55 protein-coding genes and 1 pseudogene are annotated in these 57,671 nt (G+C 50.2%); 13 read left to right on the top strand and 43 right to left on the bottom strand.

The window, feature by feature from the left end:
• Positions 1-88: 88 nt before the first annotated feature.
• Positions 89-2,488 (bottom strand): tetratricopeptide repeat protein, encoded by a 2,400-nt coding sequence (locus KEF85_RS03250; RefSeq protein ID WP_215583294.1) that lies wholly within the window; start codon positions 2,486-2,488, stop codon positions 89-91.
• Positions 2,489-2,769: 281 nt separating this feature from the next.
• Here KEF85_RS03250 and msrP point away from each other — a divergent pair, with 281 nt between their 5' ends.
• Together msrP and KEF85_RS03240 are read left to right on the top strand one after the other, a co-directional pair.
• A complete protein-coding gene (gene msrP, locus KEF85_RS03245) occupies positions 2,770-3,702 on the top strand; it encodes a protein-methionine-sulfoxide reductase catalytic subunit MsrP (protein WP_215583293.1) in 933 nt (310 codons plus the stop codon).
• The gene (locus KEF85_RS03240) at positions 3,702-4,316 is read left to right on the top strand and encodes a protein-methionine-sulfoxide reductase heme-binding subunit MsrQ (protein WP_215583292.1); all 615 of its coding nucleotides are present in this window, start codon (positions 3,702-3,704) and stop codon (positions 4,314-4,316) included. Before msrP ends, KEF85_RS03240 begins: the two co-directional genes overlap by 1 nt.
• A gap of 292 nt (positions 4,317-4,608) precedes the next feature.
• Here the strand turns inward: KEF85_RS03240 and KEF85_RS03235 are convergent, their stop codons facing one another.
• Complete coding sequence (locus KEF85_RS03235) at positions 4,609-5,973, bottom strand: IS1380 family transposase (RefSeq protein WP_215580104.1); 1,365 nt, start codon at positions 5,971-5,973, stop codon at positions 4,609-4,611.
• Between the two features lie 249 nt (positions 5,974-6,222).
• On the opposite strand from KEF85_RS03235, the gene KEF85_RS03230 reads away from it, so the two are divergent.
• The 3 genes from KEF85_RS03230 to KEF85_RS03220 all read left to right on the top strand — a co-directional run bounded on the left by KEF85_RS03230 (position 6,223) and on the right by KEF85_RS03220 (position 8,522).
• Positions 6,223-7,587 carry an IS1380 family transposase gene (locus KEF85_RS03230; protein WP_215580090.1) on the top strand — a complete coding sequence of 455 codons (1,365 nt, stop codon included), beginning with the start codon at positions 6,223-6,225 and terminating at the stop codon, positions 7,585-7,587.
• A 289-nt stretch (positions 7,588-7,876) separates the two neighbouring features.
• Positions 7,877-8,116: a DUF4160 domain-containing protein gene (locus KEF85_RS03225; protein ID WP_343222190.1), complete on the top strand. Its 240-nt coding sequence runs from the start codon at positions 7,877-7,879 to the stop codon at positions 8,114-8,116.
• Positions 8,103-8,522, top strand: a complete 420-nt coding sequence (locus KEF85_RS03220) for a DUF2442 domain-containing protein (protein WP_215583290.1) — start codon at positions 8,103-8,105, stop codon at positions 8,520-8,522. The genes KEF85_RS03225 and KEF85_RS03220 overlap by 14 nt, the downstream gene beginning before the upstream one ends.
• A gap of 495 nt (positions 8,523-9,017) precedes the next feature.
• Here the strand turns inward: KEF85_RS03220 and rimO are convergent, their stop codons facing one another.
• From rimO to KEF85_RS03135, 17 genes are all read right to left on the bottom strand, one after another.
• Positions 9,018-10,328, bottom strand: coding sequence for a 30S ribosomal protein S12 methylthiotransferase RimO (gene rimO, locus KEF85_RS03215; RefSeq protein WP_215583289.1), 1,311 nt, complete (start codon positions 10,326-10,328; stop codon positions 9,018-9,020).
• Between the two features lie 21 nt (positions 10,329-10,349).
• Entirely contained in the window at positions 10,350-10,682 is a 333-nt protein-coding gene (locus tag KEF85_RS03210) for a TusE/DsrC/DsvC family sulfur relay protein (RefSeq protein ID WP_215583288.1), read from the bottom strand.
• On the bottom strand, positions 10,673-10,966 hold the full coding sequence (locus tag KEF85_RS03205) for a DsrH/TusB family sulfur relay protein (protein WP_215583287.1): 294 nt from the start codon (positions 10,964-10,966) through the stop codon (positions 10,673-10,675). Before KEF85_RS03205 ends, KEF85_RS03210 begins: the two co-directional genes overlap by 10 nt.
• Positions 10,966-11,286 carry a DMT family transporter gene (locus KEF85_RS03200; RefSeq protein ID WP_215583286.1) on the bottom strand — a complete coding sequence of 107 codons (321 nt, stop codon included), beginning with the start codon at positions 11,284-11,286 and terminating at the stop codon, positions 10,966-10,968. Before KEF85_RS03200 ends, KEF85_RS03205 begins: the two co-directional genes overlap by 1 nt.
• Before the next feature lie 147 nt (positions 11,287-11,433).
• The gene (locus tag KEF85_RS03195) at positions 11,434-14,565 is read right to left on the bottom strand and encodes an efflux RND transporter permease subunit (protein WP_215583285.1); all 3,132 of its coding nucleotides are present in this window, start codon (positions 14,563-14,565) and stop codon (positions 11,434-11,436) included.
• On the bottom strand, positions 14,562-15,710 hold the full coding sequence (locus KEF85_RS03190) for an efflux RND transporter periplasmic adaptor subunit (protein ID WP_215583284.1): 1,149 nt from the start codon (positions 15,708-15,710) through the stop codon (positions 14,562-14,564). Before KEF85_RS03190 ends, KEF85_RS03195 begins: the two co-directional genes overlap by 4 nt.
• A 16-nt stretch (positions 15,711-15,726) precedes the next feature.
• Positions 15,727-17,328 (bottom strand): efflux transporter outer membrane subunit, encoded by a 1,602-nt coding sequence (locus tag KEF85_RS03185; protein ID WP_215583283.1) that lies wholly within the window; start codon positions 17,326-17,328, stop codon positions 15,727-15,729.
• 321 nt (positions 17,329-17,649) lie between these two features.
• A complete protein-coding gene (kdsB, locus tag KEF85_RS03180) occupies positions 17,650-18,423 on the bottom strand; it encodes a 3-deoxy-manno-octulosonate cytidylyltransferase (protein ID WP_215583282.1) in 774 nt (257 codons plus the stop codon).
• The gene (locus KEF85_RS03175; RefSeq protein WP_215583281.1) at positions 18,420-18,611 is read right to left on the bottom strand and encodes a Trm112 family protein; all 192 of its coding nucleotides are present in this window, start codon (positions 18,609-18,611) and stop codon (positions 18,420-18,422) included. Before KEF85_RS03175 ends, kdsB begins: the two co-directional genes overlap by 4 nt.
• Entirely contained in the window at positions 18,604-19,605 is a 1,002-nt protein-coding gene (lpxK, locus tag KEF85_RS03170; RefSeq protein WP_215583280.1) for a tetraacyldisaccharide 4'-kinase, read from the bottom strand. The genes KEF85_RS03175 and lpxK overlap by 8 nt, the downstream gene beginning before the upstream one ends.
• Positions 19,602-20,045 carry an ExbD/TolR family protein gene (locus KEF85_RS03165; protein WP_215583279.1) on the bottom strand — a complete coding sequence of 148 codons (444 nt, stop codon included), beginning with the start codon at positions 20,043-20,045 and terminating at the stop codon, positions 19,602-19,604. Before KEF85_RS03165 ends, lpxK begins: the two co-directional genes overlap by 4 nt.
• A complete protein-coding gene (locus KEF85_RS03160) occupies positions 20,045-20,659 on the bottom strand; it encodes a MotA/TolQ/ExbB proton channel family protein (protein WP_215583278.1) in 615 nt (204 codons plus the stop codon). The genes KEF85_RS03165 and KEF85_RS03160 overlap by 1 nt, the downstream gene beginning before the upstream one ends.
• Before the next feature lie 173 nt (positions 20,660-20,832).
• Complete coding sequence (gene galU, locus KEF85_RS03155) at positions 20,833-21,714, bottom strand: UTP--glucose-1-phosphate uridylyltransferase GalU (RefSeq protein ID WP_215583277.1); 882 nt, start codon at positions 21,712-21,714, stop codon at positions 20,833-20,835.
• A 446-nt stretch (positions 21,715-22,160) separates the two neighbouring features.
• Positions 22,161-22,772, bottom strand: coding sequence for a PqiC family protein (locus KEF85_RS03150; RefSeq protein WP_215583276.1), 612 nt, complete (start codon positions 22,770-22,772; stop codon positions 22,161-22,163).
• Positions 22,762-23,742 (bottom strand): MlaD family protein, encoded by a 981-nt coding sequence (locus KEF85_RS03145; RefSeq protein ID WP_215583275.1) that lies wholly within the window; start codon positions 23,740-23,742, stop codon positions 22,762-22,764. Before KEF85_RS03145 ends, KEF85_RS03150 begins: the two co-directional genes overlap by 11 nt.
• On the bottom strand, positions 23,739-24,527 hold the full coding sequence (locus KEF85_RS03140) for an ABC transporter ATP-binding protein (RefSeq protein ID WP_215583274.1): 789 nt from the start codon (positions 24,525-24,527) through the stop codon (positions 23,739-23,741). Before KEF85_RS03140 ends, KEF85_RS03145 begins: the two co-directional genes overlap by 4 nt.
• Before the next feature lie 2 nt (positions 24,528-24,529).
• Entirely contained in the window at positions 24,530-25,666 is a 1,137-nt protein-coding gene (locus KEF85_RS03135; protein WP_215583273.1) for an MlaE family ABC transporter permease, read from the bottom strand.
• 301 nt (positions 25,667-25,967) lie between these two features.
• Here KEF85_RS03135 and KEF85_RS03130 point away from each other — a divergent pair, with 301 nt between their 5' ends.
• Entirely contained in the window at positions 25,968-27,560 is a 1,593-nt protein-coding gene (locus KEF85_RS03130; protein WP_215583272.1) for a PEP-CTERM sorting domain-containing protein, read from the top strand.
• Between the two features lie 244 nt (positions 27,561-27,804).
• On the top strand, positions 27,805-28,254 hold the full coding sequence (locus tag KEF85_RS03125) for a regulator (RefSeq protein ID WP_215583271.1): 450 nt from the start codon (positions 27,805-27,807) through the stop codon (positions 28,252-28,254).
• On the opposite strand, the gene KEF85_RS03120 is transcribed toward KEF85_RS03125, so the two are convergent.
• The 12 genes from KEF85_RS03120 to KEF85_RS03065 form a co-directional block, all read right to left on the bottom strand.
• Positions 28,232-29,362, bottom strand: coding sequence for a methyltransferase (locus KEF85_RS03120; protein WP_215583270.1), 1,131 nt, complete (start codon positions 29,360-29,362; stop codon positions 28,232-28,234). The two genes, KEF85_RS03125 and KEF85_RS03120, sit on opposite strands and share 23 nt — an antisense overlap.
• 348 nt (positions 29,363-29,710) lie before the next feature.
• A complete protein-coding gene (locus KEF85_RS03115) occupies positions 29,711-30,487 on the bottom strand; it encodes a TatD family hydrolase (RefSeq protein ID WP_215583269.1) in 777 nt (258 codons plus the stop codon).
• A gap of 99 nt (positions 30,488-30,586) precedes the next feature.
• Complete coding sequence (locus KEF85_RS03110) at positions 30,587-31,573, bottom strand: DNA polymerase III subunit delta' (RefSeq protein WP_215583268.1); 987 nt, start codon at positions 31,571-31,573, stop codon at positions 30,587-30,589.
• 119 nt (positions 31,574-31,692) lie between these two features.
• Positions 31,693-32,328, bottom strand: coding sequence for a dTMP kinase (gene tmk, locus KEF85_RS03105; protein ID WP_215583267.1), 636 nt, complete (start codon positions 32,326-32,328; stop codon positions 31,693-31,695).
• On the bottom strand, positions 32,325-33,317 hold the full coding sequence (gene mltG / locus KEF85_RS03100) for an endolytic transglycosylase MltG (RefSeq protein ID WP_215583266.1): 993 nt from the start codon (positions 33,315-33,317) through the stop codon (positions 32,325-32,327). The genes tmk and mltG overlap by 4 nt, the downstream gene beginning before the upstream one ends.
• Positions 33,318-33,319: 2 nt before the next feature.
• Complete coding sequence (gene pabC, locus KEF85_RS03095; RefSeq protein ID WP_215583265.1) at positions 33,320-34,141, bottom strand: aminodeoxychorismate lyase; 822 nt, start codon at positions 34,139-34,141, stop codon at positions 33,320-33,322.
• A 27-nt stretch (positions 34,142-34,168) separates the two neighbouring features.
• Entirely contained in the window at positions 34,169-35,413 is a 1,245-nt protein-coding gene (fabF, locus tag KEF85_RS03090) for a beta-ketoacyl-ACP synthase II (RefSeq protein WP_215583264.1), read from the bottom strand.
• Positions 35,414-35,509: 96 nt separating this feature from the next.
• Positions 35,510-35,743 (bottom strand): acyl carrier protein, encoded by a 234-nt coding sequence (acpP, locus tag KEF85_RS03085; RefSeq protein WP_215583263.1) that lies wholly within the window; start codon positions 35,741-35,743, stop codon positions 35,510-35,512.
• A 326-nt stretch (positions 35,744-36,069) separates the two neighbouring features.
• Positions 36,070-37,008, bottom strand: coding sequence for a hypothetical protein (locus tag KEF85_RS03080; protein ID WP_215583262.1), 939 nt, complete (start codon positions 37,006-37,008; stop codon positions 36,070-36,072).
• Between the two features lie 170 nt (positions 37,009-37,178).
• On the bottom strand, positions 37,179-39,737 hold the full coding sequence (gene acnB / locus KEF85_RS03075) for a bifunctional aconitate hydratase 2/2-methylisocitrate dehydratase (RefSeq protein WP_215583261.1): 2,559 nt from the start codon (positions 39,735-39,737) through the stop codon (positions 37,179-37,181).
• Between the two features lie 277 nt (positions 39,738-40,014).
• Positions 40,015-40,704: a DUF2076 domain-containing protein gene (locus KEF85_RS03070; RefSeq protein ID WP_215583260.1), complete on the bottom strand. Its 690-nt coding sequence runs from the start codon at positions 40,702-40,704 to the stop codon at positions 40,015-40,017.
• A gap of 104 nt (positions 40,705-40,808) precedes the next feature.
• Positions 40,809-41,639 (bottom strand): MOSC domain-containing protein, encoded by an 831-nt coding sequence (locus tag KEF85_RS03065; protein WP_215583259.1) that lies wholly within the window; start codon positions 41,637-41,639, stop codon positions 40,809-40,811.
• A gap of 262 nt (positions 41,640-41,901) precedes the next feature.
• Here KEF85_RS03065 and KEF85_RS03060 point away from each other — a divergent pair, with 262 nt between their 5' ends.
• Positions 41,902-43,134: an ABC transporter substrate-binding protein gene (locus tag KEF85_RS03060; RefSeq protein ID WP_425515588.1), complete on the top strand. Its 1,233-nt coding sequence runs from the start codon at positions 41,902-41,904 to the stop codon at positions 43,132-43,134.
• A gap of 912 nt (positions 43,135-44,046) precedes the next feature.
• Here the strand turns inward: KEF85_RS03060 and KEF85_RS03055 are convergent.
• From KEF85_RS03055 to fba, 3 genes are all read right to left on the bottom strand, one after another.
• Positions 44,047-44,922 carry a Fic family protein gene (locus tag KEF85_RS03055; RefSeq protein WP_215583258.1) on the bottom strand — a complete coding sequence of 292 codons (876 nt, stop codon included), beginning with the start codon at positions 44,920-44,922 and terminating at the stop codon, positions 44,047-44,049.
• Between the two features lie 22 nt (positions 44,923-44,944).
• A complete protein-coding gene (locus KEF85_RS03050) occupies positions 44,945-45,100 on the bottom strand; it encodes a hypothetical protein (RefSeq protein ID WP_215583257.1) in 156 nt (51 codons plus the stop codon).
• Positions 45,101-45,346: 246 nt separating this feature from the next.
• Positions 45,347-46,369 (bottom strand): class II fructose-bisphosphate aldolase, encoded by a 1,023-nt coding sequence (gene fba, locus KEF85_RS03040; RefSeq protein ID WP_215583256.1) that lies wholly within the window; start codon positions 46,367-46,369, stop codon positions 45,347-45,349.
• Between the two features lie 153 nt (positions 46,370-46,522).
• Between fba and KEF85_RS17030 the strand changes: the two are divergent.
• Both KEF85_RS17030 and KEF85_RS16875 read left to right on the top strand, forming a co-directional pair.
• Positions 46,523-46,705 (top strand): annotated as a pseudogene (locus KEF85_RS17030) (Hsp20/alpha crystallin family protein); the annotation flags it as partial.
• Between the two features lie 83 nt (positions 46,706-46,788).
• Positions 46,789-46,950, top strand: coding sequence for an Hsp20/alpha crystallin family protein (locus tag KEF85_RS16875; RefSeq protein ID WP_281413672.1), 162 nt, complete (start codon positions 46,789-46,791; stop codon positions 46,948-46,950).
• Between the two features lie 23 nt (positions 46,951-46,973).
• Here KEF85_RS16875 and KEF85_RS17025 read toward each other — a convergent pair whose 3' ends face one another.
• The 3 genes from KEF85_RS17025 to KEF85_RS03025 are packed head-to-tail and all read right to left on the bottom strand — an operon-like array spanning position 46,974 to position 48,965.
• Positions 46,974-47,285: a M48 family metalloprotease gene (locus KEF85_RS17025; RefSeq protein WP_425515587.1), complete on the bottom strand. Its 312-nt coding sequence runs from the start codon at positions 47,283-47,285 to the stop codon at positions 46,974-46,976.
• The gene (locus KEF85_RS03030) at positions 47,260-47,931 is read right to left on the bottom strand and encodes a zinc metalloprotease HtpX (protein WP_425515586.1); all 672 of its coding nucleotides are present in this window, start codon (positions 47,929-47,931) and stop codon (positions 47,260-47,262) included. Before KEF85_RS03030 ends, KEF85_RS17025 begins: the two co-directional genes overlap by 26 nt.
• 38 nt (positions 47,932-47,969) lie before the next feature.
• The gene (locus tag KEF85_RS03025) at positions 47,970-48,965 is read right to left on the bottom strand and encodes a transglycosylase SLT domain-containing protein (RefSeq protein ID WP_246535028.1); all 996 of its coding nucleotides are present in this window, start codon (positions 48,963-48,965) and stop codon (positions 47,970-47,972) included.
• Here KEF85_RS03025 and KEF85_RS16780 point away from each other — a divergent pair.
• Positions 48,964-49,149, top strand: a complete 186-nt coding sequence (locus KEF85_RS16780) for a hypothetical protein (protein ID WP_246535027.1) — start codon at positions 48,964-48,966, stop codon at positions 49,147-49,149. The genes KEF85_RS03025 and KEF85_RS16780 overlap by 2 nt on opposite strands.
• Positions 49,150-49,197: 48 nt before the next feature.
• On the opposite strand, the gene KEF85_RS03020 is transcribed toward KEF85_RS16780, so the two are convergent.
• Both KEF85_RS03020 and xrtM read right to left on the bottom strand, forming a co-directional pair.
• Positions 49,198-49,803: a hypothetical protein gene (locus KEF85_RS03020; protein ID WP_215583254.1), complete on the bottom strand. Its 606-nt coding sequence runs from the start codon at positions 49,801-49,803 to the stop codon at positions 49,198-49,200.
• Complete coding sequence (gene xrtM / locus KEF85_RS03015) at positions 49,790-50,266, bottom strand: exosortase family protein XrtM (RefSeq protein WP_215583253.1); 477 nt, start codon at positions 50,264-50,266, stop codon at positions 49,790-49,792. The genes KEF85_RS03020 and xrtM overlap by 14 nt, the downstream gene beginning before the upstream one ends.
• A 464-nt stretch (positions 50,267-50,730) precedes the next feature.
• Here xrtM and KEF85_RS03010 point away from each other — a divergent pair, with 464 nt between their 5' ends.
• A complete protein-coding gene (locus KEF85_RS03010) occupies positions 50,731-53,400 on the top strand; it encodes a protease pro-enzyme activation domain-containing protein (RefSeq protein WP_215583252.1) in 2,670 nt (889 codons plus the stop codon).
• Between the two features lie 73 nt (positions 53,401-53,473).
• Positions 53,474-53,818: a hypothetical protein gene (locus tag KEF85_RS03005; protein WP_215583251.1), complete on the top strand. Its 345-nt coding sequence runs from the start codon at positions 53,474-53,476 to the stop codon at positions 53,816-53,818.
• A gap of 15 nt (positions 53,819-53,833) precedes the next feature.
• Here KEF85_RS03005 and KEF85_RS03000 read toward each other — a convergent pair whose 3' ends face one another.
• From KEF85_RS03000 to gatC, 4 genes are all read right to left on the bottom strand, one after another.
• A complete protein-coding gene (locus tag KEF85_RS03000) occupies positions 53,834-54,220 on the bottom strand; it encodes a hypothetical protein (protein ID WP_215583250.1) in 387 nt (128 codons plus the stop codon).
• A gap of 87 nt (positions 54,221-54,307) precedes the next feature.
• Positions 54,308-55,750 carry an Asp-tRNA(Asn)/Glu-tRNA(Gln) amidotransferase subunit GatB gene (gatB, locus tag KEF85_RS02995; RefSeq protein ID WP_215583249.1) on the bottom strand — a complete coding sequence of 481 codons (1,443 nt, stop codon included), beginning with the start codon at positions 55,748-55,750 and terminating at the stop codon, positions 54,308-54,310.
• A gap of 55 nt (positions 55,751-55,805) precedes the next feature.
• The gene (gene gatA, locus KEF85_RS02990) at positions 55,806-57,257 is read right to left on the bottom strand and encodes an Asp-tRNA(Asn)/Glu-tRNA(Gln) amidotransferase subunit GatA (protein ID WP_215583248.1); all 1,452 of its coding nucleotides are present in this window, start codon (positions 57,255-57,257) and stop codon (positions 55,806-55,808) included.
• 8 nt (positions 57,258-57,265) lie between these two features.
• Positions 57,266-57,553: an Asp-tRNA(Asn)/Glu-tRNA(Gln) amidotransferase subunit GatC gene (gene gatC, locus KEF85_RS02985; RefSeq protein ID WP_215583247.1), complete on the bottom strand. Its 288-nt coding sequence runs from the start codon at positions 57,551-57,553 to the stop codon at positions 57,266-57,268.
• Positions 57,554-57,671 lie beyond the last annotated feature (118 nt).

The raw sequence follows: 57,671 nt of genomic DNA, 5'->3' as shown, positions 1-57,671 counted from the left end.
AATTAACCGGGACTTCCGGCTTTGCAGAAACGGTAAACCACCCTGCCGGGCTACAACTGGGTAGCCCGGCAGGGTGGTGGGTCGGCTGTTATTTGCCGTTTTGGATTTTTTTCAGCACTTCTTTGGCTTCTTCCAGGCCTTCGAACAGCAGTTTGGCATCGACTGATTTTTGCAGATGCTCGGCTGCCTTGCTGTTATCATTCAATTTATACAATACCATACCTAAATGATAATGGCTGATTGGTGAATTTGGCTCCAGTTCCAAAGCTTTGATAATGTCTTCTTTGGCTTTAGCTAAATTACCCTGTTTGTAGGCAATCCAGCCCACCGTGTCTATCAGGCTGGCATTATTGATTTTTAACAACGGCTCGGCCAATTTGGCGGCGCGTTCCAGATTTTCCGGAGTGGCGGCATAATCGGAAATATAGCTGGCCAGATTATTAATTGCCAGCACCGAATCAGGGTGGGCTTTATATGATTCTTCATACAAAGCCAATACCTTGGTGTGATCGCCTTCCGCCTGATACAAACGCGCCAGATCCACTACCAGTTCCAATGAACCTTTGGTTTTACTGATACCCTGTTTAAGGATATTGATTGCTTCAGCACGGTTTTTTTGGCTCAATTCAATCAAGGCCAAACTCCGGTAAGTGACATACCAGTCTGGTTTGACTTCCTGAGCTTTCAAAAATGCGTTACGCGCTTCCGCGTATTTTTGCTCGCTCAAATACACACCGCCCAATAAATTGTAGGCGATAATATGATCGGGCTGCTGCTTGACCACCTGCTGCAACTTGGCGATAGCCTTATCATCCTGCTTTAAAACCATATAGGTTTTGATCAATTCATTCAGTGGTTCAATAGCATCAGGTTTTTTAGCAACTGCCTGTTGAAAAGATTCGACAGCCGCTTCCAGTTTATTGGCCGCTTGATAACCCAGACCGGACATATAATTACCAGTAGGATCTTTGCTATCCAGCTGTTCAACCCGTTTAGCTGTTTCCTGCGCCTTATCCCATTGCTTATCGACAATATAAAATTTGAATAAGGCTTCCAAACCTTTAATGCTTTTGGGATTTTCTTTTATCAAACCCTCAATTTGCTGTCTGGCTTGCTCTTTTTGCCCAGCTTTTAATAACAGGCTGGATAAATCCAGTCGAGCCACTTCATCATTCGGTTTTAATGCCACCACCTTTTCCATGTTCTCACGGGCCAGGGATTCTTCATTATTGCGCAGATGGGCTGCAGCCAGCATTTTCAACACACCCACATTATTGGGCTGATCGACTAACACGGAACGAAAATCAGAAATCGCTTCCGGTATTTTATTTTCAGCCAAACTGAATTGTCCGCGCAGATTCAAGGCTTCAGTATCGCGTGGATTGGCTTCCAGCACTTCTTTGATCAGCACTTTGGCTTCATCAACACGTCGGCTTTGTGAATACATGGTGGCCAATTTATTGCGTGCAGTAATTCCACTAGGCCCGTGTTTATCCTGTTCCGCAATTTCTTTTAATGTAGCTTCGGCGCCATCCACATCTTTTTTGGCCAACTGAACATTAACCAGTTTAAATTTCAGCTCATACGCTTCCGGTTTTTTTTCTATCATCGGCAACAACTCGGCGATAGCAATATCCGGGCTGCGTTTTTCCACCAGAAAATCCACGAGCAAAGCTTTGGCGGCATCACTATCCGGCAGTTCTTCCACGGCAGCCCGTAAGCTGGCCTCAGCTTTATCGGGTTGATTATTAGCTAACTGAAACAAAGCCAGATTTTTATGGTATTGCAATTCTTTAGGCTTTAATTTAACTATGTTTACCAATTCATTTTCGGCATCGGCAAGCTGATGGTTACGGCCATACAAACCTACTAACATAGAATGCAGGGGGATATTATCGGCTTGTTTTTCCAAAGCCGCTTGCAGCAAGTTAATGGCTTTATCCAAGCGGTCGGTTCTGACATAAATAGAAGCCAGCATCAAAGTAGCGGACACATCATTAGGGCTAATCCGCAAAGCTTTTTCAATGGTGGTAATGGCCGCATCGCTATTATTGGAGGCCGCTTCGGTACCGGCTTTAAGTACCAGAGCTTCCAGATTGTCCGGCTGTTTGGCCAACGCTTCGTCTACCATTTTGATGGCGCCTGGTAAATCGCGGTTTAACAATAACAATTGTCCTACCCTTACCCGTGCCATCACATGATTTTCATCCTGGCTTACTACCCCTGAATACTCCCGGAATGCGCCTTCAATTTTGCCTTGTTTGCTTAATACTTCGCCTATCAGATAATGATTTTCCCAGTCTTTAGGATCAATCTGTAGTACATTTTTAAAGGCCAGAACCGCTTTGTCGTAATCGCCGGATGCCAGATATTCTTTACCTTCTTCCTTATATTTTTCTTTACGCTCTTCCGCGCTGTCACAAGCCACTAAACCAGTGACCAGCACAACTATGCCCAAGTTTCTTAGAATCGTTTGTTTAATTTTCATGTAAATCTCAATACTGCTTAAGTTTGGGTTATGTTTATTGAACTATTTTTCCTACTTAGCTATTTTATCCCATTTACCTTAGGCACAGTCTACCTTTCCATGCCACTCAGCCGACAACAAACTGCGGCATGATGCCGCAGTGCTTGACTTGCCAGACTAAGCCGTAAAATTAGTTTCTGTACCGGGGAATTTTTTATGGCGAAATCCATCTATTTGCAAAGCACCGGAGCGGCAAATTAGCCCCGGCATTTACTCACAACTATAATTGCTTAAATTACCTGATGAAATCCCGGATAAGCCAGACAATACCTGCCGCCGAAATCACCCCGGCAGAAGTTTTTTTTCAGCGCCGCCATTTTATGCAGCGCAGTTTGGCCGCCTCGGTTTCGGCCTTGTTTGTTGGAAACGCCTATAGTCTGGACAAGCTGAATTTTAACGATGCCGCCTTGCGTGACCAAACCGAGAAGCTGACTCCATTGGAAGACATCCGTCATTACAACAATTATTACGAATTCGGCACCGACAAAGAGTCGCCGGCAGTACGCAGCCAGGCGCTATCCACCCGCCCCTGGACAGTCACCATTGATGGTGAAGTCAACAAACCGCTGACTTTGGATATAGACGAATTGATAAAACTGGCCACACTGGAAGAGCGGGTTTACCGGCTGCGCTGTGTGGAAACCTGGTCTATGGTAGTACCCTGGCTGGGTTATTCCCTGGCTACGTTACTAAAAAAAGCCGAACCGAACAGTAATGCCAAATATGTGGAATTCACCAGTTTATACGACCCCAAACAAATGCCGGGACAAAAGAACCCAGTGCTGGACTGGCCGTACCGGGAAGGCTTGCGCCTGGATGAAGCCATGCACCCGTTGACATTGTTGACCTTTGGCATTTACGGGGAAATGCTCAGCAATCAAAACGGCGCACCGGTACGAATTGTGGTGCCGTGGAAATACGGCTTCAAAAGCGCCAAAGCCCTGGTCAACATCCGCCTGGTCAGCCAGCAACCGCAAACGGCCTGGATGAAAGCCGGGCCGAATGAATACGGGTTTTACGCCAATGTGAATCCGGCGGTAGATCATCCGCGCTGGAGTCAGGCCCGAGAACGCCGCATCGGTGAATTTTTGAAACGCCCTACCCTGCCGTTTAACGGCTATGCGGAACAGGTTGCAGCAATGTACACCGGCATGGACCTGAGCAAGTATTTTTGATGGCACGCCGGACTAAACCTGTCAAATCTCTGGACTGGCTGAAACTGCTGATATTCAGTTTGGCTTTGCTGCCGCTTACCCGATTGCTGCTGAGAGCCTGGCATGACAATCTGGGGGCGAATCCAATTGAAAAAATAACTCACAACACCGGCTTCTGGGCGCTGAGTTTTTTACTGCTGACCTTAACCACCACACCGTTGCGGCGCTTAACGCGCTGGCAATGGCCGGGCCGGATGCGCCGCATGCTGGGGCTGTTTGCGTTTTTCTACGCCAGCCTGCATTTTGCTACCTATCTGGTGTTGGACCAGTTTTTCGATTGGTCTGCCATCGCTGCCGATATTATCAAACGCCCTTACATCACCATAGGCTTTGGTGCATTTGTACTGCTGATTCCGCTGGCGATTACCTCCAACACCGCCTTGATCCGCCGCCTGGGCGGGCAACGCTGGCGCTGGCTGCATCGCCTGATTTACCCCATCAGTATCGCCGGGGTAATCCATTTTATCTGGCTGGTAAAAAAAGATATCAGCGAACCGCTGGTGTTTGCCGGGCTACTGACGATGTTGCTGGGGATGCGGGTTTGGTATTGGCGGCGGGGCTTGGTCAAAGCCTGAAAAGCAAAAATGGCTACAGTGCCTACCTTTGAATCCGGTGAATAATTACCTTATTCCTGAATCCGTGTTCCTTTCGGTTTAAGTGAGGGCAGTCGCGTTTCAGACGCGTTTTTTAAAAAAATCTACCACCAATCGAAATTTAACTGCCGTTCATCAAGCCCTCAGTCGCAAAAATCAATCGTTTCCATGGTATTGCCGGCATCGCCAGATGAAAAACCTGACGCCAAGACAAGCAATCTTCTTCTCTACCCGGAGAATCAGCTCGTAACCAGCATCTCAGCTTTCGCGCCGCTTATCCTGATGCAAAGCCAGGCTGCACCACCAATCGCTCTTGTAAATAAGCGAATACTTTTGCCACGGGTGAGGCGCACCCTAAGTCCAGCCACCATTGCCGGGCTTTGTGGATCACCTGGGCTGCTCGATACATGACTTCTTGCAGCACCGTTCGTAACCGCCGTCGTTTTGCCGGATGACGTATTGGCGCCAAGTCGCCAGTCAAGCCCAGTTGACCAATCAGTCGCAAGCAATTATAGGCAAACATACCCATTCTCAATAGACAGTCGTTGGTCTCAAACTTTCCAGATGGTAAGCGTTCCATATCCAGGTCAGTTTTGAATTCCGAATGAAATTGTTCATGGGTGCCGTGGTCGCGGTAGCGTTCAATGACGGTTTCTTCGGGTTCCTCCAGACTCGTCCACCAGCCTTCCAGTTGAATGTCCGGCAGTAATAGCATCTGGCCGTGCTTATTGCTCGTGCGTTCAATGATCCGCACGACCAGTCTGAAGGGGCGAGTCTGTTTTTTCCAAGCACGTTCCACCGTCAGTGTCATTAACGCTTCCCGTTTACCGGGGCGTTTTTCAACAAAGGCGCCGGCCGCTTCCGCTTTTTCTAACCAGGATGTCTTATCTTGCCGTCTTGGATTCCACTTGATCAAGTATTCAAAGCGCCTGTTCATGGCTGCCCAGCGTTCTTTCTCAGCCGCAACCGTAAATAACAGTTTGGCGCTATCAAACCCTGAGTCTTTGCGTAATAACAACGGCAAACCCGGTGCAACCAAGCGCTCAACTCGAGGAAACAGCCTTTCTAGAAAATAATCAATCTCCAGCGATGAATGCCAGCGGCCTGGACGCAGTTCCAATCCTATACACCAGCCTTCATTGCCCAAATAAGCCGCGACAGGCGTATAGCCATCCACTCCCTGATAGGTTCGACTCACCTCTTCCTTCTTGGTACCGCTCTGATCCATGACGAAGGTGTCCATGTCCAGACAGACGTAGCCTTTATGCGGCGTAATTGGGGCTTCTGTTCGTTCGATGAGTCGTATCGATAGATCATCCACCGGCTCCAGCAGGCTGCCGCTGACACGATCAAGACGTTGCCGCAGCCACACGCTGCCGGGAACCTTACGTACATCCAATGCCTTCTTGAAAAAACGATCTTCACGAAACGGCTCAACAGCCTCGAAGTCGCTTTTGCCTATACTTAAAAGGCCAACAGTGGTTTTGACTAAATCCGAGGTTTTGATACCCTGTGAAACAGGTATTCTACCGTCCACCATCACTTCGACATTGACCGCTTCCAGGCACTGGCCGATCAAGGATAGTCCGGCATAGGAGGTAAGTTCCTTTTTGGATTCTTTAAGCTTAAAACGTGCCATAATCAAAACGGGTGACTATAGAAAAACTATATTATACCTTTTTTATCATTGACTTATGACTATTTATAAAAAAAACGAACACGGATTCAGGTTATTTTTTTAAAAACTGAGTAAACATGAAAATATTAATAATCTTGTATATTTGACGCAAAGGTAAACCCTGAATCCGTGTTCAGGCTCGCATAATAACGCATAAGCCAATGATAAATAAGGTATAATATAGACTTTCTGTGTTCACCCAATTTGATTATGGCACGTTTTAAGCTAAAAGAATCCAAGAAGGAACTGACTTCCTATGCCGGGCTGTCGTTAATCGGCCAATGCCTGGAAGCCATCAATGTCGAAGCGGTGGTGGATGGACAAATTCCGGTATCCCAAGGGATTAAGACCTCTGATTTATTGAAAACGATGGTCGGTCTGTTATGTATAGGCAAAAGCGATTTCGAAGCAGTTGAACCGTTTCGTGAGGATCGTTTTTTCAAGAAAGCATTGGATGTACGCAAGGTTCCTGGCAGTGTCTGGCTGCGGCAACGGCTTGATCGTATCAGCGGTAAGCTACTGGAACCGTTGGACGAATGTTCGATTCGACTCATTGAGCGAATACAAGCCCCGATCACACCCCATAAAGGTTACGTCTGCCTGGATTTGGATACCTTCGTCATGGATCAGAGTGGCACCAAGAAGGAAGAGGTCAGCCGAACCTATCAAGGTGTGGATGGTTATACGCCGGTTGCGGCGTATATAGGCAATGAGGGCTGGTGTGTCGGCTTGGAGTTACGCCCCGGTCGCTGGCATTCATCGCTGGAGATTGATTATTTTTTAGAGCGGCTATTTCCTCGCGTTGAGCGTTTGGTTGCACCGACTTTACCGGTACTGCTTCGCAAAGATTCAGGGTTTGATAGCGCCAAGCTGTTGTTTGCCATCGCCGATGAGAAAGTGCGCTGGGCGGCTATGGATCGGTGCTTTGACTACTTGGTCAAATGGAATCCCAGAAAACAGGACAAAACAGCTTGGGTCGAAAAAGCACAAGCAGCCGGAGCCTTTGTTGAAAAACGACCCGGTAAACGGGAAGCGTTAATGACGTTGATCGTAGAACGCGCCTGGAAAAAACAGATTCGTCATTTCAGACTGGTCATACGGGTCATTGAGCGCACCACGAATAAACATGGACAGATGCTGTTGTTGCCGGAGGTAGAACTGGAAGGTTGGTGGACAAGTCTGGAGGAAGCGGAGGAAATGGTCATTGAACGCTATCGCGATCACGGTACACATGAGCAATTCCATTCGGAATTCAAAACCGACCTGGATTTGGAGCGGTTACCCTCAGGTAAGTTTGAGACCAACGACTGCCTGTTGAGAATGGGCATGCTGGCCTATAACTGCTTGCGGCTGATTGGTCAACTGGGCTTGACGGGTCACTTGGCACCGATACGCCATCCTGCAAAACGTCGGCGGTTACGAACCGTGCTGCAAGAAGTCATGTATCGAGCCGCTCAGGTCATCCATAAGGCCCGGCAATGGTGGCTTGATTTGGGGCACGATTCGCCAGTCGCTAAAGTATTCGCTTTTTTGCAGGAGCGATTGGTGGTACAGCCTGGCTTTGCATCGGGATAATCCTGGGAAACAGAAACGGAAACGCAAGGTTTGAGCTGATTCTCAGGATTGAGAAGAGGATTGCTTGTCTGGATGTCTGGTTTTTCACTCGTGGAGAGCGGCAAAGCCGGAGAAACGTGGGATTTTTACCGTCAGGGGGTTGATGGGCGGCAGTTAAGCTGTGATGGGGGAACGTTATTTTTTAAAAAAAGCGTAAAAAACGCAGTGGCTACCCCGTAAACCCAAAGGAACACGGATTCAGGTAAACCTTAATAAACCCAAGCTACTTAGCTTATAATATGCCAACCGTATTAAGAATATTCGGGCTGCGTGTCGTCATCTACCCAAACGACCACAGGCCCCCGCACATGTGCATGTCATCGGTAATGGCAATGAGGCTGTTTTTAAGCTGCTTTGCGATGTTAATAATGTGAAACTCAGAGAAAACTATGGATTCAATGAAAAAGAGCTTTCGGCCATTTTGGCAGCTTTAATTGAACATAAAGTCGCCCTGTGTGGCGAGTGGAGAAAAATACATGGCGATTACTAAAGAAGAATTTGTGGCCGCGAACCAACGCGGTAAAAAGGCAAAAGCAATTCTCCCTTCGATTGTATCGGTTAAATATGACCGGCGTATCTCTCGCATTGTTATAGCGCTATCGTCCGGTTTGGATTTGTCTTTTGCGCCAAAATCAGCCCAAGGGCTTGAGCATGCTCACCCCGCTGATTTGACCGATATTGAAGTTACACCATCTGGTCTTGGCATCCACTTCCCCAAGCTGGATGCTGATATTTACATACCGGCTCTTCTCGAAGGCTTTTTAGGCTCTAAACAGTGGCTTGTCGAGCAAGGACGTAAAGGCGGTAAAGCATCTACTGCTGCTAAAGTTGCAGCCGCTAGAGAAAACGGCAAGCTCGGTGGACGACGTAGAACCAATCAGCCTGTCATTGTATAGTCTAAGTCTTAGTTGATTTATATACCCCGCCAAGCGCGGGCTTTTTTGTCTCGACAGCCTTAGGCTAATGGGTCAGCGACTTCTATCCCACATCAACTCCCCCTTAAATTCCTCCCTGATTTCATTGGCAGTTTGGCTTATAAATCCGCTTTTTCACGATTTAATCAACCGGGCACCAATCATTAGTTCATTTTGCCTTGCCCTTTCTTTCCGTATCAGCTCATTGATTATTTTGCTTTTGCTTTTGTATTCTTTACTCTCAATCAACTATCGTTTGGCGTAGTAACAGAAATGCTTTGCCTTGTCATCGCTTTATCCTTTTATGTGGTGCATTTGCGATGCATATCTACACCACAAATACCCCACAGACAAGAAAAAATAATTTCTGTCAGTTGTGCCAAAATTTAAGGAATAGGCATAAAACACTATTTATAACATGGGTTATCTATCTCGATACGCTCTGAAGCACACCCTGCAAGCGGCCCGAAGGCGGGACTAAACCAACCTTCCCCACAAATCATATTCATCGGCTTCTTCAATTTCCACCTGCACCAACTGGCCCACCTGTAGATGGGTGACGCCATCGATAAACACCTGACCGTCGATTTCCGGGGCATCGCCCTGGCTGCGGGCTACTGCGCCCTCTTCGGCCACTTCATCGATAATCACGGTTTCGATACGACCCACTCGGCGCTGCAGACGGGCGGCGCTGATGCCGGCCTGATGTTCCATGAACCGAGCCAGACGTTCTTGCTGGATGGCTTCCGGCACCGGATCGGGCAAGGCATTGGCGGCGGCACCGCGTACCGGGGAGTAGGCGAAACAGCCGACTCTGTCCAATTGCGCCGCCGTGAGAAAGTCCAGCAATTCTTGAAATTCGGCTTCGGTTTCGCCGGGGAAGCCGACGATAAAGGTGCTGCGGATAGTCAAATCCGGGCAGATTTTGCGCCACGCCTGAATGCGCTCCAGATTGTTTTCGGCAGCCGCCGGGCGTTTCATCAGTTTCAGGATGCGGCTGCTGGCATGTTGAAACGGGATGTCCAGATAGGGTAGCACTTTGCCGGCGGCCATTAACGGCAGCACCGCATCGACATGCGGATAAGGGTAAACATAATGCATCCGCACCCATATGCCTAATTCACCCAAAGCCTCCGCCAGATCATGGAATTGGCTTTTCCACTCCCGGCCACGCCAGATGCCGGTTTGATAGCGTAAATCCAGGCCGTAAGCACTGGTATCCTGAGAAACGACCAGCAGTTCCTTAACGCCACTGGCTGCCAGCGTTTCGGCTTCGTGCAATACTTCAGCAATAGGCCGGCTGACCAGATCGCCGCGCATGGACGGAATAATACAAAAGGTGCAGCGATGATTGCAGCCTTCGGAAATTTTCAGATAAGCGTAATGCGGCGGAGTAAGTTTGACACCTTGCGGCGGTAATAAGTCGATAAAAGGATTATGAGCCGGCGGCAGATGTTCGTGTACCGCATCCATGACTTCGTCGGTGGCGTGGGCGCCGGTAATTTTCAACACCTGGGGATGCCGGGCCAGAATTTCATCCTGGCGTGCCCCCAGACAACCGGTGACAATAACCCGGCCATTTTCGGCCAAGGCTTCGCCTATGCTGTCCAGGGATTCTTCCACAGCGGCATCAATAAAGCCGCAGGTGTTGACGATGACCAGATCGGAGTCCTGATAATTGGGGGCAATTTGGTAGCCTTCGCCGCGTAATCGCGTCAAGATCTGTTCGCTGTCAACCAAAGCCTTGGGACAACCCAGACTAATAAAACCTACGCGGGGATTACTCATACATCATTCTCAAAATTAGGATTATAAACAGGTGGGCGGCTTGGGCAGACCGGCGATTTTGCAGGCATATTTTAACGGCCCTTGCGGAAACAGGTTTTGCAGATAACGGCTGGCCGCTTTTGCTTCACCCATTTGTTTGCGGATGGCGGCGGCAAACATGCGGGCATTGGGCAAATGCTGGTATTTTTGGTAATAGTCGCGAATAAACCAGAGGATTTCCCAGTGGGCATCGCTGAGTTGCAGGTTTTCTCGGTCAGCCAGGGCTTCGGCTATCTGCGGTGACCAAACCGCAGCGTCCAGCAAGAAACCTTCGGGGTTGGTCGGCACATCCTGACCGTCAACAGTTAACACCATGTGTGGATCACCGGATTTATGACGCTAAGATCCACCAGACCGGCATAATTGATGATTTGCACACCGGCCAACACATCATTGGCGCCGATACCATTGACCGTCAGCAATTCCTGCAATACATATACCTGAGCCGGACGCGCCAATAGCTGGAAAATCTTGGCATTATCGGTGTGCCCGGCCCAGACGGCCCATAAGGCCCCTTGTTGCAGCACCACATCATCGCCGGCCGCAATACGCTCAACAACTTCCTGAGCCAAGCCTAATTGGGAAATCAGATGCAGCATTATTCGACATGGGTCAGTTTCAACCCGACGATACCGATGACAATAAACATAATCGAGGCTATTCTGATCCAGTCGGCAGATTCTTTAAACAAAAAGATACCAACTATCGCCACACCCACGGCACCTATGCCGGTCCATACCGCATAAGCTGTGCCCAGCGGCAAGGTTTTAAGAGCCAGCATCAATAAATAGAAACTGCCGGCACCGGAAATACAGGTGAATACGCTAGGCCATAAACGGCTAAAGCCTTCATTATATTTCAGGCTGATCGCAAACATAATTTCCGCACAACCGGCTGCTAACAGCAATATCCAACCCATTAACTCTTCCTAACCATAACTTTTCCGCTATTTTACAATAGCTGGAGGCCGGATCAGAAAAATTAGACCACAAAGAATACCATCCAGCAGCAAACACTCATGAATTTAGGCATTTTTATCACCGTGTTGCGGCTGGTTGATACTGTTTTAACCGGTGTTTTGAGGTTTTTTATTTGCTCTCCAAGTCGCCAACCGTTGCGTCATCACATACAACACCGGCACAAACGGAATAGCCAGCAAGGTTGAGGACAGCATACCGCCGAATACCACAGTGCCGATAGCTTGCTGGCTGGCGGCACCGGCGCCGGAGGCGTCGAGCAGCGGCACCACCCCCAGAATAAAGGCGAAGGAGGTCATGACGATAGGCCGGAAGCGGCGGCGGGTGGCTTCTACGGCTGCCGCCGTGGGGGTCATGCCTTCCGCCTGCAGTTGCCGGGCAAATTCCACGATCAGAATAGCGTTCTTACAAGCCAGTCCTATCATTAAAATCAGCCCTACCTGGGTATACAGATTATTGTCGAATCCGCGCATCATCAGTGCCAGCAGCACCCCCACCAACGCCATCGGCACCACCAGCACCACGGCCAGCGGACTCGTCCAGCTTTCGTAAAGGGCAGCCAGCACCATGAACACCAGAGTGATAGACAGCGCGTAAATAAAGTAGGCCTGACTGCCCACCTGTTTTTCCTGGAAGGAGGTGGCCGTCCAGTCGTAACGGATCCCCTGAGGCAGGATGTTCTTGCAGATCTGTTCCATGAGATTCAGGGCTTGCCCGGAACTGAAGCCGGGGGCGGCGGCCCCGTATATTTGTGCTGCAGGATAAAGATTGTAGCGCATCACCAGCTCGGCACCCACTGTGCGCTTAACCTCCAGCAAGGCCCCCAACGGTGTCATTTCACCCTGGGCGTTACGGACATAGAGCTTCTCGATGTCTTCAGGCTGCAGACGGTAGGGGGCGTCAGCCTGCACATACACCTGGAATACCTGGTTGAATTTATTGAACAGATTAACGAATGACGATCCCAAGTAGGACTGCAGCGTGGAAAACACATTATTCATCGGAATATTCAACGACTCCGCCTTGGTGCGATCGATATCTAAAAACAACTGCGGATTGCGGGCATTGAAGGTGGAGGTTAAATTGCGCAACCCGGATTGGGAATTGCCGGCACGCACCAGTTCATCGACGGCTTTCTGCAACTCGTTAAGCCCCAGACTTTGCCGGTCTTCCACCATTAGCTGAAAACCACCGCCCTGACCCAGACCGCGAATCGGCGGCGGGATCAGCACGAAGGAGCCGGACTCCTGGATTGCGGCCAGATCGCGGCGCAGATGAGCGATAATCTTATCCTGGCTCAAGTCCGCGCCGCGTTTGTCCCAATCGTCGTAGACAATAAAGGTGGTAAAAAAATTGGAGACATTGGCACCGTCCAGTATCGACAGGCCGCCGATGGTCACCCAGGCTTCCACGCCCGGCGTTTTTTCCAATACCGCGTCCATCTGTTTGGCGGCTGCGGCCAACCGTGGCTGTGAGGCTGCGCCCGGCAGTTTAGTAATGGCTATCGCATAACCCTGGTCCTCGCTGGGCAGGAATCCGGTAGGATGCTGGCCGAAGCGCCAGGCGCTTAGGGCCACAATCAACACATACAGCAACAGCATCCAGCCAACCCGTTGCACCATCCACTCCACCAGCCGCACATAGCCATGCTCGAACCAGCCGTAAACCTTGTTAAAGCCCCGGAAAAAACCGTTGAGTTTTTTGTCCTTCTGCACCGGGCGCAACCACAAAGCGCATTGAGCCGGCTTCAGAGTCAGCGCGTTAATGGCGCTGATGACGGCAGTAGAGGCTATCACCAACGCAAATTGGCGAAACAACTGCCCAGTAATGCCCGGCAAAAAGGCGGCGGGTAGAAACACCGAGGTCAGTACCACGGTAATGCCGATTACTGGCCCGGTGATTTCCTGCATGGCTTTGATGGTCGCCTGTTTGGGCTCCATGCCTTGCTCGATATGGTAGGAAGCGTTTTCGACAATAACGATGGCATCGTCCACCACAATGCCAACCGCCAGAATCAGCGCGAACAGTGTCAGTAGATTGATGCCGAATCCCAGCATGGACATGGCGGCGAAAGCGCCGATCAAAGTGACCGGGACAGTGGTGGCCGGCACTAGGGTGGCGCGCCAGTTTTGTAAAAACACCACCACCACGATCAACACCAGAATCCCGGCCTCGAACAATGTTTGGTAAACATCGTGGATCGCGCTACGCACAAATTTGGTGGTGTCGTAATGGATTTCGTAGGCCAGACCCGGCGGAAAATCCTTGCTCATGGTCGCCATTGCCGCCCGCACTTCGTCTGCAACATCCAGCGCGTTGGCGCCGGGCAAGGTAAAGACCGGCATCACCGTAGCCTTGTGGCCGCTGGATATGGAAAAGTTGCTGTAGGACTGACGACTGAGTTCGATGCGGGCCACATCGCGGAGGCGAACAATTTGCGCCGTCTCGCTACGAGCGCTTTTGAGGATGATGTTTTCGAATTGCGCCGTATCGGCTAAACGACCCGTGGCGTTGACGGTGAATTGAAAGGTCTGATCGGCCGGCGCCGGCGGCCCGCCCAGCTGTCCTGCCGCCACTTGCAGGTTTTGGCTCAGAATGGCGCTAGTGACATCTTGGCTGGTCAATCCGAAATAGTTGAGTTTTTCGGGGTTCAGCCAGACCCGCATGCTATAAGGCCCCGCGCCCCGCACCGCGATTTGGCCGACACCCGGCAAACGCGCCAACGGATTTTGCAGGTTGATCACCGCATAATTGGAGAGAAAGGTTTCGTCGTAACGGTCATCTTCCGCATACAGCCCCACCACCAGCAGGATATCGGTGGAAACCTTTTTCACCAGCACACCCTGGGGCTGCACCGCCGTCGGCAGTTGCGGGATGGCGGCGTTGACCATGTTCTGCACCAGCGCCAGCGAGGTATTGAGATTGGTGCCGACATTGAAAGTGATAGTGAGAATGTATGTGCCGTCGCTGGCGCTGGTCGAGGATAAATAAAGGGCGTTTTCCACGCCGTTGACCGCCTGTTCGATAGGGATACCCACGGTATTGGCCACCACCTCGGCGCTGGCACCCGGATAGCTGGTAGTGACCTGGATGGTAGGCGGCACGATGGAGGGATATTGCGCCACCGGCAGATTGATGAAACACACCACGCCCAGAATCACGGTGATGATGGCGATAACATTGGCAAAAATTGGCCGTTCGATAAAAAATTCGGAAATCATGAGGCTGGCTGCTCCGTTTCGGCCGGCGGCGTCTGCACCGGGGTAACGGCATTGCCGGGGATAGCCCGCAACAGGCCGTTGACGATCAGCCTATCCTGATCGGCTATGCCTTCCGTCACCTCGCGGCCTTCGTCCGCCTGTATACCCAGCTTGACAGGTCGGCGCTGTACGATGTTTTTGTCATCCACCACCAACAGGTAGGAGCCGAGCTGGTCGTAGCCTATGGCCGCCTCCGGCACCAGCAGCGCGGATTTCTCCGAATGCACCACCAGCACCCGTACCCGCGCGAACAGACCGGGCAGTATTGTTCCATCGGGATTGGGATAAATGGCGCGCAGCAGCAGAGTGCCGGTAGTCGGCGTTACCGAAATCGCCGTGAAATCCAGATAGCCCCTGTGCGGATAGCCGGTTTCCCCGGATAGCGCCAGCGCGGCCGGTATCTTCAGTTTTTCCGCCTCGCCCGGTTCGACATGGGTCTGTTTGATGACTTTTAGCAGATCGTTCTCGTTGATGGTGAAATAAACATAGATGGGATCGATCTGATTGATATGCGCCAGGGCGGTAAACTCACCAGCCCCCACCAGATTGCCGGGGTCTTTGAGGCGACGGTCGATACGACCATCGAAAGGCGCAACAACCTGGGTGTAATCCAGATCCAGTTTAGCCAAATCCCGATTGGCTTCGGCAGCGGTCACGGCGGCCAGGGCGTTATCGCGCTGGAAGCGCCAATTGTCCACATCGGTCTGGGCGGCTGCATGTTGCTGTACCAGACCGGAAAAACGCTCCAATTCAGTTTGCGCATGATTAAGGCTGGCTTTTTGCTGAAGGATTTGCGCCTCCGCCTGTTTCAGCCGAGCCTGATAGGTATCCTGTTGAATCAGGAACAGCGGCTGGCCTTTCCTGACTTGATCGCCATCGTGAAACAATACCTTTTCCAGATAGCCTTGCACCCGCGCGACTAACTGGACGGATTTAAAAGCCTGGGTGTTGCCGGTAAATTCCAGATGGTCGCTGATTTGCCGCCGCATCGGGCGGCTTACCGTGACCTGCGGCGGTGGGGGCGGTACGTAGGCGTTCTTTTCTTCGCATCCCCAGCCGAAAACCAGCGCTGCTAACAACAAGCCTGTTCCAGTACGCCTCTTCATAGCTATTCGCCCCCCTTTACCATTGCGGCCAAGAAACACCGATCGGTGTCTGCACATCCGCTGACTGCGCTGGAGCCGGCGCCAATAATCCCCCCCAGTCGGTACGTTTCGCCATCTGTTCCCTGATTTGTTCAGGGATCGGCTCCTTACCTTCACGAATCTGCCAACCTCCTCCCAAGGCGCGGTAAACCCCCACCAAGTCATTGGAGATATCACCCAGCGTGCTGGCCAGATTATCCTGTTCTGTCAGCAGCGCCTGCTGCGCAGTGAGCACGGTAGTAAAATCGGTAATACCCTGCCGATACTGCAATGCGGCCAGATTCAATGAGCGTTGGGCGGCTGCGGTGCTTTCGCCCAGAAATAACGCACGTTCCTGAGAACGCAGAAACGCTACCAGATTATCTTCCACATCGCGTTGCGCACTGAGCACGGTGTTTTGATAGGTAATCAATAATTCCTGCAGACGTACATCCTGCACCCGAACCTGATTGGTGATTTGTCCGTAATTGAAAATATTCCATTGCACCGAGGGGCCGAAATTCACAGTGCGGCTTTGTCCGAGAAACATATCACCGAGAGCGAACGAATGCACATCTGTGGACAGTAAACCGAAACTGCCGGTTAGCGACAGCGCCGGATAGAGTGTCGCTTTGGTGACACCGATAGCGGCGGATTGCGCAGCTGCCTGCAGTTCGGCGTGACGGATATCAGGCCGGCGGCGCAGCAGATCAGCAGGGATGCCGACTGCGACTTGCACGGGCGGCGCGGGGATGTGTCCCGTTCCGGCCAACAAATCGCTAACCGGCTTGGGCGGCATACCCAGCAGCACGCTCAGTGCATTGTGCTGCTGGCGCAAGCTGATCTCCAGCGCAGGAATGGAAGCCTGGGTGTTGGCCAGCACGGTTTTCGCCTGTTCCACGTCTCGCTCCGAGGTGGTACCGCCGTTATAGCGGATTTCGGCGATGTGCAGGCTTTCGCGTTGGGTTTCCACATTCTGCCGGGCGATGTTCAGACGTTTTTCCAGGGTGCGGATGGTGATATAAGCGTGGGCGACATCGGCAGTCAGGCTGACCAGGGCGTTGTCGTAATCGGCCTGGGCGGCCTGCATACTGGCACCGGCCGATTCTATGGCGCGGCGAAACTTGCCCCAGAAATCGATTTCCCAACTGGCGGTCAAGCCTATCTGGGTTTGGGTAAAATCGAATATACTGGAATAGGCGGCTTGCGCAGCGCGATGGCTGAGGGCTATTTTGTTTAGCGAACCGGTCAGTTGTTGAGTCTGCGGATAGAGATTGCCGACCGCCACACCCAGTTGCGCCCTGGCTTCCAGCACCCGCAACCCCACCACACGCAAGTTGAGATTTTCCAGATAAGCGCGGGCAATCAACTGATTCAGGATCGGATCGTTGAAGGTTTTCCACCATTCCTGATCCTCTACGGAAGCTGTGTTAAGCTGCCGATCCGTTGCATCCTGCCATTGCTCGCCGGTTTCGGCAGCCGGTTTGATAAAATCCGGGCCCACCGTACAACCGGCAAGCAACAGCAAAACCGGCAGCCAAACCCTACTCAGCTTAATAACCCATCGCTCTGCAAACAGTCTATCGAAATTATTGCACATGGCTGTCCCACTAAGGTTCCGGCGTTCAAAATGCAATTGGTAATGGTGCGGGTAAAATCAGCAAACTCTTGACAGTATTTTGATCTTGGAAACCAATATAACACGCATTGGCAGACTAACAAAAATGTCGATTACCATATCTTTCGACCTACAAATTTCGGCAGGACTAATTTCAGTGCGGGGGTGTTTTGGCAGAGACCATGTCAGCATGAAGCCTACAAGCGGGTATTTACCGCATTCTTTGACAGAATAGACTCCTACGCCTTATCCGGCAAAATAAGATGGTCGATTACTATGAGGATAACGCTTTCCCAAAAGCGCCTATTCGGCTAAACCTTGCAAACGGGCCGTTACCCGCTCCAAATCTGCCGGAGTATCCACACCGGCTTCCGGGGCTTGCTCGACCACAGCCACCCGGATTTTTTCACCGTGCCAGAGGATGCGTAATTGTTCCAAAGCTTCCTGGCTTTCCAGCGGAGAAGACTGCCATAGACAATATCGCTGTAGGAATCCTACGCTATAAGCATACATTCCGATATGCCGAAAATAGCTGTTTTTAACCAGCAAAGCCGGATCAGGTTGCGGAAAACCGGTTCTGTGCCAAGGGATGGGAGCCCGGCTGAAATACAAAGCGTAGCCGTCTTTATCCAGCACTACTTTCACGGCATTGGGATTGAACAATTCTTCTGGATCGCTGATTCTGGCTGCCAGGGTGGCAATACCCGCCTGGGTTTGTCCGGCCAAAGCCTGGGCAGCGGCCTGGATATAGGCTGGCGGTATCAGGGGTTCGTCACCCTGCAGATTAACCACGATGGTGTCTTCGCTCCAGCCCAGCAGTTGTGCGGTTTCAGCGATGCGTTCGGTGCCGGATTGATGTTCGGCTGCAGTCATAACCACTTGTAAACCCAGAGCGCTGACGGTGTCGTAAATACGCTGGTCGTCGGTGGCAATCACTACTTGTTCGGCCTCGGCGGCCAAAGCGCGGGCGCAGACATGAGCAATCATGGGTTGACCGGCAATATCCAGCAGCGGCTTGCCGGGCAGCCGCGTTGAGCCGTAACGCGCCGGTATTACGACTTTAAACGCCAAGCTCATTTGTGCAAGGCTACGCTTTCGTCATAACTGAGTTGGCGGGCTTCATCTTCCAGCATCACCGGTATACCGTCACGTACCGGGAAAGCCAGATTATCGGCTTTGCAAATCAGTTCCTGCTGGTCTTTGGCATAAATTAAAGAACTTTTGCACAAAGGGCAGGCCAGAATGTCGAGTAATTTTTTATCCATGAACTTTTTTGTTAAGTAAGCTAAGTAGTTGTTGGGCAAAACCGGGCGGCAGTTCGGCACTCACCGGCAAATACCAGTAAGCTGCCGTTGCTATACCCCGGCATTTCACCGCATCCTTTTCGGTCATGATGATCAGGCGCTGATCGTTAAACTGCAAGTCAGCAGCGGTAAATGCATAGTGATCGGGAAAACCGTGATTTACACAGTTTAACCCAGCGGTGGCCAATTGCCGAAAAAACCGGCTTGGATTACCGATAGCAGCCACGGCATGACAGGACCGACCATTAAATTCCGCCAAATCCCTGTGCTCACCGCTAAGCAGGTTGATTAGTTGTTCGCCACGACACTGCATGGGATATTCTTGGGGCTGTAATTCGCCGCCGCCGTTTACCACCAGCAGATCAACCTGATGCAACCGCTCCAGCGGTTCGCGCAATGGCCCGGCCGGCAGACAATAGCCATTGCCGTAGCGACGTTCGCCGTCTATCACCACAATCTCGATATCGCGGCGCAAAGCATAATGCTGCAAGCCGTCATCGGAAATAATCACATTACATCCCGGCTCGGCCAGCAGCAAACCTGCCGCTGCCGGTCGGTTTTGACCTATGGCCACCGGACAGCCGCAACGCGCCGCCAAAACCAGCGCTTCATCGCCGACCAGAGCCGGATCGCTGTTGGTATCAACCAGCTGAGGAATATGATTGGCGGTACCGGTATAACCACGACTAATCACACCGGGCCGATAGCCTTGCTGCTTAAGCAGTTGGGCCAGCCAAATTACCAACGGTGTTTTACCGGTACCACCGACGGTGATATTGCCGACGATAATCACCGGCACGGCCAGTTTTTCGGACTTATAAAGCCCGATCCGGTATAAAAACCGCCGCAAACGCATCACATCTACATACAGCAGCGAAAACGGCGCCAGCCAGGGAGACAGATACATTTCCTTATACCAGGCATCGACAAACCAACGGATCAGCGACTGTTTCATTGCGGCTCTACTGGGTGGGGATTGATGGCAAAAGTAATATGATGAAAACCAAGCTGCGCAGCTGTGTCCATTGCTGTTACTACGGACTGATGCGGGGTTTTACCATCGGCACTGATAATAAAAGGCAGTTGCCGGGAATCGCCAGCCAATTGTGCCAAAGCGGCTTTCAAAGCAGCGGCATCCTGATGTGCCAAAGGTTTTGCGGTATCACTGCCATCAGTCGCCAGCGCATACACACCCTGGGCATCAATGAACAGATTAATGGCTTTGGTTTGTTGGGATACCTCGCCGCCGTCTGCCGCCGGTAACTCAACTTTCAATTCGGCATGTTGGCGAAATGTGGTGGCTACCATGAAAAAAAACAGCAACACCAGTAGTACGTCTATCATCGGGATCAGGCCAATATCCACCGGCGCCCGATTTTTGCGGCGGAATTCCATTAGGTATCCTCCCGATCACCCTGCATGAAATCAATCAGGCGTAATGCTTCTTCTTCCATACGCACCACTCTGTCATCCACCAAGCGTTCAAAATAGCGGTGAAAAAACAGACTGGGTATCGCTACTGTCAAGCCGGATGCAGTGCAGATCAAGGCCTCGGAAATGCCTCTGCTCAGCACCACAGGATCACCCAGACCGCTGGCGGCAATATCGGAAAACACTCGAATAATGCCGTCGACTGTACCCAGCAAACCCAACAAGGGCGTGATAGAAGCAATACTGCCCAGGGCATTCAGATAACGTTCCAGCTCGTGGGTAACCTGACGGCCCACCTCTTCCAGGCTGGTTTTCATCATTTCCCGACCATATTTACGGTTCTGTAAGCCTGCCGCCAGAATTTTACCCAAAAGCGAACTGTGTTTAATGCGCCGGATGGCACCGTCATCAAGCTGATTATCGCGGTGTAACTGCCAAATATACGCTACCAGTTCCGCAGGAATAATGCGTTTGCGCTGTAAAAACCACAGGCGTTCGCCGATAATCGCCATAGAGACAATTGAGCAGATGATAATGGGTATCATCATCCAGCCACCGTTTTTCAGAACTTCAAACACCTATAAACTCCTCCGCTATTACTACAGGCTGGGAATTTTAACCTATTTGAACTTGATTTTGCTGAGAGTTACTTGGCATGACCGGACGCGTATCCGGCAATTGGCGGCTGAGCCCAGCAAAACCCTGATAAGCATGGCTTTAACCGGGCTCTGCTGGTTGGTGTAAGGGATATTTAAATTGCCGCGACGCGCTGCTGTAAATAAGCGGCAAACTCGCTGCTGATTTCCGGATGTAACAAACCGTACTCCACATTGGCCAGTAAAAAGCCGAATTTAGAACCACAATCGTAACGGTTACCGGCAAATTCATAAGACAACACTTGCTCATCCGCCAGTAGGGCAGAGATGGCATCAGTCAACTGAATTTCTCCACCTGCCCCACGACCGGTGCTTTCAATTTTCTCGAAAATGGCCGGGGTTAAAATATAGCGTCCGACTACAGCAACATTGGAAGGCGCTACTTCTGGTTTGGGTTTTTCGACAATGGATACCAGACGACCTACACTTGGTGCAACTTCGGTATGTTCTACGATACCGTATTTATGGGTTTCCTGCGGATCAACCCGCTCTACTGCCAAAATACTGCTTTGCTTTTCATTAAACAAATCGGTCATTTGTTTCAAACAGCCGCGAGTACCGTCTTCAATTAAATCGTCCGGCAATAACACCGCAAACGGTTCGTTGCCAACCAATGGTTTGGCACAATGCACAGCATGTCCCAATCCCAATGCTTCTGCCTGACGCACAAATGCACAGGAGACATGGGCCGGCAATATTTCTCTGACCAGTTTCAACAACTCGGCTTTACCGCTTTTTTCCAGTTCTTTTTCCAGTTCGTAAGATTTGTCAAAGTGGTCGGCAATCGAGTTTTTATTGCGGCCCAACACAAAAATCATGGTGTCGATACCAGCAGCAATAGCTTCCTCGACAGCATACTGGATCAACGGTTTATCAACGACAGGCAACATTTCCTTGGCTATGGCCTTTGTGGCAGGCAAAGAACGGGTTCCTAGTCCGGCAACCGGAAAAACGGCTTTAGTAACTCTTTGACTCATATTGACTCTTTATAGGTTGTTGATGATGGGGATAAAAATTCAAATCAATTTAGTGAATCCAGTAGTCAAGCAATCTGGTTTTGACGGATAAACACATTGTTCGCGCTTGATGCGCCTCATTGTGTTCAGCAGCTATCAGCTATCCCTCAATATAGATAGTTGTACCACCAAGCATCCTTGACTCACTATTGTGCAAAGTCTCAAGGCCATATCAAGCACAGCTAGCCTTGGCAACGAAACTGGCATTTATTACACTACCAGAATATTGTGTATTTGTTAATACGGTTTTTTGATGGGGATCAGGTTCAACTTGATTAGCTTCGGCAGCTAACAACCAATATATTGACTTAAGTATTTGTACTTATATATAAACATAAACTTTATAATAGCTTATGAATTTACCCATAGCGATGCCCCGGCAGTCCAATTTCACACTGCAGCGCTGCTTATTCACCGGCAACTTGGCGTAACCCGACTTCAATATCCGCACCCAGTTGGGTGAGACAACTGCTTTGGGCTTTGACTATTGCAGCGGCATTATCAGCAGCAGCCAGTCGACAATTAAACTGTTTAGCCGCCAAGGTTTGCTCTTGATGGCGAATCTGCCACAAAGCCTGCAAATGGCTGTAACCATCAGCAGCTTGATGAAATTCCAGCACATCAACCAACACCTGATAATCCAGCTGTTGGCGTTGCGGCCAGGGATAGCGCAATACCTGATTCACCCCCAAACGCTCTGCCAAAAACTGCGCCAACACCCGGCTGACATTTTGCTCCAGTCGTTCAGCCCAGCGCTGGTGCTCATCCAGCCGGTACTGGTTAGGCGCAACCTCGACCACAAGTTGGGGCCGATCCAGATAATCGGGAAAATGCAATGGCCCCAACCCTATCACCAGATTTTTATGCGCCAGTGGCGACTGCGGCGCAACATTAAGAGCTGGATCGCTGTTCAACATATAAAACTGCATCTCCGGGGTGTAACTGCAGGCGCTCAGTATCGATATCCCGAGCAAAACAGCAGACTTACGCCCCCATCCGACCAGAAAGTTATTTACCATAAATAATCGCCTCCGGCTGACGTTCCAGTGATTCACTCAAATCTTTCATGGCCCTGGATGCATCACGCATTTCTTTTAGCGCTTGACCTAACAAGGCATCCGGGTTGGTTAAACCTTCTACAGCATTGACGGCCTGGCGGGAATCCTGCAGTACCTGAGTAGCCGCATTCAGACTCTGTTCGCTGGCTTTAAGCACCGGCGCCAATTGCTGGTTAACAGTCTCCAAACTAAGTCGGGACTGGTTTACCGTAGCATCAACATTTTTCAACAACGGCCCCACCTGAGTATTTAAGGTGATAATCAAAGTCTGGGTTTGCGCCAGGGTTTTGGCCAAGGCAGCCAATGAGTTTTTGGTGTCATCGGATTTAAGCAGATTACGGGTTTCCCGCAGGGTTTCCGATAAATCCCGAACCATTTGTTCCAGGGGCAACTCGCGGACTTTTTTGATAACTTCTTCGACAGTATTCTTGATTTCATCTGCCGTGGTCGGCACACTAGGCAATTCCGGCAAATCTTTGTATTCCAGATTGAGCAGATTAGCCGGTTTGTCGTAATAAAAATTCAGATCGACATAAAGCAAACCGGTCAACAGACTTTGAGTTTCCAAACGAGCTTTCAAACCGGCTGCGGTCAGGCGTTTGGCATCAAGAATCTGCTTTTTATCAGCCGCCTGCCCGGAAAAATCCAGCAAGGCGTCCGGATCGATATCAATCACTACGGGTTTGATGATGCGGCCGCTGTCTAGATCCATTTCCAGCGAGATTTCACTGACATTGCCGATTTGGACACCCTGTAATTTTACCGGGGCTCCCACATTCAATCCGTTGAGGGCTGAATCAAAAAAAATCACATAACGATTTTTATGTTTAAAAAAATCACCGCCACCAAAAATCATTAAGGCTGTTGTCAGCAAGATGAGGGCGCCACATAAAAAGGCGCCTATCGCAAGGGGGCTGGCCTGTTTGCTCAAGGTTTACTCCTGATAGTTGATTGCGGATCACTTGCCGGCAACACACCGCGGCTCAAAAAGCTGCGTACCTTTTGCTCCGGACATTCTGCCAACAATTGCTTAGGCGGACCATAAGCAATCATGGTTTTGGTTTCAGCGTCCAGAAACACCGAATTACTACCTACTGCGAAAATACTGGCCAGTTCATGAGTAACCATCACCACGGTAGTAGCAAGACTGGCACATAGATTCAAGATCAAGTCATCCAGCAATTTGGCGCTAATTGGATCCAAACCGGCTGAAGGCTCATCAAAAAACAAAATGGCCGGATCCAGGGCCATGGCTCTGGCCAATCCGGCTCGTTTCTGCATCCCGCCACTGATTTCCGAAGGATAATAATCCTCAAAACCGGCCAGCCCTACCAATGCCAGTTTATAGGCGACCAGTTCCCGCACTTTCCGGGCTGGCAGACTCACCGCTTGGCTAATCGGTAAGGCAATATTTTCGGCCAGAGTCATGGAGCTTAATAAAGCACCGCTCTGAAATAGTACGCCAGTACCTTGTAAAATTTGGCGGCGTTTGATGGCATCGGCTTGCCACAAGCTCTGGTCACCATAAAAAATATCACCGTGTTGCGGGGCCATCAAGCCTATCATGTGCCGCAACAGTGTGCTTTTACCGCAACCGCTGCCACCCATAATGATAAAAATATCACCCCGATTAATGGTGAAATTAAGATCGCGCTGAATCACAAAATTCCCATAAGCCATGGTCAAATCGCGCACAGTGATGCAGGCTGTACTCATATTTAAATTCCGATACGGCTACAGATTATGGTGATCAGCGAATCGGCAATTACTATAAAAACGATGCAGGTTACCACCGCAGAGGTAGCAGCATCGCCTACCGCAGAAGCACTACGCCCACATTGCATGCCGCGCATGCAGCCGGAAAGGGCAATCAGCACACCGAACACCGCACATTTGCCGAAACCGATCAAAAAATCACTTAAACGCACTGCCGAAGCGCTACGATCCAGGTATTCCAGCAAGGAAACATCAAACAGACTGATAGTGACTAAACCACCGCCGATGATACCCATTAAATCTGCATACAGGCACAATAAGGGCATGATAAAAATCAGCGCCAACATACGCGGAATCACCAAAAAAGCCATAGGCTCCAGATTCATGGTCTTAAGGGCATCTATCTCTTCATTAACCTGCATGGTGCCAATCTGGGCGGCATATGCAGCACCCGTACGGCCGGACATAATCACTGCCGTCATCAGTCCACCCATTTCCCGAGTCATACCCAGGCTTACCAAATTGGCAACATAGATTTCCGCACCAAACAGCGAAAGTTCGTGGGCACCGACAAAAGCCAGAATCAGGCCAACCAATAGGCTAATAATGGAAATAATCGGCAAGGCTGCCGGGCCGCATTCCTGGATATACAGCCATAAATCAGTAGTGCGGAAATGAGTTTGGCCGCGCACTACCGAAGCGATACTGACCGCCATGGTTCCCATAAAAATCAGGATTTGTTTGAGATGCTGTTCAGCCTGTGTAATCGTCAGCTTGATGTAGGCTAGCCCGCCAAGCTTCCGCGCCGTTCTGCGGGCGTCGCTACGATCCGGCACCGCAGATACCAGTGTCAACAATCCTTGGATGGCCTGCGGCAGCGTCGTTTTATCAACAGTGAGATTCTGTCGAGAGGCACAATCCAGTAATTTAATCAGCTCAGTTACCAGCAAACTATCCCACTGCTGTAAACCTTCGCTGGAAAAAACCACTCGGCGTATCTGTTTATCGTTACGCATCTGGCTAAGCAATTCCGTCAATGCCGGAAGTTTAGCCACACCCAAACGCCAGTCACCGCTGATGACAATGGTCAGCAGTTGGCCCTGGCTTACTCCACTGATTTGACACGGCTGGCTGCTCATTAAGGAGAATGCACCTGAAAAAGTTTAATTTATTCTATCTTAACATTTATGAGCCGGTAGATGGGCTAGTAAACCTTATTTTTGCTAGTGACTTGGCACGATTATGCGAACTCATGAAGAGTTTGTTGCAAACTCGTTATATTTTAATGACAAAGCCTCATTTTGTGAACCAGTTCTCAGATATGTCACATTGCCTTGTTACCGTGAAAAAAGATGGAGCCTGAAACAAATACTGTGCAATTACGAATCGGGCGCCATTTATAACTCAAACAATTAATTGACTAATCTTTCGGAGCTGAACATGCAGTTTGTTAACAAATTTCCCGCCAGAACCGCTATTGCGGCGGCGATGTTGTCATTAGGCTATGCCAACGGTGCAATGGCGGATGCCTTTACCGCTGGTAACCTGATCGTTTCCCGCACTGTTTACACTGGCGACGCTTCAACCGTGACGATTGGTCAAACTCTGCCTGGCGGTGGGACTGCCATTGCTGACGGTTCTTTTCCGAATGTGTTTAAAAATGAAACACCGGATGCCTCATTCGGCGTTACTTCACCAATTTATCTGGATCAAATCACCACCAGCGGTACAGTTGTCAGCTCACTGGCACTGGACTCAAGCAAAATCAACACCAGCTTTGCTTCCAAATCCGAACTGGCTTTGAACGTATCTACTGACGGCAAATCGGTTAGTTTCATGGGTTATGCCGCCCCGGCCAACGCTTTGGACGTTTCCAATTCCAACACTGCAGCGGTAGTGGATGCCTCTAACCCGGTAAAATCGACTTCTGCCCGTGAAATTGCCAGCGTAGATTTAAGCACCGGCAATGTGTCGCTGACCCAGGTCAATGCATACAGCGGCAATAATGGCCGTGCTGCCATCCAGGCCAACGGTCAATATTATATGGTGGGTAACGCCGGCAACGGCAGCGGTAACGGTACCGTGTTAAGCCAATTAAGTGACAACACCGGCGTGCAATCCATCGCAGTCGGCAGTTCCGGCAACACCACTGCGATTGGTGCAACCCAAGGCACGTTTGGCAGCTCTACCGGCTATCAACATGGCTTCTCACTGGCGCAAGTACCTAATCCGGCTAATCCCGGCGCTAACTATGCCGCAGACAAAACCGGCAAAGACGACAATTTCCGCAGCGAGACCATATTCGACAACACCTTGTTTGTCACCAAAGGCAGCGGCAGCAATGGTGTGAATACGGTTTATCAGGTAGGCGCTACCGGCGCTCTGGCTAATGGCGGCAGTATTCCTGCAAATGCCAGCATCAGCATTCTGCCTGGTTTTAATGCTTTATCTGAAAAAGTGGCGGAAGCGCCTGCTACTCTGACCGCAACTCCACACCCATTCGGTCTGTGGTTTGCCAATTCGACTACCTTGTTTGTGGCTGATGAAGGCGATGGCGTACGTTTAGGCGTAGCCGGCAAAGTCACTACTTATGCCGGCCTGGAAGAATGGAAACTGATCAGCGGCACATGGACCGATGTCCAAACTTTTCAGAAAGGTCTGCTTGATCAGCCTGCCACAACTCCAACCGGCTTAAGCTGGCAGGTACAGGAAGACGGCCTGCGCAATATTACCGGCCAGGTTAATGCCGATGGCAGCTTTACCATTTACGGTACTACCTCTACTGTCAGTAATGAAACCACTCATGACCTGGGTGCCGATCCTAATCAAATTGTGGCTATTACCATAGCCGGCGATTCCACAGCAGCAAATACCTCTTTTAGCGTATTGGAAACTGCCGCTGCCGGCCAGCGTTTTGGTGGGGTCGCTTTGGCTCCTACCGCTGCCGCTGTGCCGGTTCCAGGCAGTGTCTGGCTGTTAGGCAGCGGCCTGCTGGGCTTATTTGGTGCTGCACGTAAACGCAAAAACGTCTAAAGCTTGGCAATCCGGATTTGCCTGCTACCAGGCAGGCAAATCCAACTCAGAACATCGGTGACTGTAAGGTGGGTACAGTCAGACATCAAATAGACAGGGGGCGATGTACTGCACCTTGTCTGCCCCACCACAATCCGCATCAAATCCCCGGGCAAATTTCCCGGCATCCTCAGGCAAATCTCGGTTTCCGCGCCGAGCCTGGCAATTTATGCTGTCGCCACCAAACACCAACCGCGACAACATTATGAGCAACTATCAATTTGACGACAAAACTATACTCTGGCAAACATTGGGCAGTTTTGAACATTTTCAATATTCTATTCTGGACATTGATGAAAATCACAATACCATTGATGTTATTTTCAAATTTGCGGCCCATCAGCAGATTGTGCTGCACCGCCACAAAGCCCTGAATAAAATGCTTGTGATCCAGGGCGAGCATCGTTTGTATACGACAGACGGTCAACTCAAGGAAATCCGGCCTACCGGCCGTTATACTTCCAGCCCAGCCAGCGAGGAGCCGCATCGGGAAGGCGGCGGTAATATAGATGCGATTGTGCTGTTCAGCATACGCAGTGAGGATGAGCTGTTATACGAAATTCTGGACGATGACTTGCAGATTATCGCCACACTGACCAAAACTGACTTGGCCAATCTTTATCAGGCCCAGCTTAACGCTTTAATGCCCGCATAATTACAAACTTGTCATTGCCGGCCAGCACCTGACAATTGCCGTACAATTTTTTCAGGCTGGCCGGATAATTGAGATGGCGGTTACCGATGACGCGCAACTCACCCCCCGGACGCAACACCCGATAGGCCTGTTTGAACATTTGCCAGGCGATGTGATCACCGATGGTATGCTGCTGATGGAATGGCGGATTGCAAATAATACAATCCGCGGCAGCCGGCGCAAAACTGCTTAGGCAGTCATCCAACACAAAATCGGCGGTTCTTTCCGCAAGTGCTGCCGTAAAATTTTGCCGGGCGCTGGCCAGCGCCATATAGGACTCATCCACAAAAGTCAGCCTGGCCTGGGGCTGCTTTGCCGCCAGCATCAAGCCGATCACGCCATTACCGCAACCCAGATCGATGAAATCATGGTAATCAGGATTATTGGGCAAATGCTGAAGTAAAAAGCGGCTGCCGATATCCAGGCTATCACGCGAAAATACGTTGGCGTGGTTGTAAATCCGGTAAGCGCTGTTTTCAAGTATGTAGCTGGACGGATAGGGGTTATCCGGCAGCGGGATAGCCGGGTCAAGCTGGGCAAAAATTAAACGGGCTTTTTTTACTGCCAAGGAAGTGGTGGTGGGGCCGATCAGCCGCTCAAGCAGTTTCCAGACCGATGCCGGCAGGTTTTTCACCATACCAGCGACAATAACTTTACTATCTGGTCTTAACAGCGGTCGCAGACATAACAATTGATATTCCAGCAAGGCCAGGGTTTTCGGCACTTTGATCAAAAGATAATCAATTTCGCCCGCTGGTGTTTCCAAACTACTTAACAAAGTCAATTGCTCTGCTGCCAGACCATTTAAAACCAGATTGTGGCGGCTGGATTGTTGGGAAAGATAAGAGTCTGAGCTGGCTAGCGGCGAATAATCATGCAGCGCCACACCTAATGCACCAAAGCTATCGTTTAAAATAACGATGGACGTATTCAGCGGCGGTGCTGCGCCAGCCAGATGCTCCAGCAAATAACAGTCGGCAGCATCCCAGGCTTGCAGCAACTCGAGTTTACGCAACGGCAAGCGCTGCAATTGATAACTGCCTTGCGGTACTTCTAAACAGGTTTCCATGGTTTCTCGTCGCTATTCACCATAAAGAAAATCGCAGCACGGGTTTTCGGCACCGCGTGGCAGCATCCTGGCTAGGCTTTATGGTTTTTCAAATCAATTAAGCACAGATTGACCGATGTGCTGTGAGTTAAGTTCAAGTACTGCACCAGAGCACACTAGGCTAAGCGTTTCAAAGCGCCAGGCAGCGACAATTTGTCACGCGGCAATTTGCCTCATTTTCCTGATCCCAGGCTTATTCTATAATCAGTACCGACTCAAGTACCTGAACCACACCTCCAGGTAAGCGAGTTATTTCCTTCCTCGTTAAATGCGGTCTCCTCCCCTCGGTGACCGCATTTTTTTTGCGTTTTACAAATGCTCTGCAAACAAACGGCGGAAATTGGCAGTGCTTAATGCCGCTACTTCGGCCACGCTAATACCCCGCAACTCGGCAATGGCTTCCGCTACATAACGCACATATACCGGATAATTGGGTTTGCCACGAAATGGCGTGGGAGCCAGATACGGGGAATCGGTTTCTATCAAAAACCGGTCAGCCGGGACTTTTTGGGCAACTTCCTTGATGGCATGGGCATTTTTAAATGTCACTATGCCGGAAAACGAGATATAAAAATTCAACTCCAACGCTTTTTCGGCATAGGCCCAGTCTTCGGTAAAACAGTGAATAATACCACCAACCCGATCAGCCCCGTGGGCTGCCAGCACTTGCAATGAATCCTGACCGGCATCACGGGTATGAATAATCAGCGGCTTGCGTAACGTTTTGGCAACTTCTATATGATTGATAAAACGCTGATGTTGCCAAGCCAAATCCCCTTGATTATGAAAATAATCCAATCCGGTTTCACCGATGGCAATCACTTTAGAATCAGCGGCCAGCGCCAGTAAATCGGCCTGACTGGGCTCCTGACCATCAGTAACAGTAGGATGCACACCCACCGACAGGGAAATCTGCGGATAAGCCGCCACCAGTTCGTGCATAGCCGGATAGCGTTCCAGGTCAATACTGATGCAGAGCATGTGCTCAATTTGCTGATGGCCGGCATCCTGGACAAATAAATCGAAATCATTCTGATAGCGGCTTAGGTCGATGCGGTCGAGATGGCAATGAGAGTCAATAAACATAGCGGCGAGTGGTGTTTAATAAGGTAACATCGGCAAAGGCCGGGATAGCCAAGCCCATATAATTAAGCTTATCTAGGCATGCAAGTCGTTTTGGCGAATTCAGCCGTGCAATTGCCGCCAGTCTATCAATAACTGTTCGGCTTGCAATTGCCGGTTTAACTGAGTCGGCAGCAAGGCCTTGCTGCGCAATACCCTGTCATAATGCGCATATACCGCTGGCAAATCAAGCCTTGCGGCCAGGCTTTGCAATTCCGCAGCAAAATCCGGATTGGCTATATCGGCGCCATGCCTGAGCTTGACAATATCAGCCAGCCAGACACTCAGCCAGGCCAGAATCAAATCCAGAGTCTGGGTATCATATTTATGCCATTGTTCAGCCAGTTGGACTAAATTGGCTTTGCCCTGACCAACCTGCAGCCAGCCGGTAAAGGTATCACGGCGTAATTGCAAAATATTTTGTTCGGCATAAACCTTGGCTAACAAGGGCGCACCTTGAGCAAGCTTCAGCAATTGGCCGCTATCTGCATTGACACCTTGCCCAGCCAGCCAGTCCATAGCCAATTGCGGATCTGGACATTGAACCTGCAGTTTTTGACAGCGACTACGCACTGTGGCTGGTAATAAGCCCGGTTGATCACTGATCAACAAAAAACAGCTGCGTTCCGGCGGTTCTTCCAGACATTTCAAAAAGGCATTAGCGGCAGCACTGTTCAGCCTATCGGCGGGAGCAATAATCACGGTACGATAACCGGCATACTGCGGAGTTAAAGCCAGTTTGGCAATCAACTGGCGAATCTTATCCACCCCAATAACCTTGCCTTCCGCATCGGGTTCCAGACTCAGATAATCCGAATGGGTTTGCGCCTGCAGCAATTCGCAGGCCGGACAGACACCACATGGCAGGTCTTGCTGCGGAGCCTGACACAGCAACAGACGAGCAAAAACCTCTGCCAGCTGACGTTTACCGACACCCGCAGGACCAGAAAACAACAAGGCCTGCGGAATGCGCTGCTGATGCCGATAGGCTTGCAAATGTTGCCAATCGGCCTGCTGCCAGGGATAAATTTGGGAAAACGACTGAGTCATACCCGGATTATAACATGGGCCGACTGTTTACCTGATTCAAGCCAAGGCAAGAAAGAGTTGGATTTGCGCTGATTGAATTTTAGGCGGGTATATGGCGCATGTGACTCCCCAATACCATTTCATTCAGAGTATTTAGGCAATAAAGATGCTAAAGCTACCCTGATTTGTTGCTGTACTTCCGGCAATGACCGGCAGGCCTGGATGATTCTAAAACGCTCAGCATGCTGGGCAGCACGGAGCAGATAAGCCTGTCTGACCCGCTGGAAAAACGCCAGTTCTTCCAATTCAAACCTGTCCAGTTCACCACGCACTTGAGCACGCTGTAAACCGGTTTCCACCGGGGCATCCAGCAACAGCGTCAAATCTGGAACCAAGCCGTTCAGCACGGTGTTTTCCAGCCAGGCTATCGTGTGCTGATCCAATTGCCGACCACCGCCCTGATAGGCATAAGTGGCATCGATAAAGCGATCGCACAATACCCATTGACCGCACTGCAAAGCCGGTAAAATCACATGCTGGATATGCTGGGCGCGGGCCGCAAATACCAGTAATAACTCAGCCTGATCGGTCAACGTTTCCTCGGTGTGCTCCAGCAGCAATTGGCGGATTTTTTCCGCCAACGGTGTTCCACCAGGCTCACGGGTTACCAGCAAATCTATACCCTGTTGTTCCAGCAATTCCCGGATAAACAGCAAATTGGTGGATTTACCCACGCCCTCGCCGCCTTCCAGACTAATAAAACGGCCCCGCTTCATCGTTGGTAACGATCCACGTATTTTTCATGTTCGGCCAAGGTACTGGAAAACATGTGACGACCATCGCCTCTGGCAACAAAATACAGGCTTTCGCTGTTATTGTCGGGGTGCAGGGCCGCGACTATGGCCTCTTTGCCGGGCATGGCGATGGGAGTGGGCGGCAGGCCTTCAATGATATAGGTATTATACGGCGTAGGCTGGCGCAAATCTTTCAGGCGGATATCGCCGTGATATTCATCGCCCATGCCGTAAATTACGGTAGGGTCGGTTTGCAGCAACATACCTTTTTTCAGGCGGCGGGTAAACACCCCGGCTATCTGTTTGCGTTCTTCACGGGCAGCGGTTTCTTTTTCCACAATCGAGGCCAGAATCAGGGCTTGATAAGGATTTTCCAAAGGGATGGCCTGATCGCGCTTTTCCCACTCCGTGGCCAGCACCTGCTGCATTTTATCGTGGGCGCGTTTCAGCAATTCCACATCACTGGTATTTTTTTCAAAGAAATAAGTATCCGGAAAAAACAAACCTTCCGGATAGTTTTTATCAGAACCGATGGCCGCCATGACCACATGCAGATTTTCATCGCTAATGGTATGTTGCAGATTTGGGTTATTTTTAATGGCTTGAAATACCTGCTTAAACGCCCAGCCTTCCGGAAAAGTAATGGCATATTGACGGGTTTTACCGTCGGCAAATAATTGCAGAATATCGGCGGCAGTTGCACCTTTTTTGAGCTGATATTCTCCAGCTTTCATCAAATGACCCAGATGATGCCGGTAAGCAAACAGTTTAAACCACAGCGGATGAATATCAATATGCTGGGCTTGCAACTGGCGGGTAATGGAATCTAATGAATCGCCTTTTTTAATTTCAAAAACAGTATCGGCGGTAATCAGCGATTTTTTTAAAATCAGCTGATTGTGCATACTGCCCCAGACCAGCAGCAAGCCCACCACCATCAAGATGGTAAACGCCACAATGCTTCTGCCCATGCTCAGGCTGCGGGGTGACATAAGGCTTTGAACTGGTTTTGCAAAACACGGGTAACAGCACCCACCGGGAAAGACTGCTGCTCAAGTTGCCGTACCGGCCAAATGCCGATCACGGAATTGGTCAGGAAAATTTCATCAGCCTGGAATAATGCCTGGGGCGGCAATACCGTTTCCAGCACCGGTATGTGTTGTTGAGCGGCCAAGTTCATCACAATTTCTCTGATAATACCGGCAACTCCACAGTTGGTCAGAGCCGGGGTGCACAGTGTACCCTGTTTCAGCACAAATAGATTGCTCATGGTGCCCTCGACCACTGCTCCGCTATTATCCAGCATCAAGCCTTCCTGAATAGCCTCATCCTGCCACTCGGCCCTGGCTAGAATTTGTTCCAACCGATTCAGGTGTTTAACGCCCGCCAGTGCGGCAGTTCCAGACACCCGCTGCTGACAAAGCCGCACCACCACGCCGTGTTGCTGATAATCAGCCGGATAATTTGGATAAGGATATAGACCCAGAACACGGGTAGTGGAAATGACACCTGGCTGACGATAGCCTCGGCCACCGCTGCCACGAGTAATGATGATTTTCACTACCCCCTGTTCAGCCTGGGCCGCCAATTGTTGGGCCTCGGCAGCCAGCAGCTGTAAATCAGGCTCCGGCAACAGCAATTTTGCACAGCCCAAAGCCAAACGCTTTAAATGTTGTTGCAGAAATTGTAGCCGGCCCTGGCTGACGGCCAGGGTTTCAAACAAACCATCGCCGTACTGAAAACCCCGATCAGCCGCATCGACAGTCTGCCTGCGCTCGCCGTTAATTAAAAACATCGGGCCGGCAGGCTGTGGAAAGCCGCTCTATACGTAACGTTTGAATACCAACGTACCGTTGGTACCGCCAAACCCGAATGAATTGGAGATAGCAATATCCATCTTCATATCTCGGGCGATATTCGGTACATAATCCAGATCACATCCCTCACTCGGATTGTCCAGATTAATGGTAGGCGGAGCAATTTGGTGCTGCAGCGATAAAGCGCTGAACACAGCCTCAATTCCGCCGGCTGCACCTAACAGGTGACCGATCATGGATTTGGTGGAGCTAATCGCCAATTTATAAGCATGTGCACCAAAAGCCAATTTCATGGCATAGGTTTCGCCCAAATCGCCGGCCGGGGTTGAAGTACCGTGGGCATTGATGTAATCCACATCTTCCGGATTGAGATGGGCATCCCGCAAGGCATTTCGGATGCAACGCGCCGCGCCTTCACCACCAGGAGCCGGTGAGGTGATATGGTAAGCGTCACCGCTCATGCCATAACCCACGACTTCTGCGTAGATTTTTGCACCACGGGCTTTGGCATGTTCCAGTTCTTCCAAAACCACCACACCGGCACCATCGCTTAACACAAAACCATCGCGGTCTTTATCCCAAGGCCGACTGGCAGCCTGAGGATCGCTATTACGTCTGGACAGAGCCTTAGCCGCAGCAAAGCCGCCCATCGCAGTCGGCGAAGTGGTGCAGCGCTCGGCACCGCCGGCTACCATGACATCTGCATCGCCGTATTTGATTAAACGCGCAGCATCGCCAATATTATGGGTACCGGTCGCGCAAGCCGTAACGATGGCAAAATTGGGGCCTTTCAATCCATATTTAATGGATAGATTACCGGAAATCATATTTATGATATTACCGGGTACAAAGAATGGCGAAATTTTCCGCGCACCACCATTGGTAAAGGTGGCATGGCATTCTTCAATACCGGTGACACCACCGATGCCGGCACCAATCGCCACACCAATACGCTCGGCGTTCTGTTCAGTCACTTCAATACCGGAGTCTTCAAAAGCCTGGCAGCCGGCGGCAATACCATAATGCATGAAGCCATCCATACGTTTGGCATCTTTTTCGGCGATATAGTCGCCAATATTAAAATTTCTGATGACACCGCCAAACGTTGTGGCAAAACTGGAAATATCAAAAGAATCAATGGAACTAATACCACTTCTGCCGTTGATTATCCCATCCCAGGTATCGGCTACATTATTGGCCAAGGGCGTAACAGCCCCTAAGCCGGTTATTACAACTCGACGTGTGCTCACAGCGAACTACCGTTAAAAAATGAAGACTAGCATGAAAACTAACCGGAGGGGAATACAGGCAGGCCGACGGAGGGCTCCGCCGACCCCTTGATCGGCTTATTGCAAATTGGCGTTGATATAATCAATAGCCAGTTGCACCGTGGTGATTTTCTCGGCTTCTTCATCTGGAATTTCACATTCAAATTCTTCTTCCAGCGCCATGACGAGTTCGACTGTGTCTAAAGAATCAGCACCAAGATCGTCAACAAAAGACGCATCGTTTGCGATTTCTTCCTTCACGCCTAGTTGCTCTCCGACAATCTTTTTTACTCGTTCTTCGATATTACTCATAATTTTTTTTCCTCGAACAATACGAAAGCTTAACTACAGCTATCGCCTTATCTTTAGTTTGTGTTGTGTTGATTAATGTGGAATCTCGTCATCGGCCTAGCCCATGGACTTGAATGATTATACTTGAAGTTCTGAAAAATTCACAACATTCGCCATATTACTATCAATTCGAGCAAATCCCAAGTGTAGACTTAAGGCCGAATCAGCACTCATCAGCTGGCAAGCCATCGAAGTTGTCATCCCCTTAGCTTAAGGCCAAATCCACAGAAAAACAGACTCCCCAAGGGCTGCATCTCAGACTCTGCCTGCATCCTAAAGCACCAGCGCTAAGATACGGCTTTTAAGCTGAGGTTTTTAATAATTTCTTCCAGCGGCACCAGATTAAGCTTGATTCTAAACAAGATGGCATTGCCGGCGATAAGCCCATAACATTCGTAAGTCCTTAGCTGAATATTGGTGTGATTCAGCGTATTTTCTCTAGACTCAGGCAGTTGCTTAACCAATATATGCAGTTTGTCATTATTTTTCAATCGCTTCACCAGCGACCTGTCTACCGAAATATCCTGCGAGGTGTACACCATGGGATTACGTTTAAAATCATGATGTTCGAGTTGAGCTTTTTCCAATAATGCCCCGGAGGTCAAACAGCAAGGAAATAATTCCGGATAATCGGCAACTTGCGACAGTTCATCAAAATAATCCGACTGCTCGGCCAGTGAACCGGATAAAAAGTTTTTGACATTGCCATTATTCAGCCATTTGCGCTTTAGAAAAAAATCGGTGCCAGGCACCAGGGTTTTATCAGGCAGCGCCCCCAGATCCGGCAAACCGCTGAGATCGGTATTGCCAAGAAACAGCGGGGTTTTAGTTTCTTTTTTATAACCCAGCAATACGGTTTTACCGGCAGATTTGATGGCAATCCGATTGGTTAAAGTCAGTTCCGGAATAGTGGTAATCAGAGTTTTTTTGACTTCCAGATTAAATTCCTGGCGTGGCCGCAAGGCATTGATAAAGGTAATCTGGTAGTTACTGAAATAGAGCTGATTTTCGGCAATAATCTGATCTTCGTGTTGCGACTCACGATATAGCCGCATTTGGTATTCGATCAGGGTATTAAGCTGGAAGCCCAGCACAATAGGGCCTTTGAACGGATTATGGGTAATTTGTAACCATTTATGTTTATCATGAAACAAATTGAAATCATCGGAAGCATTACGCGCCACTTCGATATGAATCTGGTCAAATACAAATGACTGATTTTTCATAAATAGAGTCATAGGCTCCTTGCCAAAAAATTTTCATAAGCAGCAAAGACATGCTGTTAAGTTTACAAAATAACCCCGAAACCGGGGTTATTAGGCGATAAAAACCGAAGTAGTTTAAGCGCAGCGAATAGCACAATACCCGACATGGCCGGGTATTGTCACCTGGCCGGTTAAGCTACCGTATCGGCCAAAGCCTGATAGCTGTCAATCTGATTGAAATTCAGATAGCGATAGGTATCGGCACTGCTGGCATCCAGCACACCAACATACTGTTTATATTCGTCCACAGTGGGGATTCTACCCAATAAAGAGCAAACCGCCGCGAGTTCTGCCGAAGACAGATAGACATTGGCACCATTGCCCAGCCGGTTAGGGAAGTTGCGGGTTGAGGTAGACACGACAGTCGCGCCCTCTGCCACCCTGGCCTGATTACCCATGCACAGTGAACAACCCGGCATTTCTGTTCTGGCCCCTACTTTGCCGAAAGTACCATAATAACCTTCTTCTATCAGTTGATCCTGATCCATTTTGGTGGGTGGCGCAACCCATAAGCGGGTCGGCAAATTGGCGGATTTTTCCAGCAATTTACCAGCGGCGCGGAAATGGCCGATATTGGTCATACAGGAACCGATAAACACTTCGTCGATCTTGGTACCAGCCACGGCCGACAACGGCTTGATATCATCCGGGTCGTTAGGGCAGGCCAGCAAAGGTTCGGTAATCTGATCCAGATCGATTTCGATGATTTCCGCATATTCGGCATCGGCATCGGCTTCCAGCAATACCGGACTGGCCAGCCAGTCTTGCATGGCATTAATCCGACGCTGTAAGGTACGGGCATCGCCATAGCCTTCCGCTATCATCCATTTCAGCAGGGTAATATTGGAATTAAGGTATTCGCGAATCGGCGCTTCGTTCAAACGGATGGTACAACCACCGGCTGAACGTTCTGCCGAAGCATCTGACAATTCAAAAGCCTGCTCAACTTTTAAATCCGGCAGACCTTCTATTTCCAGAATACGACCTGAGAATACATTTTTCTTGCCTTCTTTGGCGACAGTTAATAAACCGCGCTGAATGGCAGCATACGGAATCGCGTTAACCAGATCGCGCAAGGTAATACCAGGCTGCATGGTACCGGTGAAACGCACCAGCACCGATTCCGGCATATCCAGCGGCATGACACCAGTGGCCGCGGCGAACGCCACCAGACCGGAACCAGCCGGAAAGGAAATCCCGATCGGGAAACGGGTATGCGAATCGCCGCCGGTGCCGACGGTGTCGGGTAACAACATGCGATTCAGCCAGGAATGGATAACACCATCGCCGGGACGCAAGGATACCCCGCCGCGAGTTCTGATAAAGTCCGGCAGACTGTGCTGCATGGCAATATCGACCGGTTTTGGATAGGCGGCAGTATGACAAAATGACTGCATGACCAGATCAGCGGAGAAACCCAGGCAGGCCAGGTCTTTGAGTTCGTCGCGGGTCATCGGGCCGGTGGTGTCCTGGGAACCGACGGTAGTCATGTGCGGCTCGCAATAACTGCCGGGGCGAACCCCAACTACACCACAAGCTTTGCCGACCATTTTCTGGGCCAGAGTATAACCTTTGCTGCTTTCGGCACTGCTGCCCAGACGTTTGAATACTTGCGAAGCCGGCAATCCCAGTACTTGTCTGGCCCGGTCGGTCAAGCCCCGACCTATGATTAATGGAATGCGGCCACCGGCACGTACTTCGTCGGGCAATACTTCGGTTTTAAGCTGGAAGCGGCTGATTTCCGCGCCGCTGGCATGATCGTTAATCACGCCTTCAAAGGGATAAATATCAATGACATCACCCATTTTCAGGCCGGTGACATCCACTTCGATGGGCAGCGCACCGGAATCTTCCATCGTGTTAAAAAAGATAGGCGCGATCTTGCCGCCGATACAGACACCACCGCCGCGTTTATTGGGAATATGCGGAATATCATCGCCCATATACCATAACACTGAGTTAGTGGCGGATTTACGCGAGGAACCGGTACCGACTACATCCCCCACATAAGCCACCGGAAAACCTTTGGCTTTTAAATCAGTTATTTGTTGTTCGGCGTTGCTAATGCCTTCGCGCGGATTTTTGAGCATGGCTTTGGCGTGCAGCGGAATATCCGGGCGCGACCAGGCGTCCTGAGCCGGAGATAAATCATCGGTATTGGTTTCGCCGCTGACTTTGAATACAGTAACGGTAAGTTTTTCCGGCAACGGCGCTCTTTGCAGAAACCATTCGGCATCGGCCCAGGATTGCAACACCAGTTTGGCGTTGGCATTACCGGCGGCAGCCTTTTCCTGCACATCGTGAAAAGCGTCGAAAATCAGCAAAGTGCCGGACAAAGCTTTGGCGGCTGTAGCGCCCAGCGCAGGGCTATCCAGCAGCTCAATCAGCGGGGCGACATTGTAACCGCCTAACATGGTACCTAACAGCTCGGTCGCCTGTTCTGGAGTTAATAAAGGTGATACTGCTTCGCCTTTAGCAACTGCCGTTAAAAACCCGGCTTTGACATAGGCGGCTTCATCAACTCCAGCTGGAACTCTGTCACTCAGCAGCTCCAACAGAAACTCCTCTTCACCTGTTGGGGGCTGTTTGAGCAATTCAACCAGAGCGGCAACTTGTGCAGCATCAAGTGGTTTAGGGGCCACACCTTCGGCGGCGCGTTCGGCTACATGTTTTCGGTATTCTACAAGCATGGTTTTTCCTGTGTCTGAGAAGTCTGTAGGCAGCGGCAGGCTGAGTTGCACCGCATTGCGCGGTTCTGTTTACCGTATTGTAACGCCATCACAGCGGCTTGCAATGGGCGTTGTCATTTATCTGCACTATAGCCAACACCCCAACACCAGCCTGACTAAAAAAACCAAGCAAAACACTAAGGAAATCGGGAATTTATTGATATTTAGTCAAGTAAAACAAGCAAACCATTCCGGGCAGCCATCAGACCACCCGGACCCCAAAACCACCGATTCCAACTTAGAACCAGTCGGAATCACCACCACTGTCGTCACCAAAACCACTGTCATCGCTAAAGCCGCTATCGTCGCTGACCAGGTTATTGCCAAAATCACTGTTATCGGCCAATTGCGGATTGGCATCATCGCCATAGTAATTATTGATGACGGTTTGCTCGCTGATGGTTTCGCCAAACGGCTGCTGACCAAAGCCACCTGCCCCGCCAAAACCGCCGCCGCCATAATTATGGTGGCCCATCAGGCCTTCTATACCCTGAAACAAAAATGACCCGGCTACCACACCGGCTGCAGTGGTGGCGACATTGCCCAGAAAGCTGGAGCCACCACCGCCGAACAGTCCGCCACCGGCTGCAGGTGCTGCAGCCGGGGCTGGTTGCGGCGCATAACGGGGTTGCTGATAAGCGCCCACGCCGGGTACCGGGGCCGCGGACGGCTGCGCCCAAGGGTCACTGCCCAGAAAACCGGCTTGACTGCTTTGCGCTTGCTTTTGCAGATCGTCGATGCGAGCTTTGGCATTATTTAAAGCCTGTTCCAGCAACAATACCCGCTGTACCAATAAATAAGCAGCATCGGGCTGGTGGGCCACGGCTTGTTGAATCAGGTTGTCGGCTTCACTGTCTTTATTGCTTAATTTAAATTCCACCAATGGCTTCAGCAAATGCGTGAGTTGTTCGCGTTCCTGTGTGTTCATAGCTGTTTTAACTCCAAAGTCTGATTAAAGATGGCCCGGTAGGTCATCATGGCAGTTTTGACGCTGTTAGCGCCAAAAAATTCCCATTAATATCATGGTGGCGTTTAAAAAATATTCAATGGCGGCTGTTTGGCGCCAGTTTCGGTAATTAGCACGGCCTGGCCGACGACCAGTTCGCCCAGACCATCATGCAGGACATTCTGACCAAAATAGACTTTATGCTGCCACTGCCTTAGCCTGGCTAGGGTAGTGAGAGGCTCTTTGCCGGTTTGACCGGTGTAAGGGTCTATAGTCGGTACCTGACAGCGCGAACAGGGTTTAGGCAACCGAAAGTTAATGCCGTTGATGCTGATACGCCGCCAACTGTCTTCGGCATAAGCTTCGCACTCAGCCACTACCAGATTGGGACGAAAGCGAATCATTTCCAAGTCCTGACCAACAGCTGCACTCAGGGAGTGCAGCGAGTTTTCTGATACCAGCAAAAACGGAAAGCCATCCGAAAAAGCGGTTTCATCACTGCTGAGAGCATAATTGGGATCGACCGGGCGAATGCTGTGTTCCGGCAAATACACCAGCCGGCAGGGATAATCCAGCACCCGGCTCAGCCATTGGTCGGCAGCGCCGCTGATAGTGTGAGCCAGGCAGTTATCCTTCCAGATTTGCACCGGCAGGGCTGGCGCATTGCGGTCTTCATCCAGCGCCAGACTGAAATCAACGGCCCCGTTGGCGCTGAGAATTAATTGCCCGGCGCTGATGCGGGTGCTGATCAGAGCCATTCTGGGCAGGCGGCGCTGGCTTAAGAACTGGCCTTCCGCATCCACCAGCATCCATTTACGATCATAACGCAAACCGGTCTTATCTACCGGCCAGGCATCCACCTGAAAACCGGCCAGGGATTTGACCGGGTAAACATGAATTTGACTGAGTATGGGCATAATTATTGTGTGGTGAAGCGGCTGATTTCAAACGGCCTGTAAATTCAAAAATTGCTGGAAAGCTTGGAAATCCTTGTCTGAGTGCAATCACAATAAGCCGTTTTCAATACAATAACAGGATATTAGTGCGCATAACCTTACTCATGGCTATGCAATGATAAAATTCTACACCAACAAACCTGCCGATTCAGCAAATTCTGATTTGGCTGATAGTCGCCAGGTAATGGGGTAAAATCCCGCTTTAATTTTTGAGCTGAGCATTATGAATTTCACCCAATTTGCCGGCCTGTCAGCCCTGCTGGGCCTGTTATGCCTAGCCGCCCCAGGCATGGCCGCCACCAAAACCGTGACTAAGCCTGCAACCAAACCGGTAACTACGCCCGCGGCCACACCAGTAGCAAAACAAGTAGTCCAAATGGTGTACTTCACCCAGGAACAAGCCCCGCCGGTAGCGCTGTCCAATCTGGATGCATTTATTGCCGATCTGGGTGTGGCAGGTGCAGAACTGGCTATCTCTGACAACAATACCACCGGCCAGTTTACCGGTCAGCAATATGAATTAAAAAAAGTGGTGGTGCCGTTAAACAGTGACGTGCTGCAGGTGTTTAATCAGCAGGTCGGCGCAGAACCCGGCCTGATACTGGTGAATCTGCCCGCCGAGCAATTGCTGAAACTGGCCGATGCCCCGGCCAGCGCCCAAAAACTGCTGTTTGACACCGCCACCAGCGACGATGCATTACGCAATGAGCAATGCCGGCATCAAGTACTGCATTTATTGCCCAGCCGCGCCATGCGCGCCGATGCGCTAGCCCAGTACATGCTCAAAAAACGCTGGCAGAAATGGTTTCTGGTGATAGGCCAAACCCCTGCCGATCAGTTATACGCCCAGGCCGTGAAACGCGCCGCCAAACGCTTTGGCATGAAACTGGTAGCGGAAAAAACCTGGACTAATGACTTTGGCTCACATCGCAGCGATCAGGCCGATGTGCCGGAATTTACCCAAGGCGTGGATTACGATGTATTGGTGGTAGCTGACGAACAAGGTCAGTTCGGCGAATATCTGGATTACCGCACCTGGATACCGCGTCCGGTGATCGGCACCCAGGGTCTGATTGCCACCGCTTGGCACCCTACCCATGAACAATGGGGCGCAGTGCAGTTGCAAAACCGCTTCAAGGCTTTGACCGGACGCTGGATGAGCGAAGTGGAATACGGATCCTATCTGGCGGTACGCGCTATCGGCGAGGCCAGTGTGCGCACCAAGTCCAATCAGGTGGACGTGCTGAAAAACTATCTGTTTTCTCCTGCGTTTGCCTTGCAGGGTTATAAAGGGGTACCCATGTCGTTCCGTAGCTGGGATGGGCAATTGCGCCAACCCGTGCTGCTGGCTGCGGCGCGGGAAATGGTGGCCATAGCGCCGCTGGATGGCTTTTTGCACCCCAAAACAGAGCTGGATACCTTGGGGTATGATCAGGGGGAGAGTGGGTGTCGATGAGATTCGGCAGTTTTTGCTGGTACGGTTTGGTTAATTTAGTGGCAGCTGATTGGTTTAGATTCGGCCGCCCTATAACCTGAGTGTTGCGCCTTATAACGTTAGGGCGTCCTAACCCGATGAGCCGCGCGAAACATCACGACAGATGGGCCTCGTGCCTCTGGAGGAGCCTATGTATGAGGTAACGTGCTATGAAAAAGCAGAAATCAGCAATACTTGCAACGGCATAAGCTCTACACAATACCGGGTCTTGAATAAAAGTACCATGCGCGAGTTTGATCAATTGTTCCTGCAACCAACACACACTGAATTCAGAATAAATTCAGCAGCTTAGGAAAATATCACATATTAGCCAAGCCGTATTTGCTGCTATGTCAAATACCGCATCTACATAGTTCAAAAATGGAAATCAGGCGCAAGGCATCCTTCCGAGACAGAGCGCTAAAACTATTACATATACTCAAGTACTCAAGGAAAAAGGACTGCAAATCGCCTACTGATTTTGTTTTGGCATCATGGACACAGAATCAATTGGATAAGCTCAGACTTGAACTAGCCATTTTATACTTCAAATTCTGATTCGCTGTACACGACAAAACGCAAAACTTAAATTCTGAGAGCCACTTTCCCAGACCTACTTCGGTCAAAATCGGCAAACACAGAATCCAGAATCCAGAATCCAGAATCCAGAATCGAAGTGTATCGTCAGCAGATTTAACCGCTTTCAATAAAAAGCTATTAAGTTAGTTTGTCGCGTTATACATTGGACAAGCTACATTCCTGGCGGCCATGTTTCTTGATGTTTTCACAGACGCCAACATTGCCGGACAAATATGCCCGTTCTGATCCGCTGATTTACCGAGCTTAAACATTCTTTGAGTTTTGAACACTACCGCCCAAGTGTGAATAATTGGCTCAGCTTTCGGAAAACAATCTGGGAAATAGTATATCAAGCGATTGACTACTAAAGCGCAAGGACACAGGCCCTTTTGGGGTTTGGGAATTGACGATGCCATCTTGAATCAAGTCGGCCAATACCATCCTGGCGCTACGTTCTTTTAAACCGGTTACCCGTTCTGCTTCACCACGCGGCATTTCGCCCTGCAATAGAATTCTATGCAGAATCAAAAACGCCTCTGGGCGCATGCCTTGCTTTTCGGTATAGGCGTTTAAGCGACCGGCTAACTGTTCAAATTCAAATAATTCGACCATGAATTTTACCTGATCAATACAGACACGCAGGAACCAGCGGACAAATTCTGTCAGCGATTTTTGCGATAAATTACCCCGACCATCCAGATCACCTTGCCTGGGGGTATCGGCATAATCCATCATCTGTTTGTATTCCTGACGGCTTGTCAGGCCATGGGCGAGACCTCGGGAGATTGACCATAAGCCGAAAGCGCCTATGCCCGCCTTTAGCCCCATGGCGTGACTCATTAATCGACTGACTCTACCATTACCATCCGGAAACGGGTGAATAAAAGCCAATCGATGATGCGCAGCAGCCATAGCCAGAATACGCCCGCCTTTGCCAATTTTGCCAAAGCAATAACGTTGCTCAAAATACCGCATGAAATCTGCGACAAATTCACTACCGGGCGGTAAATGCCGCCCTACCGCAACATCATGTTCTTTTAGTGACCGGAAAATACCGGGTATCATTTTAAAAGCTTGATGACCATTATTGATGTTAAGCATCTCATCAGTTGCATCTCTGTAAAATTCACTGTGTAGCCATTGCAAAAAATCCACTGATGCCGGCTCAGGTAGCTCGCCTTTTACATGCATTTCATCAATCAGATTTTGGACCCTAATCGGCCAAGCTGGCGGCAGCATGGATATGCAGCCGCGTACCCAGTTGTTCTGTCAACCCTGTCAACTCCGCGATTAAATCAACAATATCAAGCGGCGGATTATCCAGCAAACAGGGCTCGATACTATAAGGTGTTTCAGAAATGAAAGACATGCCGATCTTGATGCCGATCATCTATTTAAAAATAAGCATCTGATTTTAAAAAACATTTCAATCAATTTGCTGCTTGATCGTGCCGATTTAGATTTCGTATTGCTGCATTGAGACGGGATACTTTAAATACTCCCAGCTTTTGAAAAACTGGTTGGTGATTTAGCGGGGGCATATTCAAGACGAATCAACATTCAGCATCGTTTGGTAGGCTGCCCTCTAGCGAACTCGCCCTCCCCATCTACACTTCTACAACTCAATTGATGCATAGCCATTAGCCATGACAGCTAATGGTATGGCTTTAATTTTCCCGGCATGACCGGCAGAACCAAAGGCCTGATAGCGTTCCTGACACAAAGCCTGCATGGCATCCCGGGCAGCCTGATAGATTTTGCGGGCGTCCAGATCGGCAGCGTTGGCCGGTTCGGCAATGTAACGGCGGATAGCGCCGGTGGAGGCCATGCGCAAGTCGGTATCGATATTCACTTTGCGGACACCGTATTTAATCCCTGCGACAATTTCAGCCACCGGTACACCATAGGTTTCTGGAATATCGCCGCCATATTCATTAATGATTTTCAGCCATTCCTGCGGCACGGAGCTGGAGCCGTGCATAACAAAATGGGTGTTGGGCAGACGTTGTTGCAGGGTTTTCAGGCGATTGATCACCAGCACCTCGCCAGTAGGTGGTTTACTGAATTTATATGCGCCATGACTGGTACCGATAGCAACGGCCAAAGCGTCTATCTGGGTTTGTTTGACAAACTCGACCGCCTCATCCGGATCGGTTAATAACTGACTGTGATCAGCCGATGCCAGGGTTTCCAGTGCGCCCAGACAACCAATCTCCCCTTCCACGGATACGCCACAGGCGTGGGCCATGTTGACTACAGTGCGGGTAACCCGGACGTTGTATTCAAAGGAGGCCGGGGTTTTCATGTCTGCCAACAGGGAGCCGTCCATCATCACCGAGCTGAAACCAGATTGAATGGCCTGAGCACAAATGCTGGGCGTTGGCGCATGATCGCGATGCATAACCACGGGAATATGTGGGTATTGCTCCACCGCCGCCTGAATCAAATGGCGTAAAAATATTTCACCGGCATATTTATTGGCGCCGGCCGAGCCTTGCATGATGACCGGACTATCGCAGGCTGCTGCGGCCTGCATGATGGCCTGAACTTGCTCCATATTACTGACATTGAAGGCGGGGACGGCAAAATTATGCTCGGCGGCATAATCCAGAAGTTGTCGCAATGAAATTAAGGCCATGATTTATCAGATTCTATTTTGGGTTATATCTCATCATCAGGCGCAGGGCCATTAGCTGAATGAGACAAGGGAAGCGACTTGATTTTCCAGTAATTGCCACCATACTCTTTAAGTGTAATACTTTTGCTATATTAAACTTACTGGAGAACTGTCATGAGTAACTTAAAGCCGTTTGTTAGTCATAATCTGTTTGACGAATTGTTGCGGGATGTCAATCCCGGCTATTTTATCAAGCCACTACATGGTGAGCCACTGCCTAATCAAATTAAGGTGGATGTCAAAGAAAATCCCAATGAATTTATCGTGGAAGCTGAAATTCCAGGTGCAGGCAAAGATAATATCCAGATCGATATTGAGGGCAAGCTAGTGACGGTACGCGCCCAAATCAGCCAGGTTGACATGAGCATAAAGAAGAAAAATTGCTGCGTACCGAACGTTACTATGGTGAAGTATCGCGCAGTTTCCAGCTTCCGGTCGATCTGGATGAAGCTGCCAGCAACGCCCGTTACGATAACGGCGTACTGACTTTAACCTTGGCTAAAAAACAGAAAATCAGCGGCCAACGCTTAACTATTGAATAAGCGCCTGATGATCGGCGGCCGGCTTAGTGCCATAATCCGCCGATCTGCCAGCGGGGTGCGCGCTTGGACAGCTGCGCTTCGGGAGCGAACGGCATATCAGCCACTGACAAGATGTGTTGGGAGGTGTTGCTTTGGGCATATTGCTGCAAACGACTGATGCGTTCTTGGGTGGGCGGATGACTACGTAACCACGAGGGCTGAGGATTACCCCACCCTGGCAACAAAACGGCCAGCCAGGAACGGCTTACTGTTTCGATTCTTACCAAGGCATAAGCCAGACCGATTGGGTCGCCGGTCAATGCAGCCGCCTTAAGATCGGCATTGTATTCCCGCACCCGTGAGCCCCAGTTGGGCGAGGATGGCCAAATGAGGCGAGAAGATCAGTATCAATAGCGCAACCAGATTAAATTGAACCTGGACGCCCTTGATGAATAAAAGCGGCAGCGACAGTACCACCATTAATTGCCCGACCAGCGAAAACAGATTGGTCAGACGGCTAACGTAATCTGCCAAACCCAGCACCTTTAAGTCGCCATGAACAATGTGGGCAATTTCGTGACCCAACACCCCAACTAATTCACGCTGACTTAATTGGCTGAGCAAACCATAGCTTAAGGCTATGGCGGAGTGTTTACGATTGCCAACCGCAAAGGCATTAATCACATTGCTGGGCACCAGATATAACACCGGCGCATTGGGCAGCGCCGCCCGTTCAGAGAGGGTTTGGACGATATGCCATAAAGTAGGTGCTTCGGTAGGGTAAATCCGCTGGGCACGGTAAAGCTGCAGAGTTAAGCGCCAAGCGGCAATCGGCTCGAATAACAGCACAAAAACAACCCCGCCGGCCGCTAACCAAAAGCCCAATTCACCCAGCAACAGACTGCCGGTTAAGCCACCAATACCTAACAGCAGCAGGACTAACAGACCGGTTTGTAATTGATTGGCCCAATGATGACGATGAAGTATAGATTGAGATTTCATGTTTTACCTGCCGTCCCGGCATTACCGAGTTGTATTTATTACAGCATATTCAACAAACCAGGAATACCCAAGCGCTGGATATGCAGAGCGTTGTCACCATCCTGATAGGCCAGCAGCCGGCCTTCGTGATGCCAGATGCGAAACGCCAAAGAATGAGATAACACCCGAATCGGATAATCTCTGGGCAATTGCTGCAAATACGGCTGCATGCTGACAAAGTCGGTAGCGCCGTATTGCTCCATGATAAATTTTAAACCACCGTTGCGCGGCCCAATGTTATAAGCCAATAGGCCCAGAAACAAATCGTTATTCATCTCGGCCAAATAATATTTTAAGGTGGCGGCCGCAACAAAAGCATTATGGCGATTATCCAGCATGGATAATTTATCCACCCCCAGTTGTTGCTGGGCCTGATCCTGAATGAATTTGGGCACAGCGGTAATTTGAAATAATCCATGACCACCATCCACGCTGTCGCGGGGCAGAAATGAGGATTCGGTGGCGGCTACCCCCATTAAGACATCCAGATCCAGATCATAACTGGCGGCAGCATCGCGGATATCGGCATCATAGAGCTGGGCGCGGTCTATCATGGCTTGCAAATCGGTTTCGGTGTAACGCCGGTAAGCGGCATAGACCTGATGGGCCAGATTCAGTTTGGCGGCTTGTTGTCTACCGCCCAGTAATCCGCGAAAATGGTCGGACATTGCCCGATTTTCCGGCTGTAAACCCAGACTAGTCACGGCAACGGCGAGTATCAAGCTCAGCAAGGCCGGCAAGGACCAGCTTGTCTGCAACAGCCGCAGCCGTAATCGGCCCCACAAATTAAGCAGCACAGCCAATAGCACAATCCAGCCGGCAATGCCCAGCACAAACGGCAACAGATTTTCCAAAAAATCACTACCACCAAAACGATAGGCGGCATAGCCTATGGCCAGCATGGTGGTAAACACAACCGCAGTACCCAAACTGAAGATTTCCAGCACCAACCAGGACAGACTGCGGCGCAAACCGGGTTTGAAGCGCTGCACCATGACTTTGGCTACCGGCGGCTTGGGTTTACGGCACGGCTTGAGGGGGGTACCAGCCGTAACAACTGACTTAGGCTTAGGCTTAGGCTTAGGCTTAGGCTTAGGCTTAGGCTTAGGCTTAGGCTTAGGCTTAGGCTTGGGCCCAGGCTTGGCCTTGGGTTTAACTGGTTTGGCAGGTGGTATTTGACTGGTCATGTCGGCATTATAGAGTGAATAACTCAAGCTGCGCAGCGGTTTAAGCACTGGGCCTGGTGACGTGGATCAATCGCACACAGAGTAAGGCCGCACTAATCGCCAATAACCAGTTGCCCCCCATTTCACAAAAATACAGCCATTGTAAAATCCAGGGTTCCGGGCGAATGAAGTGATAATAGAGGGCGATTTGCTGTAACTGAATTTCCAGTAAACCCAACAGCACAAAAGGTGTGGTCAGACCCAGCACTGCGAAAGCAGCGGGTATTCCCGCCAGTAGTAACAACAGGCGCTGCCGCAGGCTAACTACCGGCCAAATCAGCAGCAGACTAAATTCTACGATCAACGGGGCCAGATCATGCAGCACATGATGCACTACGGTTAATTTGATGCCCGGTTTCAGGGTTTGCTGGGCGCTCAGAGCCAAGGGCTGCTGCAACACCATCTGTAACTCCAGATTGGCCTCGGCACCTGCCCCATTCAGGCTGACATGGGCGCGATAGGCATTTGCCGCCAACCCGATAATCCATTCTATATAAGGGATAAACCAGCCCAACAATGGTTGCGCCCAGAACCAGCCCAGCAGGGAAAGCAACAGCCAAGTGGCCAGACCGCGCCACACCAAGCGCGGCAGATCAGTGCCTGACATGAACAACGCCAGCCACCCCGGCGGCCCAATAGGCAAACAGACCACAAGCAGTCATGATAAACAAGGTCGGGGCCAGATAAACATGTACCAGACTGAACCAGCTAGGCTGATAGGCACTTATAAAGTAGATGGCGCAAATCCGCAGGATATTCAAGATATATAAGCCAGTGAATACCGTAGCAATCCCGCTCAGTTTACGACGCATCGCCGCCGGAAACACCAATACGGCTGCCAGTACCAGAAAAAAACCACCGGCACCATCACATCCCCGCACGATGGCCAAGTCGGCGCGGGCTGAAACGATATGGTTTTGCATGGCGGCTACGCCTTCTGTCGGCGCTACGGCATTGATCAACGCGGCACATTCACGAGTCAGAGTTTGGTAATAAATCAATTCGGCCAGCAACTGATTAGGCAATTGAAAATAGGCGTAATGACAAAGCCCATAAATCAGGGCAAACAAGACTAGCTGCCCATAGTAACGGGATGAACTGGAGTTTGCTGCAGAAACGGGGTAAGCCATAGTGGTCGGCGAGAAGCGGGATTGTAGAGGTTTAGTATAAAACTAAGTTGGCAACTTAAGCACTGTTTTGTACTTGGCCGCTATCTGAAGCTATATGTCCGGTTAAACTGGTTTAACATTTATTTTATCTGGCTGTCATGGTGTTGCCATAATAACCGTTTATTTTTAATAGCCATATTTTGTATTTTGTGGTAAAAATATCCGGACTTGCAAGCAGTCGTCTTAAGCCTATTGCAAGTATTTGAAAGGATTTAATTTAGCTTATTGCACTTCAATGCCGCAACTGGATTTCCGGCAAAGAGCGTCCCTTGTCAGCTCAGGCACTCCAGCATCTATCTCTCCGGCACGTGTAATCTGCATTATTAACGGTTATCCGTTGCGTTGCCCTCAAAGAGGTTATAGAGATGAGTTTAATAGATCATAAACGTGCTGTGATCAGCATAAGCAAGGGTTTGCTGCTTGTCTTTATGCTGTCCAGCATAACTGAGGTTTCGGCCCGAGTACCCGACTCCATCAAAAGCGTAGCGCCAAAAATCCGCCTGACTCATGCTATAGATGACCAAGACCGGGTAACACTGCACGGTAACCGTCATCCGGCACTGAATACCAGTATCGACCAGGGTCCGGTGAATGCAGAACTGGTGTTACAAAACATGATCTTAGTATTGCAACCTTCCGCTAGCCAACAGGCGGAACTGGATGCGTTTACCCAGGCCCAGCAAACACCCGGCTCCCCCGAATACCATCACTGGTTAACACCGGAAGAATTCGGCAATCACTTCGGCGTGGCGGCACAAGATATCACCACTATTAAAAATTATCTGACCAGTCATGGCTTTAGCGTGACCGATCAGCTCAGCGGCGCTCACACCATCGTGTTTAGCGGCACGGCAGCCCAAGTAAAACAGGCTTTTCATACTGAAATTCACAATTATCTCTGGCAAGGTGAAAATCATATTGCCAACAGCAGCGAACCTCAGATTCCGGCGGCACTTTCTTCAGTAGTGAGCGGGATTGTGAATTTACATGATTTTCAGAGCAAGTCTCGCAAGCCGTCGACCACTCCATCCACTCCCGGCTCCAGTCTGACGCCCAATATCCTTCCGGATGCGAACACCGACTTGATTGCGCCTTATCTGAATCTGACTTCCACTAGTCACTATCTGACCCCCAGTGATTTTGCCGCCATTTACGACATCAATCCACTGTATGCCGCCAATATTAACGGCAGCGGCGTCACCATTGCGGTACTTGGAAAAACTGATGTGTTGCTGGGGGATATTTCCAAATTTCAAACCGTTAATCAACCGCCCTTCACAACCGTGAATCTGCCGATAGTTGTGCAAGCCAACGGTGATCCGGGTTATGTGAGCAGCGATCAGACCGAATCGACGCTGGATCTGGAATGGGCCGGGGCCATTGCCCCGCAGGCTACCGTGAAATTCGTCACTTCACCGGGCGGGCCATTAACGGTAAATCACTTCACAGTCCAGGGTGATGGTATTACTTATTCGGCTTTATACACCGTTACCAATAATTTGGCCGATGTGATCAGCCTGAGTTACGGTGCCTGTGAACAAAGTATGGGCAGCACTTATTTAAACTATTACAATAACCTATGGCAACAGGCCGCTGCTCAGGGCACGACTGTGGTAGTGTCGTCCGGGGACAGCGGCGCGGCCGGTTGCGATGCATCAAGCAACTCAACAGCCAGCAATGGCTTAGGGATCAATGGCTTGTGCAGCTCACCCTATAGTACCTGTGTTGGCGGTACTGAATTTAATGAGGGTAGCAATACATCTTACTGGTTAAGCAATAATCCGGCGCAAACACCTTACACCACAGCAACCGGCTATATACCCGAAGTAGTGTGGAATGAAAGCGGCACTGTGTTGTATGCCTCCGGCGGCGGCAAAAGTCAGTTCTGGAGTAAACCCAATTGGCAAGTTGCCGGGGGAGTGCCTGCAGATGGGGTTAGAGATGTGCCCGATGTTTCCATGACCGCAGCACTGCATGATAGTTATCAGATCTGGATAACGGTAAATGGCGTGGTGACTCAGCAGTTTATCGGCGGAACTTCAGCAGCCACACCGGCTTTTGCCGGTATTCTGGCACTGGCGGTGCAATATAATGGTGGCCGGCTGGGTAATATTAATCCCACGCTTTATGGTTTATCACAATTGCAGAGCAACGGCAGTTATGGCTATTTTCATCCCACCCTATCCGGAAATAATTCGGTACCGGGCCAGATTGGCTACACAGCCACCGGCACCGCCTATAACCTGGCCACCGGCCTGGGCTCGGTGGATGCCAATATTTTGATCCGACACTGGCGTGATTACGGCAATGCCAATAATAAAACCTTGCGTGCCGCGATCAGCAATATCAGCAGCTCCCTGCTTAACCCCAGTAATACCAATATCAGTATCAGCAGCTCTGCTGCCAGCATCACGGCAGGCCAAGCCCTGACTCTGACCGCCAATGTCAGCGGTGATGTACCAAGCGGTTCGGTACAATTTTTGGCTAACGGCGTGGCATTGGACCACACCGCCACATTGTCCGGCGGAGTCGCCAGCCTGACCACTGCTGCGTTGACCAGCAGCGGCACTAATCTGATCACAGCCCACTATCTAGGCGATAACAATAATTTGCCCAGCTCGACAGTCTCTGCTCTATCCGAATTCGTGCTGGCTGCACCCAGCATCAGTATTGCAGTATCAGCCCCCACCATTAGTGCCGGGCAAAGCCTGACCATTACTGCAACTGTAAGCGGGGCTAGCCCAAGCGGCAGCATCCAGTTTTATTTGAATGGTGCCGCACTGGATAGTCCGGTCAGCTTGGTTGGCGGCGTTGCCGCTTTAACCACCAATCATATTAATATCACCGGCAATGACACGCTCAGTGCGGTTTATTCGGGAGACGCCAATAACGCCGGCGCCAGTTCCGCCGGCCTGACAGAAACGGTCACCGCAGCCCTGCCCACCCCTGCCCCGCTGCTGTCAGCGTGGATGGAACTGGTATTGGCTCTGCTGCTGGCGGCCATGCTTGTTCGACACCGAAAGTTCAGCCCGTAACTACGGCTGCTTACCTGTATTAATTTTTATACCTTACCGCAAACCCAGGAAACTTCCAGAGAGGATGAGAAAAATGAAAAACTATCGTGCGGCTATACTGCAGGCAGTCTATGTAATCACAGCGGTTTTGGTTCCGCAGCTGGCAACAGCTTTTGACGGCCAGGTCAGCGGACAGATTGATATTATTCAGGGGGCAAGTACTGCTGCTTCCAGCAACACTTTTACAGTATCACTGAAAAATGCACCGGCTCTGTGCGGCAATACCAATACCAGCGCCTATTTATTGAATACCGATATTAATTACAAACTGAATGCCACGATATTGCTGACAGCCAAAAGCCTGGGCAGTACCGTTACTTTATCCAGCAATCGTGATAGTAACGGTTATTGCCAGATTATTCAGTTCAGTATTCAGTAACATGGGGTAAAAATTTCAGGTGGTTTCGTGGATGTCCCGGTCGGATAAGCCGGTAAGCGTTTGCAAAGCTTTATCGGATTTGGCATGTAGACGGCTGAAGGCATCATGCAACACTTCCCAACCGGCAAAGTCTATGATTTGCCAGTTACTGGTATTGCGATCCCATTCGGTATCCAGAAATACGCCCTGAGCCACCAGACGTTTGAATACTTCATCACTAGGGGCATTTAGATAAGCCTGGACAATGTCGCGGTCTGCATCGGCCAGCAATCTGGCCGCCGGTTTGCCGTTGCTGGCATGTTGATTGGTGTACAAAACCAATCCAGGATCAATACCAACCCGCAACAGGGTATCGCAATGCCCGCTAAAATTTTCCAGTTGGAACGGTATCTGACGGCTCATATATCAGCTTTGTTTAAGATTAGTAAGTGGTAATTATTCAGCCTCGATTCAGCAACACGAAATCAAGCTTACCTAGCCCGGTTATTATCAATTCCCAGTCAGTTTGGCAATCAGCATTTTGTTAACTTCAGCAGGGTTAGCTTTGCCCTGAGTCTGCTTCATGACTTGCCCGACAAAGAATCCGAATACCTTGTCTTTGCCGCTACGATATTGCTCAACCTGACCTGGGTTTGCGGCAATGATGGCGTCGATAATAGCTTCAATTGCGCCGGTATCGGTGATTTGCACCAAACCATCCTGCTCGATAATTTCATCAGCGCTGAGCTGACTGTGCCACATTTTATCGAACACCTGTTTGGCAATTTTCCCGGAAATGGTGTTATCGGCTATGCGCTTCAGCAATCCGGCCAGACGCAGACTGTCTACCGGGCTGTGGCTGATTTCCAGCCCAGCTTTGTTCAAGGCACCCAGGACATCGCCGCTTAGCCAGTTACTGCACAGCTTGGCTTCCACACCGGATTCTTTAACCAGCGCTTCATAATAATCAGCCAGTTCCCGTGACGAGGTCAGGATGCCTGCTGTTTCTGTATCTAGCCCATATTGTTCAATAAAACGCTGCTTTTTAACGTGCGGCAGTTCCGGCAAAGTGGCGCGAATTTCAGTTTTCAGTGCTTCTTCGACAATAACCGGCAATAAATCGGGATCAGGAAAATAGCGATAGTCGTTGGCCTCTTCCTTGCTGCGCATGGAACGGGTTTCATCTTTGTTCGCATCATACAGCCGGGTTTCCTGAATGATACGGCCACCGCCTTCCAATACATCGATATGCCGCTCTATTTCGTAATTGATGGCTTTTTCGACAAATTTAAAGGAATTGATGTTTTTAATTTCCACCCGTACCCCGTATTCGGTTTGACTTTTGGGCTTGACCGAGACATTGGCATCACAGCGAAACGAACCTTCCTGCATATTGCCGTCGCAGATCTCCAGATAGCGCACCAGCTCATGGAGCTGGCGCATATAGGCTACGGCTTCCTTGGCGGAACGCAAATCAGGTTCTGAGACGATTTCCAGCAAAGGTGTGCCGGCCCGATTTAAGTCTATACCGCTCAAACCATGAAAATCTTCATGCAAAGATTTACCGGCATCTTCTTCCAGATGGGCTCTGGTGATACCAATGCGTTTTTGTTCACCATCAACTTCAATATCCAGATAACCTTTGCCGACTATCGGCAGTTCAAACTGGCTGATTTGATAGCCCTTGGGTAAATCAGGGTAAAAATAGTTTTTGCGGGCAAATATCGATTGCGGTGCAATTTCGGCATCAATAGCCAAACCAAAGGTAACAGCCATACGCACTGCCTCACGGTTTAATACCGGCAATACGCCAGGCAAACCCAAATCAACGGCACAAGCCTGACTATTGGGTTCGGCTCCGTAAGCAGTGGCGGCTCCAGAAAAGATTTTGGATTTGGTGGCCAACTGGGTGTGGATTTCCAGGCCGATAACGGCTTCCCATTGTGAATTCATAGTTTTTTCCTCGCTGTATTCGGCAACAACCTGGCTCAGGTTTTCCGGTTAAGGCTTATTTATAACCACGCGGCGTTTGCACATGCCAGTCCGTGGCTTGCTGGTATTGATGAGCAATATTAAGCAAACGCGCTTCACTGAAATAATTACCAATAATGTGCAGGCCAACCGGTTTGGTGTCTATGAAACCAGCTGGAATGGACATGGCCGGTAATCCAGCCAGATTGATGGCTATGGTGTAAATATCCGACAAATACATCTGAATCGGATCGCCGGTTTTTTCGCCCAGACTGAAGGCAACGCTAGGCGTAACCGGCCCCATCAACACATCCACCTCACTGAGTGCCCGCTTAAAATCTTCACTAATTAAGCGCCGTACCTGCTGGGCTTTCAGATAATAGGCATCGTAATAACCGGCCGACAGCGCATAAGTACCCATCAAAATTCTACGTTTGACTTCAGCCCCAAAGGCCTCACCACGCGAACGGGTATACAAATCACTCAGATCTGCCGGTTTCTGGCAGCGATAACCAAAACGTACGCCGTCAAAACGAGACAGATTAGAGGAACATTCTGCTGAAGCGATTACATAATAAGCCGGTATGGCATGGCTTAAATTGGGCATGGAGACTTCTTTAATTTGCGCACCGAGTTTTTCGTATTCACTGATCGCCGCCTGAATCAGGGCAGCAATTTCAGGATCGAGATCAGCGCTAAAAAACTCAGCGGGCAGACCAATCTTCAGACCTTGCAAACTATCCTGTAAACCGGCACTGTAATCCGGCACCGGGGTATCGGCACTGGTGGAGTCTTTAGGATCAAAACCAGCCATAACTTGCAATAAAGCAGCGGCATCGGCCGCATTGCGGGTCATCGGCCCACCCTGATCAAGACTGGAGGCGTAGGCTATCATGCCGTAACGCGAGACCCTGCCATAAGTGGGTTTAAGACCGGTTATGCCGCATAATGCGGCCGGCTGACGGATCGATCCACCGGTATCAGTACCGGTAGCCGCCGGCACCAGCCCGGCAGCTACTGCAGCAGCGGAACCACCGGAAGAGCCACCAGGCACCAGGTTTTCGTTCCAGGGATTGCGTACCGGCCCATAGAAACTGGTTTCATTGGAAGAACCCATGGCAAATTCATCCATATTCAATTTGCCCAGGGTCACAGTACCGGCCAGATTAAATTTTTCCACCACTGTGGCATCGTATGGGGCAATAAAGTTATCCAGCATTTTGGAACCGCAACTGGTTTTAATGCCTTGGGTACAAAAAATATCTTTATGCGCTATCGGGATACCGGTTAAAGGCCCGGCCACACCAGCGGCCAAAGCCTTATCGGCCGCCTTCGCCTGTAGCAGCGCGGTTTCCGGGCTGACAGTAATAAAGGTATTGAGGTCGCGATATTTTTGAATGCGGGCCAGAAATGCCTGGGTTAGTTCGACACTGGAAAACTTTTTTTGGCGCAGACCAGTCGCCAGATCGGTAAGAGTCTTGTTGTGCATATTTGTCCTTAATCAATTACTTTTGGCACCAGATACAGACCAGCCTCAGTTTGCGGGGCTATACTCTGGAAATGCCGGTGCTGATCGGTTTCGCTGACCACATCGTCACGCAGGCGCTGGGTCTGATCCAACGGATGCGACATGGGTAGTACACCAGCTGTGGGTAATTGACCCATTTGGGTCATTAAATTCAGTATGCCGGTTAAATCGTCTGCATATTGTGCTATATCATCAGCAGCAATACCCAGTCTGGCCAGGTGGGCAATTTTTTTGACATCATCAGCAGTCAAGGACATGGCTGGGCTCCAAGTTTTACTATATTTAGGCAATGCAGGGTAATTTCAGCCGGCAGACTGCCGCCGGTACGCAACCGAGGTTTAAACACAGCAGCGGGCACACCAGCAAGAATGCCTG

This window comes from Methylomonas paludis (assembly GCF_018734325.1).
GTDB lineage: Bacteria > Pseudomonadota > Gammaproteobacteria > Methylococcales > Methylomonadaceae > Methylomonas > Methylomonas paludis.
Note: the sequence above shows the minus strand (reverse complement) of the source record. Positions and strands in the feature narration are given on the sequence as shown.

Excerpts from the sequence above, each read along its gene's own strand:
- KEF85_RS03250 (WP_215583294.1), bottom strand. The coding sequence starts at position 2,488 with ATGAAAATTAAACAAACGATTCTAAGAAACTTGGGCATAGTTGTGCTG.
- msrP (WP_215583293.1), top strand. The coding sequence starts at position 2,770 with ATGAAATCCCGGATAAGCCAGACAATACCTGCCGCCGAAATCACCCCG.
- KEF85_RS03240 (WP_215583292.1), top strand. The coding sequence starts at position 3,702 with ATGGCACGCCGGACTAAACCTGTCAAATCTCTGGACTGGCTGAAACTG.
- KEF85_RS03235 (WP_215580104.1), bottom strand. The coding sequence starts at position 5,973 with ATGGCACGTTTTAAGCTTAAAGAATCCAAAAAGGAACTTACCTCCTAT.
- KEF85_RS03230 (WP_215580090.1), top strand. The coding sequence starts at position 6,223 with ATGGCACGTTTTAAGCTAAAAGAATCCAAGAAGGAACTGACTTCCTAT.
- KEF85_RS03220 (WP_215583290.1), top strand. The coding sequence starts at position 8,103 with ATGGCGATTACTAAAGAAGAATTTGTGGCCGCGAACCAACGCGGTAAA.
- rimO (WP_215583289.1), bottom strand. The coding sequence starts at position 10,328 with ATGAGTAATCCCCGCGTAGGTTTTATTAGTCTGGGTTGTCCCAAGGCT.
- KEF85_RS03210 (WP_215583288.1), bottom strand. The coding sequence starts at position 10,682 with ATGGTGTTAACTGTTGACGGTCAGGATGTGCCGACCAACCCCGAAGGT.
- KEF85_RS03205 (WP_215583287.1), bottom strand. The coding sequence starts at position 10,966 with ATGCTGCATCTGATTTCCCAATTAGGCTTGGCTCAGGAAGTTGTTGAG.
- KEF85_RS03200 (WP_215583286.1), bottom strand. The coding sequence starts at position 11,286 with ATGGGTTGGATATTGCTGTTAGCAGCCGGTTGTGCGGAAATTATGTTT.
- KEF85_RS03195 (WP_215583285.1), bottom strand. The coding sequence starts at position 14,565 with ATGATTTCCGAATTTTTTATCGAACGGCCAATTTTTGCCAATGTTATC.
- KEF85_RS03190 (WP_215583284.1), bottom strand. The coding sequence starts at position 15,710 with ATGAAGAGGCGTACTGGAACAGGCTTGTTGTTAGCAGCGCTGGTTTTC.
- KEF85_RS03185 (WP_215583283.1), bottom strand. The coding sequence starts at position 17,328 with ATGTGCAATAATTTCGATAGACTGTTTGCAGAGCGATGGGTTATTAAG.
- kdsB (WP_215583282.1), bottom strand. The coding sequence starts at position 18,423 with ATGAGCTTGGCGTTTAAAGTCGTAATACCGGCGCGTTACGGCTCAACG.
- KEF85_RS03175 (WP_215583281.1), bottom strand. The coding sequence starts at position 18,611 with ATGGATAAAAAATTACTCGACATTCTGGCCTGCCCTTTGTGCAAAAGT.
- lpxK (WP_215583280.1), bottom strand. The coding sequence starts at position 19,605 with ATGAAACAGTCGCTGATCCGTTGGTTTGTCGATGCCTGGTATAAGGAA.
- KEF85_RS03165 (WP_215583279.1), bottom strand. The coding sequence starts at position 20,045 with ATGGAATTCCGCCGCAAAAATCGGGCGCCGGTGGATATTGGCCTGATC.
- galU (WP_215583277.1), bottom strand. The coding sequence starts at position 21,714 with ATGAGTCAAAGAGTTACTAAAGCCGTTTTTCCGGTTGCCGGACTAGGA.
- KEF85_RS03150 (WP_215583276.1), bottom strand. The coding sequence starts at position 22,772 with ATGGTAAATAACTTTCTGGTCGGATGGGGGCGTAAGTCTGCTGTTTTG.
- KEF85_RS03140 (WP_215583274.1), bottom strand. The coding sequence starts at position 24,527 with ATGAGTACAGCCTGCATCACTGTGCGCGATTTGACCATGGCTTATGGG.
- KEF85_RS03135 (WP_215583273.1), bottom strand. The coding sequence starts at position 25,666 with ATGAGCAGCCAGCCGTGTCAAATCAGTGGAGTAAGCCAGGGCCAACTG.
- KEF85_RS03130 (WP_215583272.1), top strand. The coding sequence starts at position 25,968 with ATGCAGTTTGTTAACAAATTTCCCGCCAGAACCGCTATTGCGGCGGCG.
- KEF85_RS03125 (WP_215583271.1), top strand. The coding sequence starts at position 27,805 with ATGAGCAACTATCAATTTGACGACAAAACTATACTCTGGCAAACATTG.
- KEF85_RS03120 (WP_215583270.1), bottom strand. The coding sequence starts at position 29,362 with ATGGAAACCTGTTTAGAAGTACCGCAAGGCAGTTATCAATTGCAGCGC.
- KEF85_RS03115 (WP_215583269.1), bottom strand. The coding sequence starts at position 30,487 with ATGTTTATTGACTCTCATTGCCATCTCGACCGCATCGACCTAAGCCGC.
- KEF85_RS03110 (WP_215583268.1), bottom strand. The coding sequence starts at position 31,573 with ATGACTCAGTCGTTTTCCCAAATTTATCCCTGGCAGCAGGCCGATTGG.
- tmk (WP_215583267.1), bottom strand. The coding sequence starts at position 32,328 with ATGAAGCGGGGCCGTTTTATTAGTCTGGAAGGCGGCGAGGGCGTGGGT.
- mltG (WP_215583266.1), bottom strand. The coding sequence starts at position 33,317 with ATGGGCAGAAGCATTGTGGCGTTTACCATCTTGATGGTGGTGGGCTTG.
- pabC (WP_215583265.1), bottom strand. The coding sequence starts at position 34,141 with ATGTTTTTAATTAACGGCGAGCGCAGGCAGACTGTCGATGCGGCTGAT.
- acpP (WP_215583263.1), bottom strand. The coding sequence starts at position 35,743 with ATGAGTAATATCGAAGAACGAGTAAAAAAGATTGTCGGAGAGCAACTA.
- KEF85_RS03080 (WP_215583262.1), bottom strand. The coding sequence starts at position 37,008 with ATGAAAAATCAGTCATTTGTATTTGACCAGATTCATATCGAAGTGGCG.
- acnB (WP_215583261.1), bottom strand. The coding sequence starts at position 39,737 with ATGCTTGTAGAATACCGAAAACATGTAGCCGAACGCGCCGCCGAAGGT.
- KEF85_RS03070 (WP_215583260.1), bottom strand. The coding sequence starts at position 40,704 with ATGAACACACAGGAACGCGAACAACTCACGCATTTGCTGAAGCCATTG.
- KEF85_RS03065 (WP_215583259.1), bottom strand. The coding sequence starts at position 41,639 with ATGCCCATACTCAGTCAAATTCATGTTTACCCGGTCAAATCCCTGGCC.
- KEF85_RS03060 (WP_425515588.1), top strand. The coding sequence starts at position 41,902 with ATGAATTTCACCCAATTTGCCGGCCTGTCAGCCCTGCTGGGCCTGTTA.
- KEF85_RS03055 (WP_215583258.1), bottom strand. The coding sequence starts at position 44,922 with ATGCATGTAAAAGGCGAGCTACCTGAGCCGGCATCAGTGGATTTTTTG.
- KEF85_RS03050 (WP_215583257.1), bottom strand. The coding sequence starts at position 45,100 with ATGTCTTTCATTTCTGAAACACCTTATAGTATCGAGCCCTGTTTGCTG.
- fba (WP_215583256.1), bottom strand. The coding sequence starts at position 46,369 with ATGGCCTTAATTTCATTGCGACAACTTCTGGATTATGCCGCCGAGCAT.
- KEF85_RS03030 (WP_425515586.1), bottom strand. The coding sequence starts at position 47,931 with ATGAAATCTCAATCTATACTTCATCGTCATCATTGGGCCAATCAATTA.
- KEF85_RS16780 (WP_246535027.1), top strand. The coding sequence starts at position 48,964 with ATGACTTTGGCTACCGGCGGCTTGGGTTTACGGCACGGCTTGAGGGGG.
- KEF85_RS03025 (WP_246535028.1), bottom strand. The coding sequence starts at position 48,965 with ATGGTGCAGCGCTTCAAACCCGGTTTGCGCCGCAGTCTGTCCTGGTTG.
- KEF85_RS03020 (WP_215583254.1), bottom strand. The coding sequence starts at position 49,803 with ATGTCAGGCACTGATCTGCCGCGCTTGGTGTGGCGCGGTCTGGCCACT.
- KEF85_RS03010 (WP_215583252.1), top strand. The coding sequence starts at position 50,731 with ATGAGTTTAATAGATCATAAACGTGCTGTGATCAGCATAAGCAAGGGT.
- KEF85_RS03005 (WP_215583251.1), top strand. The coding sequence starts at position 53,474 with ATGAAAAACTATCGTGCGGCTATACTGCAGGCAGTCTATGTAATCACA.
- KEF85_RS03000 (WP_215583250.1), bottom strand. The coding sequence starts at position 54,220 with ATGAGCCGTCAGATACCGTTCCAACTGGAAAATTTTAGCGGGCATTGC.
- gatB (WP_215583249.1), bottom strand. The coding sequence starts at position 55,750 with ATGAATTCACAATGGGAAGCCGTTATCGGCCTGGAAATCCACACCCAG.
- gatA (WP_215583248.1), bottom strand. The coding sequence starts at position 57,257 with ATGCACAACAAGACTCTTACCGATCTGGCGACTGGTCTGCGCCAAAAA.
- gatC (WP_215583247.1), bottom strand. The coding sequence starts at position 57,553 with ATGTCCTTGACTGCTGATGATGTCAAAAAAATTGCCCACCTGGCCAGA.